The organism is Haloferax sp. Atlit-12N (genome assembly GCF_003383095.1).
Taxonomy (GTDB): domain Archaea; phylum Halobacteriota; class Halobacteria; order Halobacteriales; family Haloferacaceae; genus Haloferax.
In genome coordinates, this window is sequence record NZ_PSYW01000004.1 from 168382 (window position 1) to 226052 (window position 57671).

Here is a 57671-nt window from a genome sequence, read left to right on the forward strand (position 1 = left end):
CCGACCGGTTCCTCGGTCTTGTAGCCGACGAGCAGGTGGAGCTTCGAGTTCGAGTACTTCGCTTGGAGCCGCAGCGCCTCGTACTGGTGAAAGAGGCTCGCCTGACTCGACCGCTCGACGTACGTGTCCCACGTGGCACGGTCGCGGTGGTCGAACTCGGCAATCTCGATGGTCATGGGCTGCGGGAGGTCCGGCGGTCTTCGCGCTGCGTCCGTTGTCGTCGACAACATCGAGCGCGGTCGTCGCGGTCGAGCCGACCGAAATTAGCCGACTCACCCGCCGAGTCGGCGGCCCCGTATATCAACCCGCGATTCGGTCGGGCCGCGTCAGCGTGTATCATTCGAAAAGACATTCTCGAACTACTGTGACGGGAGGATGGGGATTTGTTATGAAGCGACTAGCCGGCGTTCGCGCCGGCCTGTCCCCCGTCAGGGGCGCTCTGCCGCCGCCCGTAGGCGTTCGATACCGTCGGCGTCGATGCCGTAGCCGTGTGTCGGTTCCCCGGAGATTCTGGTGGCGACGTACTCGGCGATGGCGTAGGCCATCCACGCCTGACACCACCGCATGAGCGTCATGCGCTTGGTGTAAAAGCGGTGTTTGCGGAAGTAGAACCGACCCTCGGACGGGACGTACATGTTCGCGAGCGCCCAGTCGATGGCGCGCTCGGCGCGGTCGTACTGCCCGGCGTAGGTGAACACGAGGATGCCCTGCGCCGTCGCGTGGATGTCGCGGGGGTAGGGGTGCTCCTCGTCGAAGTTGGGCGCGCCGTCCTCGTCGAACAGCTCGCGGGCGTAGAAGTCGAGGCCGCGTTCGAGCGTCTCGTCGTACCGACCGCTGCCGACGAGCTGCTCGTAGCGCTGGAAGCACTCGACGATGAAGCCGTTGTGGTGGTTGTCCATCGAGAGGTGCGAGGCGCTCGCGGGCTCGCGGTAGTACCACCCGCCGCGGTCGGTCTGCTTCGACGCGACGAAGTCGTACACCTTCTCGGCGCGTTCGAGCAGTTCCTCGTCGCCGAAGTAGTCGTACAGCTCGACGAACAGCCGCGCCCCGATAGCCAGCGCGTTGAGGGTGTAGCTGTCCTTCGGGTGCGAGAGGTAGTAGTCCATGACCGCGCCGTCGTCCTTCGGCCGGTAGTTGAGATCGTTGAGCATCACGTCGACGGCGGTCTTGGCGATGTCCGGGTAGTCCGGGTCGAACTCCCGGCCCGCGAGGAGCGCCTTGACGCCGTAGGAGGTGGAGACGATGTTCGGCGAGTGGGGAATCCCCGACCGCGGGCCGTTGCGGCCGGAGATGTGCTGGATGACGTGGCGGTGACTGCCGGCGAAGCCGCTGTAGCCCTTGGCTTGGTTCTCGACGAGCCACTCCGTCAGCGACGCCGCGTCGTCGCGGTACGTCTCCGCCGGGCGGTCGCCGTCGAACCACTCGGACAACTGTGCGCGGGTCCGGTTCGCCATGGCGAACAGCGTGATGCCCTTGAAGTTCCGGCGCTGTTCGACGAGGAACAGCGGGCGGACGTTGACGGGCGAGCGCTTGATGAACTCCTGGACTGCGAGGTTGAACCAGCGGTTATCGATGGGGACCGAAAGCAGGAGCCTGCTGCTCATGCCGTCGCCGTAGTCCCAGCCCTTGTAGTCGCGTTCGCGGGCGTAGTCGAGCACGTCGTCGAGTACGTCGACGTACCGCTGGAGTCGCTCTGTGTCGGCGTCGGTGTCGCCGTCGCGGCGATACTGTGTCTTCGATGGTGGATTCATGATACAGAATAGCCTCTCTGAGGGGTATTGGCTGTCCGAGAGGTAGCCCGCTGGCGGCTTTGTTATGGGGCCGATACCGACCGACGCCGCCGGATTCTACGGAGACAAGGAGTGGTTCGCGCCGCCGGTGGTCGCGCCGTCGGTCGCCCTCTCGTCCGAGTCGTCGCGGGAATCGCGCTCGGCGAGGAACTCGCGGTAGTAGTCGGCGACGGGGCCGACCCACGCGCCGCGGTCGAGCGCCCGCTCGACGATGCGGCGGTAGAGCCGGCGGTAGCCGGGGAACTCGTCCTCGTTGAAGTATCGCGGGTGCCACAGCACCGTCATCACGGCGTCGTTCGCCTCGGCCTCGTCCAGGAGGCGCTCGCACTCGGCCCACGCCTCGTCGAACGCCGACCCGGGGTCGGGAAGCGACACCTCCATCAGCGTCAGCGGGAAGACGACAAAGTCGTCGTCGAAGGGTCTGAACGGCCGGTAGCCGTGTTGGAAGCCGTTTTCCGAACTCGACCCGGGGCTGGCGTCGTACTTTAAGCCGAGTTCGCGGTGGTAGCGCCACGTGTTCGGCCCGAGTTTGAGGTGGTGCTGGCGGCCGCCGACGACTTCGTGGCCGAGCACCGCTTCGAGTTCGCGCTTTTCGGTTCGGAGGCGGTCGAAGTCGTCGCACGACCGGAACGAGCCGTGGATGCCGACCTCCCACCCACCGTCGTCGAGGGCGCGGACGGCGTCGGCTATCGATGCCGAATCGAGGTCGTACCGGCCGAGGTGTTCGACCCAGTTCTTCGGTTCGAGCCAGTCCGAAAGCGACCCCGTTTCGAGGAGGCTCGGCTCGTTGAGGAAGTAGAACGACGAGCGGACGCCGAGGTCACGTTCGAGCGCCATGATGTCCTCGAACTGCCAGTAGGGGTTCTCCCGCCGGAGGAGCGTCCGGAGGTGGTAGCCGGGGTTCGACTTCGCCGCGTAGTACAGCCCCTGATACGTCTTGTACGGGCGGTCAACGTCGTGGGTCAGACAGACCGCGAAGCCGGGGCCGGACTCGCTCGGCTCCGTGCGGGTCACGCCGGGTTCATCCCGCGCATCCGCATCTCCTTTCTTCTCACGCATACTCGTACTCCGAGAGCGCGGCGACGATTCGCTCGGCGGCGCTCCCGTCGCCGTACAGCGAGGGCTTTTCGGGAAGCGGGTCGTCGTCGGCCAGCGCCGCCCGAATCGCGGTCGCGTCCGCGCCGACGAGGACGTTCCACCCGGCGTCGACGGTCTCGACCCACTCAGTCTCGTCGCGGAGGGTGAGACACCGGGTGTCGAGGTAGAACGCTTCCTTCTGGACGCCGCCGGAGTCGGTGGCGACGCGCTCTGCGCCGTCGAGCAGGCGGACGAAGTCGAGGTAGCCGACCGGATCCACGAGGATGACGTTCTCGGCGTCGGCGAGCCGCGACCAGAGGCCGCTGGCTTCGAGCGCCCCCTCGGTCCGCGGGTGGACCGGGAAGACGACCGGGAGTTCCGACGATGCGAGCCCGTCCACGATGCCTTCGAGGCGGTCGCGGTCATCGGTGTTGGCGGCGCGGTGGACCGTCGCGAGGACGTACTCCCCGTCTCGGAGGTCGAGGTCGGCGAGCATCGTCGACCGCTCGCGGGCGGTCTCGCGGACCCGGAGGACGGCGTCGTACTGCACGTCGCCAGTCACGGAGACGCCGTCGCGGATGCCTTCGGCCGCCAGCGTCTCGGCGGCCGACTCGGAGGGTGCGAACAGCAGGTCCGAACAGTGGTCCGTGAGCACGCGGTTGACCTCCTCGGGCATCTCCCAGTTGTGGCTCCGCAGGCCGGCCTCGACGTGTGCCAGCGCGGGCTCGCGCTTCGCGGCCACGAGCGCCGCTGCGAGCGTCGAGTTGGTGTCGCCGTAGACGAGCACCACGTCGGGCTCCTCGTCAGCGACGACGGCGTCGAGGCGGGTCATCATCTCGGCGGTCTGGGTGGCGTGACCGCCCGAGCCGACTCCGAGGTTGTAGTCCGGCTCCGGGATGTCGAGTTCGTCGAAGAACACGCCCGACATCGACTCGTCGTAGTGTTGGCCGGTGTGGACGAGCACCTCGTCGTGGTCGCGTCTGAGCGCGTCGGAGACGGGGAACGCCTTGATGAACTGCGGGCGCGCGCCGACGACCGAGAGCACTTTGAGACGGCTCATCGGCTCGAACCTCCGTGCGGCGAGTCGGCCTCTACTGCGACTTCAGCCACCGTCTCGGAGTCGGCGTCGGCCGACGACTCGCCCCGCGGCCCGCCGCCGATTTCGTACACTCGGTGGCCGATGTCGCCGAGGGTGCCGCGACCGTCGACGACGACGAGGTCGTCGAAGGCGGTCCAGTCGATGCCGTCGAACTCCTCGTGCGGCGTGACGACCACGGCAGCGTCGATAGCGCGAGCCGGTAGGTCGGCGAGCGAGACGGGGGTCGCGCCGAAGGACGCGACGACCTCGTCGGAGAGCATCGGGTCGACCGCGAGGACGGTCGCGCCGAGTTCGTTCAGCCGGTCGATGACACCCGCCGCGGGCGTCGCGCGCGTCTCGGCGACGCCGGGGCGGTAGGTGACGCCGAGGATGGCGACGGTCGCACCTTCGATGTCGCGTCCCGCCGCGGCCAGCTCGTCACGGAGCTTGTCGGCGGTGAACGCCGGCATGCTGTCGTTGACCTCGCGGGCGGTCAGGAGCAGCGGCGTCTCGGCCGCCACTCGGCTCGTGATGAAGTACGGGTACCACGGGATGCAGTGGCCGCCGACACCCGGGCCGGGCGCGTGGATGTCGCAGTACGGCTGGGTGTTGGCCGCGTCGATGGCCTCGGTCACGTCGATGCCGAGGTCGTCGCGGAGCCGTGCGAGTTCGTTGGCGAGCGCGATGTTCACGTCGCGGTAGACGCCCTCGAACAGCTTCACGGCCTCCGCGGTCGTCGCGTCGCGCACGGGAATCACCTCGTTCGAGGTAATCTCGCCGTAGACGAGCGCCGCGACGCGGGTGCTCTCGGCGTCGACGCCGCCGACGATTTTCGGGTGGGACTCGGTGATGTCGCGGAGTGCCCGGCCCGACGAGGTCCGCTCGGGGCAGAACGCCACGCCGAACTCGCCGGCCGCGAGGCCGCTTCGGTCCGCGAGGTACGGGATCACGAGGTCGCTGCTCGTCCCCGGCGGGACGGTGCACTCGACGACGACGAGGTCGCCGGGCGCGAGCCCCTGTGCGATGCTGTCGAGGACGGCCTCGAACGCCGCGAGGTCGGGTTCGCGGTCGTCGGTCAGCGGGGTCGGAACGATGATGACGTGAATCGCGGCTCCTTCGGCCGCCGCGACGCCGTCGGTGGTCGCCCGAAGCGCGCCGCGTTCGGCCTGCTCGGCGACTAACTCGGGGAGCCCCGGTTCCTTCGCGACGTGGCACTCGCCGTCGTTGACGCCGCGGACCACGTCCTCGCTGATGTCGACGCCGGTGACGTTGCCCGTCGCGCGGGCGTAGACGGCCGCCAGCGGGAGGCCCATCTTTCCGAGGCCGTACACCGCCACGGGGACCTCACCGGCGCGCAGAGCCCGCGTCTGTTCGTCGGGCGAGCGGTCGGAGCCGTACAGTCCGGGGTGCTCGTGGCTCATTGCCGGCCCTCCGGGGTCTCTGTCGTCTCCGCGGCCACGGCGGTCCCAACGCTCCGAAGCGTCGCTTCGGCGTCGGCCTCGATGCGCCGGGCGAGGTCGATGGCGCGCAGGCCGTCGGCTGGGGTGACGAGGACCGGGCCGCCGTCGGTCGCGGCGTCGACGAACGCCTGTAGCTCGCGCTTCAGCGGCTCGCCGGTGTTAATCATCGGCTGTTCCATGACCACCTCGTGGCGGTAGCGGACGCCGCCGTTATCTCGGAGGTAGTCCGGCCGCGACTGGCGGAAAATCTGGACCGACTGGTTCAGGTAGTCGACCCGGATGAGCCGGTCGCGCGCGGTGATGTCGAGCGTCCGCGTCTTCTGCTGGGTGAGCCGACTCGCCGTGAGCGACGCGATGACGCCGTTGTCGAAGGTCACCTGCGCCGTCGCGTACTGCTCGTCGGGCGTGGCGGTCGCGGCCACGCGGTCGACCGCCGCGTCGACAAGCGAGAGCACCACGTCGATGTCGTGAATCATGAGGTCCATGACGACGCCGTCGCCCATCTCGCGGTTCAGCGGCGGGCCGAGCCGGTTCGCGGTGATGGCGATGGGTTCGACGCCGTCGAGGAGGTCGGGGAGGGCGCGGACGGCCGGGTTGAACCGCTCGATGTGGCCGACCTGTAGCACGACGCCGCGGTCCTCGGCGAGCGCGGCTAACTCCGCGCCGACGCCGAGGTCGTCGACGAAGGGTTTCTCGACGAGCGCGTGGACGCCGGCGTCGATACACTGTCGGGCGACCGACGCGTGGTAGGGCGTCGGCACCGCGACCGTCACCACGTCGACGTGTTCGAGCAGGTCCTCGATTCCGTACGCGTCGGTGCCGAAATCGGCGGCGACCTCGGCGGCGCGCTCCTTGTCCGCGTCGGCGACGCCGACCAGTTCGACGCCGCGAAGCTCTGCGTAGACCCGCGCGTGGTTGGTTCCCATCGACCCGACGCCGATGACGCCTGCGCGGACCGGGCGTTCGCGACCGCCGTCGGCGCGGAGTCCGTCGGGTTCTCGGCTCACCTCGCCACCTCCGCGTAGTTGGCGACCGCAGTCCCGACGCGCTCCACGTCGGCCTCGCTGAGTCCGGGGTGGACCGGCAGCGAAAGCACCCGTGCCGCGGCTTCTTCCGCGACGGGGGCCGACACCGCGAGGTGTTCGTAGGCGGGTTGCTTGTGGACGGGCTTCGGGTAGTAGACGCCCGTCGCGATGCCCTTCGCGTCGAGATAGGACTTGAGGGCGTCGCGCTCGACGCCGTCGCAGGCGACGGTGTACTGGTGGAAGACGTGAGTCCGGTCCGACGGCGTGTGGGGCGTCGTGACCGGCGAGCCTTCGAGGTACTCGGTGAGCGCGGCGGCGTTCGCCTGTCTCGCGCGAGTGAACTCGGGGAGGCGTTCGAGCTGGACCCGGCCGATGGCCGCGGCGATGCTCGTCATGCGGAAGTTGTGGCCGACCTCGGCGTGTTCGTAGCCGGAGACGCGGCCGTGGTCCACGAACCGGGCGGCACGCTCGGCGACGTCAGCGTGGTTGGTCGTAATCATGCCGCCCTCGCTCGTGGTCATGTTCTTCGTCGGGTAGAACGAGAAGCACGCGGCGTCGCCGAAGGAGCCGACGCGCCGTCCCTCGACTTCCGCGCCGTGGGCCTGCGCGGCGTCCTCGACGAGCAGGAAGTCGTACTCGTCTGCGAGTTCCGTGAGCCGCGTCATGTCCGCCGGGAGGCCGTAGAGGTGGACTGCGATGACCGCGTCCACCTGCTCGCCGGCCCGGAGTCGCGCTTCGAGCGCGTCGGGGTCGATGTTGTACGTCCGCGGGTCGATGTCGACGAAGCCCACCTCGGCCCCCGTGAACGCGACGGCGTTGGCCGTCGCGATGAAGGTAAAGGGCGTCGTCAGGACGCGGTCGCCGGGGCCGACGCCGAGCGCGTGGAGCGCGGCGTGGAGCGCCGTCGTCCCGTTCGAGGTGGCGACGCCGTGGTCAGCCCCGCAGTAGTCGGCGAACTCCCGCTCGAAGCCCCGAACCTCGGGGCCGTCGGCTATCATGCCGCTTTCGAGGACGGCCGCGATTCGGTCCCGTTCCGCCGCCCCGAGCTGGGGCGCGGCGATTGAGATGTGGTCTGAACTCATCGTCGTATCCTGTTTTCTCCCCGCAGTTGCTCCGGTAGCTCGCGGTGGACGGCGGGGACGCCCACGGCGAGGGTTCGCGGCGGCACGTCGTTCACGACGAGCGCGCCGGCGGCGACGAACGCGCCCTCGCCGACTGTCACGCCGGGGAGAAGCGTCGCGTTCGCGCCGATAGAGGCGTGGTTCTCGATTATCGGACCGACCAGTTCCGCGTCGGTGCGGACCGGGTAGGGGTCGTTCGTCATCACCACGCCCGGGCCGACGAACACGTCGTCGCCGATGCGGGTGTTGGTGGGGATGTAGACGTTCGTCTGGATGCTCACGCGCGACCCGATAGTCGTGGTGCCGTCGACGACCGTCTCGGTCCCGAGGAGGACCTGGTCGCCGATGGTCGTGTGCTCGCGGACGAGGACGTTGTGGCCCGTGACGAAGTCGTCGCCGATGGTCACGTCGTCGTAGACGATGGTTCCGGCGCGGATCCGCGCCCGGTCGCCGATGACCGGGTCGTCGCCGTCACCGTAGCCGATGGTGACGCCGTCGTCGACGTGGGACTCGACGCCCACCTCGGCGCTCATCGTCGTCCACCTCGCGTCGGTCGCGCTCCATCGACTGTCTGTGTCGACTCGGCGGTCGGCCGCGTCGACTGGAAAATCTGGAATTTCATATCATGTCGGCGGGGAGTCTGCCTGCCTTAGCGAAATTCAGTCTCGGTGAGGGCTTTGTTATGGAGTGGTTGCCGCCCGAAATCCGGTCGCAGTCACTTCGTAACGCTGCGTCGGATTCCAGTCACGGAGCGCTTGAGAAGCTCCACGCCGGGCGCGCCGTCGCCGAGCCAGAGCCAGACGGCGCTCCCGAGCAACGCGAGTTCGAACGCGACCAGCACCCACGCCTCGGGCCGCGCGAGGAAGACGACGAAGCGGCGCAGGTAGAACCACGTCTGGGAGAAGAAGCCGCCCATCGACGACTCGCTGCCGTGGGACAGCGGCCAGAGGAACGCCCGAATCATGTCGTAGTTCCCGAAGAAAAAGCCGTTGTACAGCAGGTCCGCGGGGATGTGCGAGAGGTAGCCGAGGGCGAAGGCGACGCCGACCGTCGCCGCTCCGTAGCGCCGCGCGACGACCACGACGAGTATCGAGACTGGCACCGAGACGAGAATCGAGTGCGCCATTGAGATACCGCTCGGAAGGATGCCGAACGACCACGCCAGCGGCTTGTCGACGAGGTCGGGGAACTGCGTTCCGAACAGCACCGCCAGCGCGGCCCAGCCGTCGAGTTTTCGGCCGGTCACCCGCGCCCACAGCGAGACGAGGATGTAGCCGACAGCGGCGTGTTCCCACGGGAACATCAGCGGTCACTCCCAGTCGGTCGACTCGTCGTCGTTGCGGTCGGCTGGTTCCACGTCGTCGTGGCCGTGTCGGTGGCTCGTCGTCGCGGGGTGAGAGTGGGGATAGGCGTTTGAGACATCTGGTTTGTGGGGCGCGTCGGCGGTCGGCTTGGAGGACGTTCCGTTCGCGTCGAGTGCGGACTGCGTCCGTCCGCGGCGATGCGAACACGATAGGCGAAACGGCGCGCGAGCACCCGGTCAGGGAACCCGAGTGCTCGTCCGGGTTTTGTTATGGCGACTGTAACTGCCACGTGGCGATTTTCGCGGCCGGAAGTCGGCGTCGATTCGAGCGGCGGCGGCGGGTAGACGCCGTATAACTACTCCCGCGGGGCGCGTGGAACTGCCAGAGAGTATGCGATACCTGTTCTTCACCAACACGCCCGCGCACGTTCACCTCTACAAGTACGCCGTCAGAGAGCTTCAGGCGATGGGTCACGACGTGCTCGTCCTCGGCCGCGACTACGGCTGTACCAAGGACCTCCTCGAGTACTACGACCTCCCGCACGAGATATACGGCTCCTGCGGGACGACGAAGTACTCGCTTTTCAAGTCGCTCCCGTCCCACTACGTCAACATCTTCCGGGCCGTGCGGCGGTTCAAGCCCGACCTCATCTTCGGGATGGGCGGCTACGCGGCCCACGCCGGGGCCGTCTCGCGGACGCCCGTGGTCCTCCTGCTCGACTCCGAGCCGACCTCGCTGGACCACGTCGTCTCCCGGCCGTTCGCCAAGGCGATTCTGACGCCCCACACCTTCGGGAAGGACCTCGCGGACAACCACTACCAGTTCCGCGGGTTCAAAGAGACGGCGTACCTCCACCCCGATGTGTACGAGCCCTCGGTCGACATCCGGGCCGAACTCGGTCTCGACCCCAACGAGCAGTTCGTCGTCGTCCGGTTCAACGCGTTCGGCTCGCACCACGACGTTGGACACGGCGGGTTCACGCCCGAGCGCCGCCGCGAACTCATCGAGATGCTGGGCAAGCGCGCGACCGTCTTCGTCCTCGACGAGAGCGAGGAGCGCCGCGACGGCGACCTCGACACCCGCCCGTTCGACTTCCACCCCGCGCTCGTCCACGACGTACTCGCGGAGGCGAGTCTGCTCGTCGCCGACACCCAGACCATGGTCACCGAGGCGGCGCTCCTCGGGACGCCCGCCATCCGGTCGAACTCCTTCGTCGGCGACGACGACATGGGCAACTTCGTCGAACTCGAACGGCAGGGGCTCATCTCCAACCTCAAGTCGTTCGACGACGTGATGGCCCGCGCCGAGGAACTCCTCGCCGACGACGGTGCGAAGGCCCGCTGGGCCGACAAGCGCGACGCGTTCCTCGCGGACAAGGTCAACCTCACCGACGTCATCGTCCAGGTGGCGCTGAACTACGGCTCCGTCGAGACGGTCGACTCGCTGACGCGACACACCGTCCCGGCGTAGTCGCCGTTGCGCCATAGCTGACCTCACGCCGCCGGCGGAATCGAAGCCCCACCCGCTGCTTCCGTCCGCCCCCGAAGACGGTCAATCGACCCATAACTAACCGCCGAACCGCCCAATTTTCGCGTATCGACCGGCGCGCGCCCGCGCCCGCCTCGACGCGTCCCGCGACTCGGAGTCGGAGTTCGAAACTCTCCGACCACGACCCGCAGAATCAACCCATGAAGCCCAAGCAAACACTCCTCATCGTCGGCCCGAAAGGCACCGGCGGCATCGACCGATACATCACCGAACAGCGTCGCTACCTCGAAGACCGGATGGACGTCCGCGTCTACACGCGCTACACCGCGCCGAAGGGCGAGGGGCTCGAACTCGCCGCGCGGATGCTCCTCTCGTCGCTCATTGCGGTCGCCATGTTTCCCTTCCAGCGACGCCCGGACATCGTCCACGTCCACTCGTCGCACACCTACTCGTTCTACCGCGCGGCGTTCTTCGCCCTGTTTTCGAAGTACGTCTGGCGCGTCCCCGTCGTCCTCCACATCCACGGCTCGTCGTTCGACGACTTCCTCGCCACCGACTCGCGGGTCGTCCGCCGACTCCAGTCGCTCGTCTTCGACGCAGTCGACGACGTGGTCGTCCTCTCGGAGTACTGGCGCGGCCTCGTCTCCCGACTCGCTGGCGAGGAGAAAGTCCACGTCATGGCCAACGCCGTCGAACCTGCGGAGTACGACCCGACGTACCCGACCGACCCCGTTCATCTCGTCTTCGTCTCGAACCTCATCGAGCGCAAGGGCATCCGCGAGTTCCTCGACGCCGTCGAGATACTCGAATCCACGCCCGGTCTCGACTTCGAGGTGAGCATCGGCGGCCGCGGCCCCCACGCCGACCGCGCCGAGGCGGTCGCCGCCGCCCACGACAACGTCTCGTACCTCGGCTTCCTCTCCGAGGAAGACAAACGCGACCTCATCAGCCGCGGGACGGTGTTCGTCCTCCCGACCTACGCGGAGGGGCTTCCCATCGCCATGCTCGAAGGCATGGCCGGCGGCAACGCCATCGTGACCACGCCGGTCGGGAGCATCCCCGAGGTCATCACCGACGACCGCGGGATTCTCGTCGCGCCCGGCGACGCCGAGGAGCTGGCCCGGGCGCTCGCGCGACTCGTCTCCAACCCCGAGGAGGCAGTCCGCATGGGGCAGACGAACCGTGCGGTCATCGAGGAGCGCTACTCGTGGCAGTCGAACGCGGACGAGCTGGTGGCGATGTACGCCGAGGCGGCGTAGCGTCGGGGCCAGTCTCTCTTTTCTCCGAAACCCCGCGGAGACGCGCTCTTCTCGATGTTCGCTTCGGCGGTCGTCAACGGAGTCAGCCTTTTAATGTTAGCCAATCTACAATTACTGGATGGACGACACTGCACTCGAATCGCTGGTGCGGGACGACATCGGTGGTCGGGCGCTCGCGAGCGTCCTCGCGCACGCGGAGCGCGGCGATGGAACTGTCACGTACGACGCTGTGAGCGATGCTGTCGACGCTGAGACGTGGGGTCGGCTGCTCAGGACTGGCGTGCTCGTGCCCGCCGACGACGTGTTCGTCGTCGACGACCCGCCGGCCGTTCGGGACGCACTCGCCGACGCGGGTATCGAGGTCGGCGCCGCGACCGCTCAGCCCGCTCCGACGACTGACGAATCGGCGTGGAGACCGGTCGACAAACTCGCCGGAGCGGGCGCAATCACCCTCGTGGCCGGCTATCAGGTGCCAGCCATTAAAGCGGCGATTGTCGGTCCGATGGACCTCGTCCTCGGGCCGCTCGCCGGGGTGCTCCCGTTCCCGCTGCTCGTCGTCGTTCTCGCGACGGCGGTTGCGCTCGTCTCGACGGGCTTTCGTCGCCGGTTCCTCGACGAGGACGGAATGGACGCACAGAGAGAGCAGATGCAACGGATTCGAGAGAAGCTCAGCACCGCGAAGCAGCGCGGTGACGACGCCGCCGTGGAACGTCTCACCGAGCGTCAGCAGGAGCTGATGCGGGACCAACTCGGGACGATGAAAAACAACCTCCGGCCGATCGTGTGGTCGATGCTCATCACGGTGCCCGTCTTCCTCTGGCTGTCCTGGTTCGTGATGAACCCCGCAGGAGCCATCGTCACGGCCGCGCCGGTGATTCCGATAGCCGACCGCATCATCTGGAGCGCGCGGTTAGTCGGACCGATGCAAGTTTGGATGGTGTGGTACTTCGTGAGTTCACTCGCCTCCAACCTGTTCGTCAAGCGAACAGCTAGCCGGCTGTTCGACCAGAACACCGCCCAAAACCCCGCCTGAGGAACGCGGTCGGTGGTCCCCAGCACGCGTCGCGTCGTCCGTCTCCTAGCGTTCTGACGCGCTCCGTGTAACCGATAGTCCGACCGAAAAAAGAAAGCTGCAACGCGTACTGAGTGGCTCGTCCGGCCTCAGTCGGCCGGTTGCGGCGCGTCTTCGGCTTCTGTCGCGCTCGCGGCACCCTCACCGACGCCGCGGCCTTCGCGGTCGATGTACTTGCGGACCCAGAGTTCGCCGGTGATGATGCCGGAGATGGCGCTCATGTGCTCGGCCTCGCCCGTGAGTTCCTCGCGCTGGAGGCGACGAATCTCGTCGGCGTCGAAGTACGGGCGCTCGCAGGCGGAGTCGAGCAGGTCGTCGATGCGCTCGCGGAGCGCGCGGTTCGTCCGGTACCAGTCGCCGATGGTCGAGCGGCCGCCGTAGGTGTGCACGTCGCCGACGAGACGCTCGCGGATGCGGTCGACGGAGGTGCCGACGACGAAGCCGGCGGCGTGTTGCCACATCGGGCGCGCCGGCGGGACCTTCGTCCGCTCGTAGGGGATGTCCGCGAGTCGGCTGTCGAGGCGGCGGACCAGTTCGACCTTCGGGTAGGCCGTCCCCGCGGGAATCTTCCCGTTGGTGAACGGAATCGAGCCGACGCGGTGCGACAGCGGCATCCGCGTCACGGCGCGGAGGAACTCGGTGTCGCTGAAGGGGACCCGCGTGCCGGCCTGACTCTCGGCGATGGGGTTGCTGGCGAAGTCGCACCGTGGGAAGTAGTTGCGGTAGTAGCAGTCCATCGCGGTGCTGTAGAGGTCCGGCTGGTCGCTCTTGCGAACCTCCTCGCGGTAGGTCGTCATCGGGTCGAACTCGGTCCGGAGGAGCCGGCGGGCGTCGTCAACGTCGATGCGGTGTTTCGCGCGGTATAGCGCTGCTTCGGGGGACTTGCTCCCCTCGACGGCGGCCCGGCCGATGCCGTCGCCCATCATTCCACCCTGCCCGCAGCCCTCGATGAGCACGTCGGGCATGTCCTCGATGTTGAACACGTTCGCGAGGTTGACGAACGTCGAGAGGCCGACCATCCCGCTCGTCAGCTGGACCGACGTGTCGAGCGAGTCGACGAGCGCGTTCGACTCGACGGGCACGCGCCTGTTTTCGAGGCCGAGCACCTTGGAGACCTTTGCGGCGAGTTCGAGGTTGCTCCCGTTCGCGGGGTTCGAGTCGTAGGTGTAGGTCGTGAGGTCGTGGTAGCGGCTGAGTTCGCCCGCCATCGAGCGACTGTCGAGGCCGCCGGAGAGCCACAGGCCGATATCGCCGTCTATCGTGTCGCCCATGTCGGCGATGACGTCCTGATAGGCCTCGGTGAGGTCGTCGAGATAGGAGTCGTCGGCGCTCTGTTCGAACGTGTGGTGCCAGTACGCCTCGATTTCGGGGCCGGCGTCGGCCCGGTAGTCGAGGACGGACCCCGAGGGGAGGAACTTCACGCCCTGCACGAGCGTCTTGTCGCCCCAGACGTGCCCGATCATGAGCAGGTCGCTGATAGCGCGCTCGTCGACCTGCGGGTCGTCGAGGAGGGTCGTCAGCGCGCCGACCTCGGTCCCGAAGGCGAACGGCTCGCCCGCGACGTAGAAACACTGTCGCGTCCCGAGTTTGTCGCTGGCGAGCACGACGCGCTCGTCGTCGCCGTCGACGCCGACGACGAGGAACGAGCCATCGAGTTCGGGGAGGAGCGCGTGCGGGTCCTCGAACAGTCGGTCGAACAGCCCATCGGCGTCGAGGTCGAGTTCGTCGAGGTTCGTCACCGCGCCGTATATCGCTCCCACGCGCGAGCCGTCCTCCCAGACGGTACAGCCCTTGGGGTCTCTCGCGCCGTGGTGGAGCACCGAGACGCCGAAGCGGCCGGTCGAACGCGTCGCCGACTCGTACCAGTCTTCGTGGTGGAGTTCGGCCGCGCAGGCGTCGAGCGCCGCCGCGTCGAGCGCGCCGCCGACGAAGCCGGTCATCGAAGACCCTCGCGTCCGGTTCGCTCGGCGGTCTGTGGCGTGACTACTGTGAGTAACATCGTTGCCCGATATCCGCGTGCGTCGGGTTTTGTTATCACGCACCTATACGGCCGCGCGGCGGCGTCGAGCGTCGTCGAACCGACCGAAACCGAGATTCGAACGGGTCGCTGTGCCGAACGGCCCCTTGGCGCCCGACTCTTCGGTTACTGACCTCCCGAGACGCGGGGAAGAACGCCCATACCGTCCGCCGACACCGATTACATTCTCAATAACAAACTACGCTACTCGCCTTCTCTCACGGGATGAAGCAACGCGATTCGCGGCTCACGAGAACACTCCTCCTCGTCGGATTTCTCGCGCTAGCCGTCGGTATTCTCGTCGCTCGCGCGTCGCCGGCGCGCGCGTACGAGGTTTCAATTTACCAGTCGACCCCGGCGGTCTTCTGGGTCGGCGTGGCGGTGGCGGTGCTGACCGCGTTGGTCGTGGTCGTTCGCGCCCCGAACAGTCGGTTCGCGGCCGGTGGCGTGAGTCTGGCAGCCCTCGCGATAGCCGCGGTCTCAGCCCTTCCGCTCGTCCGGGAGTACTACTTCTACGGGTTCAACGACTCGTTGACGCACCTCGGCTGGGCGAAGTCGCTCGCCTCGGAGACACTGACGCCGCTCGAAATCGTCTACCCGAGCGGCCACGTCTCCGCGGGGCTGTTCAGCGCCGCCCTCGGCGTCGAAATCACCACCGCGATGATGCTGGTGGTGTTTTTCGTCTCGGTCGTCTACCTCGTGTTCGTCCCGCTTCTCGTCTCGCTCGTCGTCCCCGACCGCCGGGCGGTCCTCATCGCCGTGTTCTCGGCGCTGTTGTTCCTGCCGGTGAACCTCAACGGGTTCAAGCTCATGTTCTTCCCCTACTCGCTGGCGTCGTTCCTCGGACTGGTGCTTCTGTACCTCTTCTTCAAGCACCAGTTCTCCGGAACCGACGCCGTCGAGAGTCGGTGGCGCGGCCACGTCACGCCCGTCTCGCTCCTGTTCGCCATCGGGACGGTCGCGCTGGTGTCGTACCACCTGCAGGTCGCCGTCAACTACCTCGTGCTGTTCGTCGTCGCCGCGGGCATCCAGCTCGTCCAGCGCTGGCGGACCCCGGACGCCGTCGCCGAACAGCGACCGGTGTACGGCCTGACGCTCGTCTTCGCCGGGGCGTTCGTCTACTGGCTGACGCAGTACACGGTCGGCTTTTCCACCGGCGGCCTGTTCGTCGAGGGCGTGCTCGGAATCCTCTCGGGGAGTTCCGAGGCCGGCTCGGCCATCTCTCAGCGCACCGGTTCCGTCACCGCCGTCGGCGGCGGCATCTTCGACGTGTTCGTGAAGCTGTTCCTCGTGAACGCGGTGTACGCCCTGATAACCTTCGGCGTCTTCCTCGGCGTCCTGTTCGGGCGGCTCCCGCAGCTGTCGGCTCAGGGCCGGACCATCCTGCGGACGCTGACGTTCAGCCTCGTCGTGTTGGTGCCGTACTTCTTTGCGCACCTCCTCGGCGTCATCTCGGAGACGAACTTCTTCTTCCGCCACGTCGGCTTCGCGATGATTCTCGCGACCGTTGTCGGAAGCGTCGGGCTGTTCTACGCGTTCGAGTGGCTCGCGGGAACGAGCTACTGGTCGAAGTACGGACGGGCGGTCAAGGCCGGCACGCCCGTCGCGACGGCGCTCGTCATCGGGCTCACGCTCATGGTGATGTTCCCGTCGCCGTACATCTACCTCCCCTCGAACCACGTCCCCGCCCAGCAGATGGGGGCGTACGACACCGCGTTCGAGATGTCCGACGAGGACATCCGATACGTGGGTATCCGCGGGAACCCCGACCGCTTCGCCGAGGCACTGCCCGAGCGAACTACGCCGGCGCTCGGCTTCACGACGCCCGACGAGGCGCTCACCGACCTGCCGAGCTACTACGACGGCCCGCGGTATCTGATGGTCTCGAAGACCGATTACGACCGCGAGGTGGTCGCGTACCGCGAACTCCGGTACTCCGCGGCGAATCTCACGGCCGTCCAGAACCAGCCCAACGTGAACCGCGTCATGGCGAACGGCGCGGCCGACCTCTACTACGTGTCCGGGTAGTAGCACGGAGTCCGATTTCTCGTTTCACGCCGACACCGGGCCGGTCCCGTCGCTCCCGTGGAGTTCGCCGGTGCTGCCGCTGTCTCTCTCGCTTGGTCCTACGTCCACTTCGAACCGGAGACGCATCTCTCGATTCGAGTGCGTCGCGGTCGCGTCGTGGTCTCCTCCGGGCCGCGGGTCAGAAAAACGGGGAGGGAAGTCGACGACTCACCGGCTCAGAACGGCGGGTTGTAGTCCTCGTACTCTTCCATCTGTTCCATCTCGTCGGTCTTCGACGGCATCACGGCTGCTCGCGGACCGCTGGCCTGCCGCACGGTCACCTCGGAGACGTCGTCGACTTCGTCGGCGATGCGCTGCTTGATGGCCTTCATCGTCATCGGCGCGATGCCGCATCCGGAGCACGCGCCGCCGATGGCGATGGTGACCTCGCCGGTCTCGTCGTTCACGTCCTCGATTTCGAAGTGCCCGCCGTGTTCCTGAATCTGCGGGACGTTGTTGCTCAGGTAGCTTCGGGTCTGCCGTTCGAGTGATTGTGCGCTCATAGGCGTTCGTCGCTACGTGCCCATTTGTAATAAATCTGGGCTATTAGGGGTGCCTAAATTCAGGCGATTCAGGGCTTGTATGGCTATTTTTAGGCCACACGAACATCCCGTGATAGGTTTCCTATCACTTTTCGAGCACCCTAAAACACCGCGATTTTCAAATTCCGTGTCGGCACGAATATTCTTCGCGCTCATCGTCGTGTGCGGAAAGTTGCCACACGGCTTTGGACCGCTGACTCGGTCTCGCCGCTCGTCGCCTTCCACCGCTTGACCGCTCGTTTCCTCCTCCGTCAAACAGCGCCTAATTCTCGCGGCCGCGGGAACCGCGACCCCGCCGGAATCCAGTAGCGAGTCAATAATTAATCGGCTCGTGAGCCGATGTGTAGCCGAGTGTTACCGTTCGTGAATACGCCGGGTCACCGCCGAAGCGGCGACCCCCGAGGTGCGTTCGATGAGAGATAAGATTCGCTCGGTCGTCCGGACGATTCGCCGCCGGTTCGTTCCCGGCGACGACGACAGCGACCTCGCAGAGCGGACGGTGAAAAGCGGGATGTGGGTCTCGGCGATGAACGTCCTCGACCGGGTGCTGAAGGTCGTCATGTTCGTCGTCCTCGCGCGGTTGCTCGGCCCCGAGGCTATCGGGCTGATGGGTATCGCGCTCCTCACAATCTCGGCGCTGCTGAGCCTGACGAACCTCGGAATCGACGCCGCGCTCATCCAGCGCGTCGACGACGACGTGGACGAGTACCTGAACACGACGTTCACGCTCGAACTCCTCCGCGGCCTGCTGATGAGTTCGATTCTCTACTTCGCGGCCCCGTCGCTCGCCTCGCTGTTCGGCGAGCCCGCCGCGCGGGACCTCATCCGCGCCATCGCCCTGGTCCCGATTTTCCTCGCGCTGCGGAATCCCGCGATGGTCTACTTCAAGAAGGACCTCGCGTTCCACAAGGAGTTCGCCTACCGGGTCAGCGGCACGACGGCCTACGTCGTCGTCGCGCTCGGTTACGCCGCGGTCAGCCCGACGGTCTGGGCGCTCATCTTCGGCTACCTCGCCGACGCGAGCGTCCGTTCGGTCGTGACCTACTTCCTGCACCCGTACCGCCCGCGCCCCGCGTTGAACCGCGCGTACGCCGCCGAACTCATCGGCTACGGGAAGTGGGTCACGGGGTCGTCCATCGTCGAGTTCCTCTACGGACAGGGCGACGACGCGGTCGTCGGCTGGCTCCTGACGGCGACCTCGCTCGGTTACTACCAGCTCGCCTACCGCATCTCCAACGCGCCGGCGACCGAAATCGCCGTCGTCGTCTCCAGCGTGATGTTCTCGACCTACTCGAAGCTTCAGGAGGACCAGCGCGCCCTCCGCGAGGCGTTCTTCAGCACCTTCCGGCTCACGGCGTTCGTCGCCTTGCCCATGTCGGTCGGCATCTACCTCGTCGCGCCCGCCTTCGTCGGCGCGTTCCTCGGCGAGGACTGGCTCCCGATGGTGCTCGCCATGCAGATTCTCGTCGCCTACGGGCTCTTTCGGACGCTCTTCGCGACGTTCAACCCCGTCTGGCGCGCCGTCGGCCGCCCCGACGTGCAGACCAAACTTGGCTTCCTCCGCGTCGCCCTGCTCGCGATAGCTATCATCCCCGCGACGAGCGCCTACGGCATCGAAGGGACCGCCCTCGCGGTCACGGGCATCCTCGCGTTCCCGATGGTCCCGCTCTACGCGCGCGAAATGAAACGAACGCTCGGCACGACTTACCGCCGGTTCCTCCGAGAGCTCTCGTACCCCGTCGCTGCCAGCGGCGCGATGGCGCTTGCGGTCCTCGCGGCGCAGAACCGCGTCGGGTCGCCGCTCGTCGAGTTCGCGCTCCTCGTCGCTATCGGCGTCGTCGCCTACGCCGTCAGCGCCGCGTCGCTCATGACGCTCTTCGACTGGCGGGTCAAACAGAACCTCCGGGAACTCGTCTCCGTGATGTCCAAATGAGGGCGGCGTTCGGCCGACTCGACGGCCCCGACGAGTGGTCGATTCGACTGACTCTCATTGCTAGCTGAACCTTCGACGTGAATCAAACCTATCAGAACCCCGTCAGAAAATGTGGGTGCGGTGAAACGAACGCCCTCGCAAGGTTCGGTGGGAGCGTAATTACCAGTTCATAGATTGATTATCAGACGAGCTGAGACGTTTCACGGGCTACCGTTGACCCGACATGGGATACCGGTTTGACCCGTATAGTCTCCATTAAGCGGTTGTTTTACGGGCGCAAACTGCCCCCATATCCATATTTAGTTGATACTATTCTGAGAGAATATAAGGTGTGTCTTTGATATGCAACTGGTAACTAATTGGCTTCTATCCGAAGCAAACCGGCACGTAACCGTAGCTAACCCGATTATACCTCGCAATAATGATTATCACCTTAACGAGGGCTTTCCTCGGGTATGGCACGACTAACCGATGGAGATGACGACGAATCTGCGGCGGATTCAGACTCCATCCTCGAATCGCAACTCAACAGGCGGAACTACCTCAAACTCGGTGCGATGGCCGCATCGACTGCCCTCTCTGCCGGCGTCGCGTCGGCTGCGTCTGGACCAGAGGAGCGCTTCGGTATCCAGTGGGACCGCGTCGTCAACGCGGTGGACGACCTTGGAATGGACCCCAACGGAAACGAACCGATAGACAACCAACTCGATTCCGCGTACGAAAGCGGGACGCTCATCGAATTCCCTCCGGGTGAGTATCTCGCCACCGAGACGCAGTACTGGAACGACGGCGTCTCCCGCTTCGGGATGGTCGGTACCGGCAGTTCCCACAAGGACGTGCAGTTCGTCTTCCCGTCGGGCAACAACGGCGAGAAGTACCGGTTCCTCGAAATCACGAGCGGGGACCACCACGTCCTGAAGAACTTCTCCATCCAGCAGACCGACGACGACACCACCACGGCGGACATCTGGATGATAAACGACGACGGCGGCCTCATCGAGGACGTCGAGTGGCTCGGCCGCACGCCCACCGACAATAACGCTCGCCGCCAGCTCCTCGCGTACGACTGTTCCTCCGTCGACGGCGTCAACGTCGCCCGCCGCGTCTACATGCGCGAGGGTGCCGAGCTTCCGGGCTACCCCGACGGCGTCGCGGGTATCCGCGTGCAGGGTGGCTCCGTCGGCGAGATTCGCCTCGTCGACTGCCACATCGAACAGCGCGGGTCGTCGTCGTTCCGCGCGACCCACACCCGCGGCGTCCTCCGCGTCGAGGGCGGGCTGTTCAAGAACAACGACAACACCAACATGCGCATCTCCGCGGGCGACCACCCCTCCAAGACCTCGTGGATCAAGGGCGCGACCGTCATCATGGACGCGGACAACCTCAACGAGCACGCCCGCGACGGCGACAGCCTCGACAGTCCCGAGGGCCTCCGCATCGACTCCACCGGCAACGGCTACGCCGGCGTCCTCATCGAGGACTGTGACTTCATCTTCAAGTCTTGCCCCACCTCGCGCGGCATCGTCTCGTCGCCGACGTGGGCCGGCCACGGCGGCTTCACCCTGCGTAACTGCCGCATCCAGAACGACACGTCGGTCCAGACGATTCACGCCGACTCCGTCGACACCGACACCGCGGACAAGCCGTGGGGCGTGAACCTCGAAAACGTCTCTATCACGGGTAGCACGCGGTCCCAGCCCGCCGGCGCGGCGGTCTGCATCGACAACGACCGCAACGGCTCGACCGTCCAGAACAGCTGTATCCACTTCCCGAACGGCGACGTGGACGGCGTCCTCGTCAACGACGCCACGAACTGTGAGATTCTGGACTCGAACATCAACGTCACCGGGCAGGCGACGGTGTTCAGTGGGGCCGACGTGGACACGAGCAACATCACGAGCAGCGACACCTGTCCGCTCCCGAGCGCCGACGGGAGCACTAGCGACGACTCGTCGACCACGGACGACTCGACGGATTCGACGACCGATTCCACGGATTCGACGACCGACTCCACGACCGAGCCCCTCCCGAACGAGATTCGCCTCGTCGGCACGGGCACGACGACCCAGTACGAGTTCACGGTGACGGACTCGCTGCAGGCGTCGGGCGACACCATCGAGGAGTGGGACGACATCTCCGGCGGCACCGCGACCGGCTGGATTACGACCGACGGCGTCGAGGACGCGTACACGTTCTCCGGCGACATCGACTCGTTCTCGTTCCTCGAAGGCGAGTGTGAGATTTACGTCAACGGCGAGCAGGTGACGGAGAGTACAGTCACGGACGCCACGACGGATTCGTCGACCGACGGCTCCACCGATTCGACGGACGACTCTACGACGGACTCCACGACCGACTCCACCGACCTCTCGCACGAACTGCGCCTCGTCGGTACGGGCACGCAGACCCAGTACGAGTTCACCGTCAGCGACGCGCTCGAAGCCTCGGGCGACACCGTCGAGACGTGGGACACCATCGACGGCACCTCCGCTAGCGGCTGGATTACGACCGCGGGCGTCGAGGACACGTTCAACTTCGCGGGGAGCGTCACCTCCTTCAGCTTCGTCGAGGGCGAGGCCGAGATTTACGTCGACGGCGAGCAGGTAACCGAGAGCACGGTCACGGACGCGACGACGGACGACTCCACCGATTCGAACACGGACGGTTCGACGGATTCGACCGACGACTCCACGACTGACTCCACCGACAGCCAGAACGAACTGCGCCTCGTCGGCACCGGCGCCGAGACGCAGTACGAAGTCACCGTCAGCGGCACGCTCGAAGCCTCGGGCGACACCATCGAGCAGTGGGACGACGTGTCCGAAAGCTCCGCGACGGGTTGGGTGACCACCGAGGGCGCTGAGGACACGTTCACCTTCACGGGCACGATTACGTCGCTGTCGTTCCTCCAGGGCGAGGCCGAGGTCTACGTCAACGGCACGCGGGTCGACCCCGCCGTGTTCTCCCTGCCGAACACCCTCGTCGTCGATGGCGACGGCACGGAGACGACGTACGAATTCATGGTCTCCGGCGACATCCTGAACGACCCGCTCGTCGGGCCGATCGAGAGCGACGACAGCGTCACCAACGGCAAGGTGAAAGGCTCCGTCACGGACAACGTCGACGCCTTCCGGTTCTCGGGTGACATCAGGAAGATGAACCTGACCGGCGACGCGGCGCTGACGTTCGAAGACAACGACGGCTGAGCCGACAGCGGACAGCGGACGACGGCAGGAAAACGGCACGACAGCACAGCACGCGGCGCACCGCTCACGCGGTGACGCCGCAGACAACTGAGGCACCCATGTTCGTATTTCGACGCGGTTTTTTTCGATTTTCCACCCGACAGCTGAGCGGTGACCACGTTCAGGACGGAGCGGCGGCCGCGCGAGCGCGAGTTACGCCGCGTCGTCGCCGGCGTCCGCGCCGTCGGTCGGTTCCTCGGTCACGGTAACCCAGACGTACGCCGAGCGGTACGCCGTGTCGGTACTCGGTTCCGCCGGCGCGTCGCCCTCGTACAGGAAGTAGGTGAGCCGGAGGTCTTCGCCGGTCAGCGCCGGGGCGAACGTGTGGCGGGTCCGCCACGTCTCGCCGTCCGCGACGGTCTCCGTCCGCGACCCGAGCACCTGTCGCTCGACAACCGTCGTCTCGCCGTTCGTCCGCTCGACGCGCTGGAGTTCGGCCACGAGCGTGTAGCTCGTCGCCTCGCCCTCGGCGTTCTCGATGGAGACGAACAGTTCGGTCTGCTCGCCCACCGTCAGTTCCTCGGGGTAGTCGGCGGCGACGAACTCGCCGCCGGCGTCCTGCGTGAGAAGCGACAGGCTCGAATACGACTCGCCCGTCCCCGGTGCGACGAGCGCGTAGCTCAGGCTCGCGACGGCCAAGAGGATGGCGAACGCGAGCGCGACGTTCAGGAGCGAGTCGACCCGCGAGGACTGGTCGAACGACCGGGTCACGTCGGCGTACCAGCGCCGAATCGGGACGTGGAAGCGCTCTTCCTCGGGGAGTCGCCGCCGCCGCACTTCGCCGACGGCGAGGCCGCCGACGATGATTGCCGACAGCGAGAGCAGGACAGGCGCGGCGTTCAGTCCGACGCCAGCCCAGAGGAGCGCCAGTCCGACCACCGGCAAGAGCGCGACGCTCATCCCGAAAGCGAGCGCAAATCGCTCCGTGAGGCTGAGGTCCGGCTGCCACTCGAATCGGCCGAATGACGGCCCCTCGGTCGGGTTGCCCGACGACCCGGCGGGAAACAGTGCGAGCAACAGCGCGTAACCTGGAAGAAACAGCAGTACTGGGAGTCCGACAAGGGCTTGGACGGTCGGAACGACGTCGAGAACCGCGACGAGGCTACTCGAGACGACGACGAGGAGAGAAGTGGGCACGTCCAACGAGAGTTCGTCGAGTGCCTGGTTTAACCGTCCTTTGCTGTGTGATGTAGACCCCATTACCGGCTAGATGACGCGACTAGGCTGTTGTTATTGAGCGCCTCACCCCACGGTTTTCGGCGGTACGAGGTGACTAACTTCCTCCCCCTACTATTTCGCGGCCGTCTGAGACTCTGTCGAACTCTTTCTCGCTTCTCTCGTCGCTCTCGTCGCTCTCGTCGGCACCGTCGACGCGGGACGACGGCTGTGCCCCGTTCGACGGACCCCGCTCGAACGACGTGGACGGCTCCGCCTCGACTCGCAACCGTTCGTTCTCGCGGCTGTCGAGGACCATCGCGCCGCCGAGCGACCCGAAGCCGACGAGGAGTCCGGTGAGAGACTGCCGACCCGGTCGGTCCTTCGACTTCGACACGACCCCACCGACCAGTCGGAGCACGCCGGCGAGGACGCTCATCACGCCGAGCGCGTAGAGGACCGCAACCGGATGGACGCCGCCGTCGAGGTATCGAACGCGGAGTCGCCAGAGGAAGTCCCTGAGCAGGAGGAACGACAGTCCGGGGACGAACGTCGAGTACCTGATGCCGCTTTCCTCGTCGCCGTAACGCGCGTGCATCGGCACGGTCGCGACGCGTTTTTCCGCGACGTTCAGGTGCACGAGCAGGTCGTTCAGGAAGCCGTACTGGTCGTACAGCCGGTCGAAATCTAACTCCGAGAGCGCGTCGGCCGAGATGGCCGTGTAGCCGTTCTGCGGGTCGCGGATGTGCCAGTAGCCGCTGGCGATGCGCGTCAGCCCGGACAACAGGAGGTTGCCGAACAGCCGCCACGGCGGCATTCCCCGGCGGGTGTCGCGCGCGGCGAGTCGGTCGCCGACGGTGTAGTCGGCGTCTCCGTCGACGACGGGGTCGATGATGGCGGGCATGATGTCCGGGTCCATCTGTCCGTCGCCGTCCATCACGACGACGATGTCCATCCCGTCGGCGAGAGCGCGTTCGTAGCCGGTCTTGACGGCCGCGCCGCGCCCGCGGTTGACCGGGTGTCGAATCGGGACGACGCGTCCGTCGAGCGACGTGCCACCGTCGGCCGCGGCGACGACCGGTTCGGCCGCTCGCTCGTTCGCGCGCGCCGCGTGCCGCTGAATCATCTCCCACGTGCCGTCGGTTGAGCGGTCGTCGACGACGTACGCGCGGTCGACGAACGCGGGGAGGGTGTCGACGACGCCGCCGACGAACCGCGCCTCGTTGTACGCGGGCACGACGACGCCGACGGCGTTACCGCGGTACATCGACCCTCGCGTGCGACCCCGTTGTTGAACGCCGCGCGTCGACCGGTCCGCCGTCGTCGGGCGTGTCGTCCCGCGGCGGCGAATCGAGTTGGAGAGTGCGTAGGAACATCGATACTTCGACCCGGTGATTGGGCCGTTCGGGTCTTTGTTAGTCGTCATCAACACGTATGTAAACCCGAATTTCAGGCGTTTAGGACGGTTAATGCGGGTGTCTAACCGCCACGAACGCGTGACTATCAGCACTCATGTCACGTTCGACGAGACTGTCAGAAAAATCAGCATTTCGGCGTATTTGGGTCGGCACGTCGGGCGGGGAACGCGTCAGACGGTGTCTCGAACCGACTCCCAGTAGCTCGACGCGGTGACCACGTCCAGCCCGAGTTCGTCGACGTAGTCCATCGTCTCGGCGAACGCCCCCGGGCTGACGGAGCGTCCCCTCCCGGTCACGTCGTGGTACATAAGCACCGCGAGCTGGTTGTACTGGGCGGCGAAGTCGAGCGCCTTCTTCGCTTTCTGCACGTCGTCGCCGTCGGTCCGGCCGACGATTTGCGGGTCGGATACCGCACCGGTCGGACCCCCGACCGTCACGAACCCGAGGTAGTGGTAGTCGCTCGCGATGTCGAGCGCCGACTCGTTGTACCGGCCGTACGGCCAGATGATGAAGTCGGCCCCGCGTTCGAACCCGTTTTCGACGAGCCACGCCTTCGACTCCCTGATGCTCGCGCGCTGGTCGGCCGGCGAGAGGACGCGGAACGAGTCCGACTGCTGGGGGTGGCTCACCATGTCCCAGCCGGATTCGACCATCTCGTCCATCCCCGACCGGGGGATGCGGTGGCTCGACCCGACGGTCCACGGGATGACGCCGACGACGCCGGGGAAGCCGTGGGACTCCAGTATCGGATACGCTGTGTCGTACTGGCTCCGGGTGTTGTCGTCGAACGTTATCATCACAGACCCCGCGCCGGCCCGCGGTTTGGCCCGGAGCGAGTCGACGTAGAACCGCGCCGCAGTACCGCCGCCGGTGTACATCTGGATACTTATCTCGGTGACGTTCGTCAGGTCCGGTGACCCGGTGACGCGCTGCGGCCCGAGGTCGAGACGCTGCCAGCCGGCCTTCCAGATGTGCCGACCGAGAAGCAGCGTGTTGTCGTAGTCGGGCGCGGCGAGGCGAACCGTGATACCCTCGGTGTCGGGCGTTTCGAGGTTGACGGCCAGCGAGAGGTCGGCGTCAGAGAGGTCGATACCGTCCTCGAACGTCCGGTAAATCCACACCCGCTCGTCGTCCGGCGTCGCTTCGAGGCGGAGCGACTGCGACCCGGAGTAGACGACGTCCTCTTCGACGGCGTACCGCCCCGCAATCGTCCCCCAGAGACGCTCGTCCTCGAAGTCGTCGACGAGCCATCCGACGTCTCTGAACCGCTCTCGGCTGTTGAACGCGACCGCCAGCGGGTCGCCCGCCGCGTCGACGCTCGGGTCGTCGTATCTGAACCGCGGAGTCGGGACCGGCGGCTCGCTCGTCGCGGTCGCCTCGGGAGTACCGGCCGATTCACCGCCCCTCGCAACACAGCCGCTGAGCATGGCGGCGCTCAGTCCGAGATATGAACGCCGTGACAGATTCATATAGACAACTGTCGCCACGAGTGGATAGTAATGCGACTCGTAATTTCCGTAGCCACGGACTGACGGCGTCGGGAACCGCGAATGTCTCCGATTTTGACTCGTCGTTTCGAATAGTCTCTCACTCCATTTCGCCGCCGCCGACCCGCCTCGATTTCGCGGCTTTCGCCTCGCAACCCGCGGTTACACACCGTTTACCAATCACCTTCCCGGTCCAACTGACGGGAAACATGTGCAACCGACGTCGGTCCCTCTCTCTCCAACTCTCGTCTCGCCCTTCGAGACGACTCGATTCCGACGCTCGACGGATACTCGACAGTCACCGGGGACGCCCCGAACGCACGGAGGTCCCCCGCCGGTGAAGCGTAGAACCTACCTGAAGACGCTCGGCGCGGTCGGCGTCGGTGCCGCGCTCGCCGGCTGTAACATGCCGGACGAGGAGACGCCGACGGAGACGCCGACGACCGAGGAGACGCCCACGCCCGAACCCGACATCACCGTCTTCAACGCGGTCGAGGACCTCGGGATGGACCCAACGGGTCAAGAACCGGTCGACGACATTCTCGACGGGGCGTACGGCGACGACACGGCCGTCGAGTTCCCGCCCGGTGACTACCTCATCACCCGCGAGCACGACTGGGACCGCGGCGTCTCGAACTTCCAACTCGTCGGCCTCGGCGACTCGCACAAAGACGTGCAGTTCGTCTTCCCGCCGGCGGACCCCGGCGAGCGGTTCCGGATGTTCCGAATCACGAGCGGGGACCACCACGTCCTGAAGAACTTCTCCGTCCAGCAGACCGACGACGACACCACGAGCGCCGATATCTGGCTCGCCAACGACGACGGCGCGCTCATCGAGGACGTCGAGTGGCTCGGCCGTACCCCCACGGACAGCCACGCGCGCGACCAACTGCTCCTCTTCGACTGTACTTCGGTGGAGGGCGTCAACGTCATCCGTCGCGTCTACATGCGCGAGGGCGCGGCGCTCCCCGGCTACCCGAACGGCGTCGCCGGGATTCGCATCACCGAACGGTCGGTCGGCGAGGTCAGGATGATAGACTGCCACATCGAACAGCGCGGGTCGTCGTCGTTCCGCGCGACCCACACCCGCGGCGTCCTCCGCGTCGAGGGCGGGCTGTTCAAGAACAACGACAACACCAACATGCGCATCTCCGCGGGCGACCATCCGACCAAGAGTTCGTGGATTAAGGGCGCGACAGTCATCGTCGACGCCGACAACCTCAACGAACACGCCCGCGAGGGGGACAGACTCGACAGCCCCGAAGGGCTCCGCATCGACTCGACGGGCCACGGCTACACGGGTGTTCTCATCGAGGACTGCGATTTCATCTTCCGGTCGAGTCCGTCCTCACCGGGCATCATCACCGCTCCGACGTACGGGAGCCACGGCGGCTTCACCCTGCGCAACTGCCGCATCGTCAACGACACGGGCGTCCAGACCATCTACGCGGGACCGGTCGACACCGACATCGCGCGGGAACCGTGGGGGATGGTCCTCGACAACGTCACCATCTCGGGGGCGTGCGAGAGTCAGCCCTACGGCTCTGCGGTCGTCGTCGACGAGAACCGAAACGGCTCCCGCATCGTCGATAGCTGTATCCACCTGCCGAACGGCCGGGTCGGCGGCGTGCTCGTCAACCGCGCGTCGAACTGCGCCGTCGAGTCATCCAGCATCAACGTCAGCGGCCCGCCGACGCGGACCCGCGGCGTCGAACTCCTGCTCGATAACGTGTCCTACACCGCGACCTGCGCGTTCCGCGACGAGTGAGCGGGCGTCGGCCCGTATTCCTCCAGTCAGAATGGTAGCAAATCTCACCCAGTAGCATATTCTACCAGCAAACATGGCCACGTCGGTGAAGATGGACGACGACACGAAATCTCGTCTCGAACGGTTACAGGCCGAGATTCGGCTGAAGACCGGGAAGCGAGTGACGCAGCAGGAAGTCTTGGCACGGCTCGTCGAGAACGCCGTCGAGTCCAAGGCTGACCTCATCGACTCGTTCCGCGAGGAGCGTGTCCCGCTGTCGGAGTCCGAGCGCGAGCAGTTCCACGACGGGATGGTCTCGTCTGGCGTCACGACGACCGAAGAAGACATCGACGACGTGCTGTACGGATGAGCGTCTTCGTCGACACCGGCGTGTTCTTCGCGCACCACGATACGGATGCCGACCGGCACGACCAAGCCGTCAGCGCGTTCGACGACCTGTTCGACGGGGAGTTCGGACAGCCGTACACGAACGACTACGTTCTCGACGAGACGGTCACGCTCACGCGCGCTCGAACGGGTTCGTTCGAGGCGGCGGACACCGTCGCCAGTCGGGTTCTCGGCGAGGAACCGTTCCCGAACGTGTTCGAGATGACTCACGTCGAACCGGACGATGTCCGGGCGTCGCTGGAGACGCTCCGTCGATACGAGGACCACGACCTCAGCTTCACCGATGCGACCATCGTCTCGCTGTGTGAGTCGCGTGGCATCGACGCCGTGTTGAGTTTCGACACGGCTTTCGATGGCCTCCTCGACCGCATCGAACCGGGACACTAGGGGTGTCTTCTCTGGGGTGTTCGAGCCGAGTCGTTGGCCTCGTCTACTGCTTGCGCACACCTGTCAACTGAATTTTCGCAAAAGTCGCATCCCGACTGAAATCACGGCGACGCCACGACGCCCGGCCGACTCAGCGACCTCTGAAGTTGAGTCCCGGCGTCAGCGTGATACCGGTTCTCGGTTCTTCCGATTCGCCTCCGTCACCGTCGCGGTCGGCGGTCGATTCCTCGTCGGCTTCGTCGTCCCCGCGGTTGAACAGCGCGTGGTGTACGTAGCGGGCGAAGGGAACCGGGTCGTCGAGGCGCGCGAGGTCGAATCTCGGCTCGTGGTAGATGGAGGACGCGACCTCCCAGACGGTCTTGACGAACGACGGGCGCTCGACGAGCGGCGAGTCGTCGCGGCGGACGCTCATCACGTAGCCGAGTTCGCCCCAGAGGTAGTGGGTGCCGACGCCGAGTTCGTAGCCGGGTTCGATGCGGTGTTTCTGCCCGGTCGCCTGCAACCAGTAGTAGTACGGGAAGTCGGCCCCGGCGCGGACGGTCGAGGGGAGCGACTGCCACATCCGGGGGTTGATTTCGATGAGTTTGAACTCGCCCGTCTCGGCGTCCTTGAGGTACTCGATGCATGCGAGGCCGTGCCAGTCGATGTGACCGAGGAGCTTCCGCGCGACGGATTCGAGTTCGGGGTCGTACACCGAAGTCCGGTAGACGCCGCCGCCGCCGGTGTAGGAGTTCCCGCGAATCTGGAGGTGTTGGAACGTCGCGAGTGGCTCGCCGTGGTCGTACAGCGCCGCGAACATGTACTTGTCCTCGGTCGGGACGTAGTCCTGCACGATGGGGTCGTGTTTCATCTCGGCGTATATCTCGCCAGGATCTGGGCGGTCGCCGGGGCGGACGTGGCGGACGCTCTTGACGATGTCGTACTCGTGGGGGTCGTAGCTCTCGACGTACTCGCCGGCGACGACGTTGTACCGCGGCTTGATAATCGAAGGCTCGTCGAACGCCTCGACCTCGCTGAACAGGCGGGTCCGCGGCATGGGGACGCCGGCCTCGACGGCGGCCTCGTAGAGGAGCTTTCGGTCGTGGACCCGGCGGAGCGTCTCGAAGTCGGGGACGACGAGGTCGACGTACTGCTCGAACTCGTCGAGGTACTTCGAGAAGACGTAGCCGTCTTCCGGTCGCGTCGGAATGATGGTCTTCACGTCCGGACGGGCGGCGATGCCGACGAGGGCGTCCTTGTAGGCGACGAGGTCGTCTTTCGGGGCGGGAATGCGGACGAGTTCGTCGCAGAATCGGGACGAGGCCGCCGGCGTGTCGTCGTGTTCCGAGGCCATGACCGTGTGGACACCCCGCTCGCCGAGCGACCGGACGCAGGTGTAGTTGCCCGATGGAACGAGTACCGATTCCCGGGCGTTCGCGCGTTTGGACATGCCTGAAGCGTCGCGCGGTGACGGAATTAGTATGGGTTCGCTAACGGATTCAGGGTCGCTGACGGGAGTCGGTTCTGACCGCTCGACTCGGCGGTCGGAGCGCCGGCGGCCGTCCGCGACGGGGTCAGACTGCGCCGTTGGGGGTGCGTCGCGGTGGCGGCCGAACTGTGGATTCGAACGCGCCCGACTGGATTCGATTCGTGAGAGTCGAGCAAACCGACGGTTCGGCGGTGGTTATCCACAGCATACCGGGGGTCAGGCGGAGCGTCGTCGCCTCAGAGCACGTCGTCGTCGAGGCCGCCGGGGTCGCCGGCGGTGTCGAAGAGGTTGTTCTGGGCGCTCTGGACGAAGTCGGACTGGACGCCGTCCTCGTCGTCGACGGGGGCACCGTAGGCGTCCATTCCCATCGAGAGGAGCTCCTCGACGGCCTGTTCTTCGCTGATGAATTCTTCGTCGACGAGCTGTTCGAACTCGACGAGCAGTTCGTCCGGGAGATTGACTTCTACGACGGGCATAGAAGCGCGTTCGTGCTGGACATACTTGAGCGACCGGGTGTGAGTAATCGCGGTTTCCGGTCGGCAACTGGTCACCGATGGTGACAGTCAGCGTCGCCTGGCAGTCTCAACCGCGTGTCTTATCAGCGCACGGTCAGTCCGTCCACGCGACGAACGGCGTCGATTTCCGACGCCTCTGACCCGAGGGACCGACGTGACACGCGACACAGACCCGGCGACTGAGGACGCCGCCCCCGCCGAGAGCGACGAGCTCGGCTGGCTCCCCGAGCGCGTCGACCTGCCGAGCGACGAGTGGGTCATCTACCCGCCCGGCGAGCCGCGGCCGGCGAACTTCGCGCTCCGCTTCGAGAAGTCCATCCCCGCGGTGCTCGTCGGTATCGACTCCGGCGACTCGCCGGGCGTGCACGTTCTCCCACATCCGGGCGGACTCTCCGTCTCGGCCCGATTCGGTGGCGTCGTCGACGACTCGGTCCGCGAGTTCGAGCCGCCGGCGTCCGACGCCGAGCGCGAGGCGGTCGCCGCGTGGACACAGACGTGGGTCGAGCGCGTGGACGACCGGGCCGAACGGGCGCGCATCCGGACGGCCTGCGCGCCGGTTCCGAACGCCGGCGACCGCGTCTCTCGGGCGCTCTTCGAGCACTTCGAGAGCGCGGACGCCGTCGCGGCCGCGGTGCTCGAGCGGGACACCGCCGCGCTCAGGCGCGCGTCGGGGGTCGCCGAACAGACCGCGACCGACTTGGTCGTCCACTACGGCACCGATGCTGAGTGGGAGTACTACCGGAGCCACCGCGACGCCGCCCCGTGACTCAAATCGCGATTTGACTCTCGCGTAGGGTTATTCGCGTCCGCGACGAGTAACGGGTATGTCCCTGACACGACGCACGTTCCTCGGTTCGACCGCCCTCCTCTCGTTCGGTCTCCTCGCCGGCTGTGTCGGCGACGGCGGGTCGGACGACGGCGCGACGACTGACGACGAATCGACTGACACGACGACTGACGAGCCGACGGACACGACAGACGACCTCCCGGACGGAAACGGCACCGACGACGGAACCGGCGGCACCCGCCCGTCCGGCGGCCCCGGCATCTCGCTCGTCGGCGTCGACGACGCCCCCGACGTGCCCGTCGAACACGACGTCGAGATAACGGAGGACCTCGCAAACGACGACCACCCGCCGCAGGTCCGCATCACGCTGACGAACACCGGCGACGAGGTCGTCGAAGTCGGCGAGGGGAGAACCGTCTTCTTCCAGTACGTCTCGGACACGACGAACGACCTCATCTTCCTCCCCGCGGACGGCGAGTATCCCGCGGAGGCGGGCTGTTGGCGGCTCGAAGACCACATCGCCGTGACCGAGGAGTACCGGATTCTCTCGCTCGAACCCGGCGAGTCGCGGTCGGAACTGCTGAACCTCTACGGTGTCGCGCAGTCTGAGGACGAAGAGGCGAGCTGTCTCCCGGTCGGCGAGTTCCGCTTCGAGGCGGACTTCGCCACCGGCGGGCTCTCGGGGTCTGACGACGACAGACGAGAGGCGACGTGGGGCTTCTCGCTCACGCTGGAGTGAGAACCGCGGGTACCGAACACGACCGTCGACGCCACTGGTCGTTCGATAGCGCCCTCCCATCGCCGGGCACCCATAACGTCTTGAGGGTGTCTGCGGGCATTCACTCGCCCTATCGAACGGTCGTCATCAACGCTTCTCTGCCGGAACGCAGACCCGGTGACAGTCGACGGTTCGGTGTCTCCCGAGCCGGTGGTTGTGGTCGCACCGACTGGTCTGTTCTCGGATTTGATACGTGGATTCGGTTCGGAGCCGTCGGTGACCACGGGCGGTCGCATTCGATATGTCGGCCTCCCATGGTCGGTCGGATATATACCAGACGGGAGAGTAATCGTCGCCGCATGTCGAACGCTAGCGCACCGGATTCCGAACTCACGGGCCCGACCAGACTCACGCTCAAGGTCTGGCACCCGGACTGCTGGACGCTGGAAGTGACGGACAACGTCGACGCCGGGGTCACCGCCCACACCGTGTACAACACGCCCGAAGACACGGTCAAGGGACACTTCACGGTCTACGCCGACCGGGTCGAGGACATCGACGACTTCGTCCGCGCGACCGAGCGGTCGCGGTTGACTGACTCCGTCTCCGAGTTGAGCCCCCGCCACGAGTTCGACAACGGCGCGTCGAACGTCGGCAACACGACGCGGGAGTTGATGGTCGAGTACGACCCCGAAAACAGCATGACCGACTCGCTTCTATCACACGGCTTCGTCCACGACGCGCCCGTCCGCGTCGACGACGGCTGGGAGTACTGGCCGGTCATCGACACCGCCGACCGGGCCGACCTCCGCGAACGCCTCGACTCGCTGGAGGCGGCGAATCAGGCCGAAATCATCGTCACCAAGGTCACTTCCGTCGCCGGCGCGAAAAACCACGTCTCGCACCAACTGGACAAGCTCTCGAACCGCCAGCGTGAGGTGTTCGAACTGGCCTGTCGGCGCGACTACTACACGTGGCCGCGGGCGACGACGACGCGGGAACTGGCCGACGAACTCGACATCTCGAAAACTACGCTGCTCGAACATCTCCGGAAGGCCGAGGCGAAACTCCTCAACCAGTACGCGGAGTCAACTCCGTAACGCCGCGACGCCGCTCGTTATTCGATTCGATAACTTTCCCACCGGTTTACTCCGGACACGGTGGTGTCGGTTCGACGGGTCGCGTCCGCGGTACCGACAGCGTCTTTTCGTTCAGTCGGCCCCCTGTGGCGCGCGCCACGTACAGTCAGTACAGCGTTCGATTCTGTGTCGCGTCTGTGTCTCCGAACCGCACTCCGGGCATCGTTGGGCCGACAGTCGCTCCGTGGCTGAGTTCGTCATGGCTGAGTCCTCGGTGGAGTGCGAGTTATACTAGTGTCTGTCCATGGGAGGGTAGCCCTCGTGAGAGGTCGAGCGAGCGTACACGCCGCAACTCCGGCTTCGGAGTTCGCCCGCCTGCTGGAGTCGGCTACAGGCGTGTTCTATCTCGATAGGATGTCCGTCCACTCCGGAGAGTATCTCGTCTATCGGCGTCGCCCCTCGGCGGTCGAGAAGCGCGAGTACCGCCCGTTCGAGTTCGTCCGTCCGCTCGTCCGTCTGGTCGTCTCTCACGCGCACCGACGTGCTTCCGACTCGTGGTTCGTCCCGGGCTCGTCTCCCGGCGTCCGGTCGCCTTCGGCCCGCTCGTCGCTAGTCGTGACCATGCCGGTGGTGTCCGCTTCGTGGTTATATACACATCCCCGACTATGATACAGGCCGACCGATGATTTGGACCGAAACTTCCCAGCCGTTGATGTTTGCTACCGGATTCTCAATCTCATAATAGAGGTCCTGAAGTGGCTTGCTATCCGGATGTAGTCGAATTATAAAATTAATCATAACAGAGTTCACATACATTTTCTATTGACGACCCCGACCATAGTAGCACATCCGTATAACTACCTTCTGTTCAAGGGTCTGGGTAGGATTATCATGTCAGACTCAGAGGCGAGAACGGCGAGAGAGGAGTGGGGAAGCCGGTTCGGCTTCCTCATGGCGATGCTCGGCGCGATGGTGGGCGCGGGCAACATCTGGCGCATGCCGTTTACGACGGGCGAAAACGGCGGCGGTGCCTTCCTCGTGGCCTACATCCTCCTGTTGTACCTCATCGCGGTCCCCGGGTTGATGGCCGAGACGATGATCGGCCGCTACACGAACCACGGAGTCATCGGGGCGTTCAGGAAGGTCCTCGGGAGCAAGCGGGCGCAGGGTCTCGGCCTCGTGGTCCTCGTCGTCAACGTGGCGCTGATGTCGTACTACGCGCCCATCATCGGCTGGGCGCTCTACTACGCCGGCCACTCGATGCTCATGACATTTACCCAACCAGGGTTCCAGCCGCAGGCGTTCTGGGAGGGCTTCATCAACAATCCGGCGCTCGTCGTCGGGATGCACACGGTGACGATGGCCGGTCTGGCCGGCGTCCTCGTGTTCGGCATCCGCCGGGGCATCGAGCGCGTCGTGAAATGGATGATTCCGTTGCTCGTCATCGCGCTCGTGGCCGTCTCGATTCGCGGCGTCACACTCCCTGGCGGCATGAAGGGCATCGCGTTCGTCTTCACGCCAGATTGGGGCTACCTCACCCGCGGCAGTACGTGGGTCGCGGCGCTCAGTCAGGCGCTGTTCTCGACGGGTCTCGGGTGGGGTATCGCGCTGACCTACGGGAGCTACCTCAGCCGGTACGACGACGTGCCGCTCGGCGGCGGCCTGTTCACCGCCATCGGAAACACGAGTATCGGCCTGCTCGCGGTGTTCGCCACGTTCCCTGTCGTCTTCGCGTTCGGACTCGAACCGAGCGCCGGATCCAACCTGCTTTTCATCTCGATGGCGCAGATGTTCCCCGAACTCCCCGGCGGGAGTCTGTGGGCTATCGTGTTCTTCGTCTCCTTCTTCTTCGCGACGTTCACCTCCGGTCTCGGCATCACCGAAGTCGCCGTCACCACCGTTTCGGAAGAGACGCGGCTCTCTCGGACGGGTGCCGTGCTCGCATCCTGCGGCGCTATCTGGCTGTTCGGCCTCCCGAGCGCCTACTCGTCGGCGTTCCTCGGGCGGATGGACTTCATGTTCGGGAGCTTCGGCCTCCCGCTCGCGACGCTCTCTATCATCGCGCTCGTCGCGTGGAAGTTCGGCCCCGAGCGCGCCCGCGTCCTCGACCTCAACCGTAACGCCGGCATCTACGTCGGCTCGTGGTGGAATCCGGTCGTGAAGTACGTCATCCCCGTCGTGATGGTGTTCATCCTCGGCTACGGCGTCTACTCCAGCATCGGGACCGCGAACCAGCGGTTGATGCTGCTCGGCGTCGCGTTCATGGCCGCGCTCGTCGTCGTGAGCACGCTCGTGATGAGCGTCGTCGGCGACGAGCCACCGTCCGGTTCCGCGGCGGTCCCAGGAGGTGACGACTGAGATGGCGCTGTCGACGCTCACGTGGGTCTCGATGCTCGTCTCGCTCCTCCTGTTGCCCGGCGTCGCGGCCGCGGTCCTCGTCAGGTCGCTCCGCACCGAGGAGCGCAAACTCGCGCTCTTACGGGAACAGGACGACGTCGATAGCTACTCGCCGCGGGCGCTCTCCGACCTCCGCGAGTGGATTCGCGCAAATCCCGACGACCCCTATGCGCCGATTGCCCGCCGCCGCTACAACGAGTGCGTGCGGTCGCTCCGAGCGATTGACGAGCCGCATTACGACTGGTCCGACGAGCAAATCGCCCGGCTCGAACTGGTGGACGAATGAACGGAGACCCCACGGCCGACGACCTCGCGGACGAAAGTGAGTTCGAGTTCGACGAACTCACCACGGACGCGTCGTTTACGACCATCGACACGCACACCGAGGGCGAGCCGACCCGCATCGTCGTCGACGGTATCGACCGCTCGGCGCTCGTGGGCGACTCCGTTCGGGAGCGCCGCGATTCGTTCACCGAGACCCACGACTGGGTGCGCGACCTGCTAATGCGAGAGCCTCGTGGCCACGACGACATGTTCGGGGCCGTCGTCGTCGATTCCGACCATCCCGACGCGGACGTGGGCGTCTTCTTCATGGACAGTCGGGGCTACCTCGACATGTGCGGCCACGGGACCATCGGCGTCGTCTCCGCGCTCCTCGAACTGGGCCGACTCGACCGACGCGAGACCGTCCGCGTCGAGACGCCGGCCGGACTCGTCGAGGCGACGCCCGAATACGCGTCCGACGGCGGCGTCGAGCGCGTCACGATAGAGAACGTCCGGTCGTTCGTCTACGACGAGGCGACCGTTCCGGTCTCGTTTCTCGACTCGCCGCTCCCCGTCGACGTCGTCTACGCGGGCAACTTCTTCGCGCTGGTCGACAGCGACCACCTCGACCTGCCCGTCGAACCACAGCACGCGGCGACGTTCGTCGATTGGGGCCTCGAAATCCGCGACGCCGTCAACGAGCGCCTCGATATCGTCCATCCGCTCACTGGCGAGGAGGGCTCGGTCTCGATTACCGAGATATACGGCACGCCCGAGGACGTAGACCGGAGTATCGTCGTCTTCGGCGAGGGACAGGTCGACCGCTCGCCGTGCGGGACCGGGACGTGCGCGAAGATGACGCTCCTCCACGACGCCGGCGCGCTCGACATCGGCGAGTCGTACCTCCACGAGAGCATCGTCGGCACGCGCTTCGAAGGTAGACTCGTCGCGGCCGACGAACGCGACGGCGTGACGCTGACGACGCCGCTCATCACCGGGTCGGCCCGCATCACGGGGAAACATCGGTTCGTCAAGGACGCGAAGGACTCGCTTTCCGGGTTCAGTATCTCGGTGGAGTAGCGGGTTCGGCCGGACCGCTCTTCTTCGGGATTAGTCCATCCCGCTCGATAGCTCCACGTCGTCGGTCTCCAGTTCGCCGCCGGCCGGCGTCCCGCGGACGTCGCCCTCGCGCCACGTCCCCCGGCGGAACCAGAGCCACGCGATGAGCGCGCCCGCGACGTTCGAGACGAAGAACGCTATCCAGATGCCTCGCACGTCGATGCTCCCGAGGAACCAGAAGTCGGTCGGCAGGAGTCCCTGCGACGCGACGAAGGCGACCGGAAGCCGGATGCCGGCGAGCGTGACGACCGATATCACCGCGGCGATGAGCGTCTTGCCTGCGCCCCGGAAGCCGCCGGTGAACGCCCGCATGATACCGATGAAGCCGAACGACAGCGAGACGTACCGCAGGAACTGCGCGCCCACGTCGAGGACCGCCGCATCGGTGGTGAACACCGAGACGATGGGCTCAGGAACGAGGAAGATGGCGAGTCCGAGCAGGCCGAGGACGAAGAACAGTCCCTTGGCCGCGACGTAGTTCGCCTGCTCGGCGCGGTCGTACTTCCCCGCGCCGATGTTCTGGCCGGACATCGTCTCGACGCCGCGGGCGACGGCGATAGCCGGGAGGAAGATGACCGAGAACACGCGGGTGCCGATACCGAACGCCGCGACGACGGAAGTCGAAAACAGGCCGACGACGATGAGGAGCGCGTTGATGGAGAGCGCGCGACCCGTCCCCTCGATGCTGGCGGGGACGCCGATGCGGAGAATCTTCCGCAGGTACTCGAAGTCGGGTCGCATGTCCGTGAGGTGAATCTGGATGCCTCTGGTGCCCGACACCATGATGGCGATGCCGACGACCATCGCGAGGACCCGCGAGATGACGGTGGCGATGGCCGCGCCCTGTATCCCGAGTTCGGGGAACTGAATCGGCCCCAGCGCCCACCCGTTGATGAAAAACGGGTCGAGGACGACGTTGAGGACGACGGTACCGAACATCACGAGCATCGGCGTGATGGTGTCGCCCGCCCCGCGCATCAGCGAGATGAACACGAAGAAGCCGAACATGAACGGCAGGCCGAGCGCGATGACCTGCATGTAGGCCGTCGCGCCCGGGAGCACGTCCGGCGAGGCCCCGAGGAAATCGAGGAACGGGTTGACGAGCGGATAGCCGAGCGCGCCGAGCATCGTGGACCCGAGGAACGCGAACGTGACGGTCTGGGAGGCCGCGTACTCGGCTTTGTCCGTCTCCTCGGCTCCGGTGTGCTGGGCGACGAGGACGCTCCCGGCGACGGACAGTCCCATCCCGAGCGAGATGAGGAGGAACACCATCGGGAAGGCGAACGAGATTGCCGCGAGCGCCTCCGTGGAGTACTGCCCGAGCCAGAACGTGTCCGCGAGGTTGTACGCCGTCTGGAGCAGGTTCGTGATGACGATGGGGAGCGACAGATAGAGAAGTGGCTTGACGATGCCGCCCTCGGTGAGATTGAGCTCCGCTTGTCCCTTGAACAGACTCATTCGTCCACCCCCGCCGCCGGCGTCCAGCCGAGGTGGAGTTCGAGGGCGTCTTCGACGACCCGCCGGGTCTCAGCGGGGTGTTCGCCGAGCGCGACGGCGCGGGCGTGCGCGCCGTTGCTCATGGTCGTGACGAGCCGCGCGACCTCTTCGGGGTCGGCCTCGTCGAAGTGCCCGGATTCGACGCCGTCGCGGACGATGTCGGCGACGGTTCCGCGCATCACGTCGTCGAGGTCGAGGAAGCGCTCGCGGAACAGCTCGTGGTAGGGCGCTTGCGCCTTCAACTCCATGAGCGCCACGGGGAAGCCGTCGACGTCGGGCTCCTCGGGGTTGAACACCGCGTCGAGAACCGCGTCGAGCCGCTTTCGTGGGTCGGACGCGCCGCACGACAGCTCGGACTCGAACCGCTCGATTAAGTCGTCGAGGAACGCGTTGAGAAGCTCCTCTTTCGTGTCGAAGTGGTAGTGAATCGCGGCGCTCGTCACCGACGACTCGTCCGCGATTCGCTGCACCGTCAGGCCGGCGTACCCGTGTTCGCAGAGCGCCCGGTTGGTCGCTTCGAGTATCTCGGCCCTGGTCTCTGCGTCCATCTTCTGTCCCGGCTTACTGACCGGTTAGTTAAGAGGCTTTGGACCGCGAAACCCCTCGTCAGGGCGACCCACGGCCGACCAACTGCTGGAGTTTCTAAGTGGTCGAGCCGGGTAACCGAGTGTAGTGCCTCTCTCGCTGTCACCGTACGTTGGTGCACTTATCCTCGCGACCGTAATCTCCGTCGGCGTCGCGAGCTACGGCTGGCAGTACCGCGACGAACCGACCGGGTGGTGGTTCGTCGCCCTCTCTCTGAGCGCCGGCGGCTGGGCACTGTTCGAGGCGTTTTATCTCCTCGCCGACTCGGCGTCCGTCCGCCTCCTGTGGTTCGTTCTCATCTTGATACCCGCGGAGGCGGCGGTCTTTTTCACCCTGCTTTTCGCCCTCGAAATCGCGGGCTACGAGCGGTTGGTCTCTCGCCGCACCGCCGCGCTGTTCGCCGTGTGGCCCACGTTGACCGTCGTGGGGGCGGTAACGAACGCGCTCGGACTCCACACGCTGCTGTGGGAGTCGCTGTCGTTTTCGACCACCGGTGGAATCACGACGGCCGATGTCGTCTACGGACCGCTGTTCTGGGTGGATATTGTCTACAGCTACGTCGCGGTCGGGGCCGCGCTCGTCGCCCTCGGCATCCACTGCCTGCGGAGCCGACAGATATACCGAAAGCAAGCGCTCCTCCTGTTCGTCGCGGTTCTCGTTCCCCCCATCGTCGGCGCGGTGTATCTCTGGACGCCGTTTTCGCCCGCGAACCCCATCGCCATCTCGTTCGCCGCCACGTCGTCGCTGCTCGCCATCGGGCTCTCGCGGTACCGAATCCTCGATATCAGCCCTATCGCGCGGGACCTCGTCATCGAGCGGATGGCCGACCCCGTTATCGTCGTCGACCGAAAGGGCCGACTGGCCGACACCAACCCGTCGGCGAGGGCGCTTTTCGACGTGGAGCCCTCGTCGCTGGGGACGCCCGTGGCCGACGTGTTCGACGTGGAGGCCGCCGAGGCCCTCGAAACCGGCGGGGAGATTCGAGTCGTCGACGACAACGGCGAGGCGCGCTACTTCGAGGTCGACAGGTCGGCCGTGACCGACGGCCGAGACGCGATTCGCGGCCACCTGCACATCCTCCACGACATCACCGAGCGCCGCGTCCGCGAGCGGTGGTTTCGCGCGCTCACGGAGAACGCCTCCGACCTCATCTTCGTCCTCGACGCCGACGGCTCGGTCAGCTACCTGAGCGACTCGGCCGCCCAGACGCTCGGCACCGACGAGGACCCGAGTGAGGTACAGACGCTCGCACGGTTCCTCCACCCCGACGACGAGGACGCCGCCGTCGAGACGTTCCGGGAGGCGGTGGCGCGCCCCGACGAGGACGCCACCGCCGAACTCCGGTTCCGCAGTTCGACCCGCGGGTGGCGCGTCTTCAGCGTCCGGTGTCGGAACCTCCTCGACGACCCCGTCGTCGGCGGCGTCGTCGTCAACGCCCACGACGTGACCGACCGGCGAAAACACGAACAACAGCTCGAAACGTTCGCAAACGTCGTCTCGCACGACCTGCGAAACCCGCTGAACGTGGCGGAGGGCTACCTCGAACTGGTGAAGGAGGCAGACCGCCCCGACCCGGACCACGTCGAGCGAATCGAGACTGCCCACGAGCGTATGGGCGAGATTATTACCGACGTGCTCGCGCTCGCTCGCGGCGGCACGGTCGACGAGCGCGAGGCGGTCTCGCTCGACGCCGTCGCGACCGAGGCGTGGGCGAACGTCGACACCAAATCGGCCGCGTTCGAGGTGGCCGAAAGCGCGTCGTTCGCGGCGGACCGGACCCGGCTCCTCCAGCTTTTCGAGAATCTGTTTCGAAATTCCATCGAACACGTCGGCGACGGCGTGACCGTCACCGTCGGCCGACTCGACGACGATGCGGGCTTCTACGTCGAGGACGACGGCCCCGGCGTCCCGCCGGCGGACCGCCCGAAGCTCTTCGAATCCGGCTTCACGACGGCCAACGACGGCACCGGCTTCGGCCTCGCAATCGTCCGCACCATCGCCGACGCCCACGGCTGGTCGGTCGGTTACGAGGACGCCGCGGACGCCGGCGCGCGGTTCGTGATTCGCGGCGTCGAACGCGCCGAGGGCTCGGCGCAGGATGCGGATGCGGCGTCGGCTGACGACGCCTGACCGCGGTCCCGAGCGGGTCGCTGCCGGGACACTACCGGGTCACCGGACTACCAGAAGCGGTTCTCGTCGAGCCGCCGGAGCGCCTCCTCGATGGTCGCCTCGTTGCGGGAGAAGGTGAACCGGACCCAGTCCGCGGACCCCTCGGTGTAGAAACTGCTCCCGGGGACGACCGCGACGCCGGCCTCGCGGACGAGTCGGTGCGCGAACTCGGTGTCGTTGCCGTCGCCCGGATAGCGCGTCAGCATGTAGTACGCGCCGTCCGGTTTCACGGGGTCGAGGCCGACCTCCCGGAGCCCGTCGTACAGCAGTTCGCCGCGGCGTTCGTACGAGTCCGAGAGGTCGTCGTAGTAGTCCGCCGGGAGCGACAGCGCCTCCACGCCCGCCTGCTGGAACGGCGTCGGCGCACAGATGCTCGTGTAGTCGTGGACTTTCCGTAGTTCGGCCGACAGCGGTTCGGGTGCGAGCGCGAATCCGACGCGCCACCCCGTCACGGAGTACGTCTTCGACAGCCCCGTACAGACGACGGCTCGGCCGGCGAGGCCGTCGATTTCGACGGGGCTGACGTAGTCGTCGGCGTAGACGATGTGCTCGTATATCTCGTCGGTGACGACGACGAGGTCCTCCTCGGCGGCGACCTCCGCGACGAGTTCGAGTTCAGCGGGCGAAAAGACGTTCCCCGTCGGGTTGTGTGGGTGGTTGAGAATCAGCATGGACGCGTCTTCGGCGGCGTCCCATAGCGCGTCGGCGTCGAGTTCGAGGCCGTCGGTGATGTCGAGCGGCATCGGTTCGCCCCCGGCGAACTGGACGGCCGGGATGTAGCTCTCGTAGGTCGGCTCGAAGTAGATGACGCCGTCGCCGGGGTCGCAGAGCGCGAGGAGCGTCGAGACGACGGCCTCGCTCGTCCCGGTGGTGACGGTGACCTCCGTTTCGGGGTCGTAGCGGACGCCCTTCCACTCGGCGTAGCGCTCCGACACCGCCTCCCGGAGTTCCGGGAGTCCCCACGTGATGGTGTACTGGCTCGACGTGTCGATTGCGTCTTTCGCCGCGCGCTTCACGCTCGCCGGCGTCTCGTCCTCGTCGGGGATGCCCTGCGAGAGGTTGATGGCGTCGTGTTCGTGCGCCTCGCGGGTCATCTCTCGGATGACGGACTCGCGGGTTCCCGCGACGCGCTCGCTCCCGATGGGCCGGGAGAACGCGGTCGGATGTGGCATACGTGGGCTGGGACTGGCTGACACAAGAAGCTTGGCGGACGCCATCGGTAGCCCGAGTCGCGCACACCGACGAACGTTTTAATGCGATGAGGCCGACGTAACTCCTGTATGTCGAACCGTCGTGGGCCGGACTTCGAAACGAGGATGGCCGAAGACGAGGAGATACCGCCTCCGGCGTCGTTCGTCGAACAGGCCACCATCACCGACGACTCCGTCTACGACGAGTTCGAGGAGAACTGGCCGGACTGCTGGGAGCGAGCGGCGGCGACGCTCGACTGGTTCGACCCCTACGAGTCGGTCCTTCCCGACGACGAACCCCCGTTCGAGTGGTTCGCCGGGGGGACGCTGAACGCCTGCTACAACTGTCTCGACCGGCACGTCGAAAACGGCGACAAGAACCGCGTCGCCATCAAGTGGGAGAGCCACCTCGGCGAGACGCGAACGTACACGTATCAGGACCTCTACCGCGAGGTCAACGAGTTCGCGGCGGCGCTCCGCGCGCAGGGCGTCGAGGAAGACGACGTGGTCACGCTCTACATGCCGATGATTCCGGAGTTGCCCATCGCCATGCTCGCGTGCGCCCGCATCGGCGCGCCCCACAACGTCGTCTTCGCGGGACTGTCGGCGGACGCGTTGGCGACCCGACTGGAGAGTGCGGACTCGGCGTTCCTCGTCACCTGCGACGGCTACTACCGGAGAGGGAACGCTATCTACCTGAAGAGCAAGGCCGACGACGCCCGTCTCAAGGCCGCCCACGACCTCGAGGAGATGGTCGTCGTCGAGCACCTCGGCGAGACCGAACACCTCGGAGCGGGACAGCACACCTACGACGAACTGGTCGACGCCCACGCCGGCGCGGAGGTCGACCCGGTCGAGCGGGCGGCCGACGACGTGCTGTTTCTCATCCACACGTCGGGGACCACCGGCGAACCGAAACGAGTCGAACACGTCACCGGCGGCTACCTCGCCCACGTCACGTGGACGTCGCAGACGGTGTTGGACCTCAAGCCGGAGGACACGTATCTCTCTACGGCGAACATCGGCTGGATTAGCGGCCACTCGTACGTCGTCTACGGCCCGCTGGCGCTCGGCACGACGACGGTGATGTACGAGGGTACGCCGAACTACCCGGAGAAAGACCGCATCTGGGACCTCATCGAGGAGAACGCCGTCGACGTGTTCTATACGGCACCGACCGCGATTCGGTCGTTCATGAAGTGGGACGCGTCGCTCCCGGCGTCGCGCGACCTGTCGAGTCTGCGCCTGCTCGGCACCGTCGGCGAACCCATCAACCCGCGGGCGTGGAAGTGGTACTACGAGCATATCGGCGACGAGAACTGCCCGGTCGTGGACACGTGGTGGCAGACCGAGACCGGCGGCATGATGATAACTACCCTCCCGGGCGTCAAGAACATGAAGCCCGGCACCGCCGGGCCGCCGCTCCCGGGCGTTGGCGCTCGGGTCGTGGACGGCCGCGGCGAGGAGGTTCCTGCGAACGAGGCCGGCTATCTGGTTCTCACGCGCCCGTGGCCCGGCATGCCGCTCGCGCTCCGACACGGCCACCGATGGGGTGAGGACGCGGCGAAACTCGACGTAGACGGCTGGCACTACTTCACCGGTGACGGCGCGAAAGTGGACGACGACGGCTACATCACCGTGCTCGGGCGGGTGGACGACGTTATCAACGTCTCGGGCCACCGCCTCGGAACGATGGAAATCGAGTCGGCCATCGTCGGTGTCGAGGGCGTCGTCGAGGCCGCCGTCGTCAGCGTCGACGACGCCGACGCGGGCGGTATCCACGCGTACGTCACGCTGGGGACGAGCGTCTCCGGGGACGACGACCTCCGCGAGCGAATCGGCTCGCACGTCCGCGAGCGCATCGGTCCGATTGCCACGCCGGACGCCGTCATCTTCACGCCCGACCTCCCGAAGACGCGGTCCGGGAAGATCATGCGCCGGTTTCTGGAGAACATCACCAACGGCGAGGAGTTCGGCGACACGTCCGCGCTTCAGAACCCGGAAATCGTCGGCGAACTCGAATCCATCGTCCGAGACAGCTGACGGCGTTGCGTTTCGGATAACCTTACTAACGCGAAACCGAATTACTGCCCAGAAGTGGCGCTATCTCTGCGGGCTACTGTTCTTGCGGTGTGAACTGCTCCGTCTTACCGGAAGCTTTAGTTCGCCTTTCTACATTCTTCCGAAACAAATGCGGGACGGAACCTCCGAACCGACGCCGTTGGCCGCGGGTGGGTACGAGCAACTGCGACGGTCGACCGAGACGTACCGCGAGGACCTCGTGCTTCGACTCGGCGCGGAAGTCGGACTCACGCCGGCCGAGATGAGTCAGTTCGAACCCTCTCACGTGACCCAGCGGCGACACCGGGGGACGGAACTCTACTTCCTCACTGTGCCGACCGACGGCCGAGAGGCGTACCTGCCGAACGAGGTCGAACACGACGTTCGAAAGTACGTCACGACGACCGACATCGACGAGACTGAACGAGTGCTTCCGGTCACACCGCGGCGTCTGCAGATGCTCGTGGCATCGGTCGGAACGCGGGCCGCCGAACGAACCGGCCGCGAGGGGTTGGCGGACGTTTCGACTCGCGACCTGCGTCGGCACTTCGCCCGAACGATGCTCGGTGACGGCGTCCCACCGAGCGTCGTCATGCGAGTCGGCGGGTGGGACCGAATCGAGAGTCTCGCGCCGCTCCTCGACGAACCGAGCGAAGACGAGGTGCTCGATGCGCTGTCGCCGGATGCCGTCGACAGCGGCGAGCGTCCTGCAGGCGGTGAATCCGACCGAGTGCGTCAGGTCGTCGAGACCGCCCGAAGCGTCGGGTCGGCACTCTCGGGGGTGAACACGCGAGGCGAGGTCGAACAGGCCGTCTGTGACGGACTCGCCGATTCGAGCCACTACCGTTTCGCTTGGATAGCGTCGGACGAAACCGATGCGCGAGCGTCGCTCACCGTCGCCGGACTCGACGAGGAATCGCTCGAAGCGGTCCGCCGATCGCTCGCCAGTCGAGACACGGATTTCGCTCGACGCGCGTGCGATACCGGTGCCGTGCAGACCGTGCGTATCGACCTGCCGCCGAACTCCGAGAGCGGCCGTCTCGCTGTCGTCCCGCTGGTACACGGCGAAACCGCCTACGGCGCGCTCTACGTCGCGCTCGATGACGAAGCGGTCCCCGACGCCGAGGCGGACGTACTGGTGACGTTGGGCCGCCACGTCGGACAGGCTATCGCCGCCGCGGAGCGTCGGAAGCTACTCCTCGCCGACACGGTCGTTCAACTGGAGTTCGAATCATCGGACCAACAGGACGTGCTCGTCGGACTCTCCGCGGACCTCGGTTGTTCGGTTCGGCTCCGCGGCGTCGTTCCTATCGAGGAGCGGTCGTTGCTGTGCTTTCTCACCGTTCGGGGGGCGACGACGGACGCGGTGTTCGACGAGTTGCAAACGACGCCAGCAGTCGAGCACATCCGCCTCATTCGTGACCGGGGAACGGAGTCACTCCTCGAGGTCGCGCTCTCCGCGGGGTCGACGATTACGACGCTCACGTCCTACGACGGAACCGTCTCGCGGTTCGTCGCGGAGGACGGCGTCGCCCGTTTCGTCGGCGAGTTCTCGAACGAAACGCCGCTCCGAGACGTGATGTCCGACCTGACCGACGCCTATCCCGCGACCGAACTCGTCGCGAAACAGGAGGTCGAACGGCCCACGCGAAACACCGCCGACTTTCGGGAGTCGCTCGTGGCGCGACTCACAGACAAGCAGCAGTCCGTCCTGCGAGCGGCCTATCTCGCCGGGTACTTCGAGTGGCCCCGCGGTAGTACCGCCGAAGACCTCGCGGATTCGATAGACATCTCGTCGCCGACGCTCCACCAGCACCTCCGAACCGCACAGCAGAAACTCATGACTGCGTTCTTCGACGACGACAGCGACGAACACGCTTCGACCCTAAACCCTTAGGCGTGCGACCAGTTGGCACACGAACGTTCATTATTGACTGAACTATTACTAATAGATTCAGACAGTAGTTTATTCCGTCTGTATTCATTTCTTGGGCCTACTATACCGAGTTTAGACTGTTATCCATAATCATGATGTTAACTTTCGATAATTAGTTACCCTACTTATGCCCCTTGTGGAGACTCGTTAACACGACATATGGCACAGGGTGACACCGAACTGGAGGCACGGCTGGAAGAACAAGACGAGTTCGAACCCGCCGAGGAGTTCGTCGAACAAGCGAACGTCTCGGACGCCGGCATCTACGACGAGTTCGAGGAGAACTGGCCCGAGTGCTGGGAGCGGGCCGCCGACTTGCTCGACTGGGACGAAGAGTACGACGAGGTGCTGGACGACTCGAACCCGCCGTTCTACGAGTGGTTCACCGGCGGCGAACTGAACGCCTGTTACAACTGCGTGGACCGCCACGTCGAAAACGGCGACAAGAACCGCGTCGCCATCAAGTGGGAGGGCGAACACGGCGAGACGCGGACGTACACGTATCAGGACCTCTACCGCGAGGCCAACGAGTTCGCGGCGGCGCTCCGCGCGCAAGGCGTCGAGGAAGACGACGTGGTCACGCTCTACATGCCGATGGTTCCGGAACTCCCCATCGCCATGCTGGCCTGCGCCCGCATCGGCGCGCCACACAACGTCGTTTTCGCCGGCTTTTCCGCCGAGGCGTTGGCGACCCGGATGAACGCCGCGGACTCTCGATTCCTCGTTACCTGCGACGGCTACTACCGCCGCGGCGACCCCCTCGACCACCTCGACAAGACTAACGAGGGACTCGACAGCGTCGACCACGGTGTGGACGCGACGGTCGTCGTCGACCGCCTCGGCGACGACGGCTTCGGCCACGACCTGAAGGGTAACCAGCACGACTGGGACGACCTCCTCGACGAGCACGCGGGCGAGCGCATCGACCCCGTCGAGCGCGACGCCGAGGACATGCTGTTCCTGATGTACACGTCGGGAACGACGGGGCAACCGAAGGGCGTCAAACACACCACCGGGGGGTATCTCTCCTACGCGACGTGGACTTCCCACGCCGTGCTCGACATCGAGAAAGAAGACACCTACTGGTGTTCGGCCGACATCGGCTGGATTACGGGCCACTCCTACATCGTCTACGGGCCGCTCGCACTCGGTTCGACGACGGTGATGTACGAGGGCACGCCTGACTTCCCGAACCGCGACCGGATGTGGGACATCGTCGAGAAGTACGCCGTCGATATCTTCTACACCGCGCCGACGGCGATTCGCGCGTTCATGAAGTGGGGCAGCAAGTACCCCGAATCGCGCGACTTGTCGAGTCTCCGCCTGCTCGGCACGGTGGGCGAACCCATCAACCCGCGCGCGTGGAAGTGGTACTACGAGCACATCGGCAACGAGAACTGCCCGGTGGTAGACACGTGGTGGCAGACCGAGACCGGCGGTATGATGATTACGACCTTGCCGGGCGTCAAGAACATGAAACCTGGCTCCGCCGGGCCGCCGCTGCCGGGTATCGACGCCCAAATCGTCGACACCAACGGCGACGAAGTAGAACCCGGTCGCGCGGGCTATCTCACGGTGAACAAGCCGTGGCCGGGGATGCTCCGGACGCTCTACAAGAACGACGAGCGCTACATCTCCGAGTACTGGGAGGAGTACTCCGACACCGACAGCGACGACCCCGACGACTGGGTGTACTTCCCCGAGGACGGCGCGAAAGTGGACGACGACGACTACATCACCGTGCTCGGCCGCGTTGACGACGTTATCAACGTCTCGGGTCACCGCCTCGGGACGATGGAAATCGAGTCGGCCATCGTCGGCGTCGAAGGCGTCGCCGAGGCGGCGGTCGTCGGCGGCAACCACGAGGTGAAAGGCGAGGCCGTCTACGCCTACGTCATCACCGAAGACGGGTACGAGGAGGGAGAGGACCTGCGCGCGCGCATCATCGAGGGCGTCGAGGACGCTATCGGGCCCATCGCCAGACCCGAACAGGTCGTGTTCACGCCCGAACTGCCGAAGACGCGCTCGGGCAAAATCATGCGCCGCCTGCTCGAAGACGTGGCGAACGGCGCGGAACTGGGTAACACCTCGACGCTCCGGAACCCCGAAATCGTCGAGAAGATAGAAGCGAAAGTCCGCGTACAGAGCGACTGAGCGGCCGCCTTCGGCCGCCCGCATCGAGTGTAACTACGAGACGACCAACAATCTATGTCACGCGAATCAACCGAGTCAGAAATTGACTCACACACCACGAGCACCGACCGGAGCACAGCTCCCGAACACGACGAGATAGACTACCTGTCGAGGGAGGTGAACCTGCTGAAACCGAGCACCCCGTTCATGCGAGACCACCTGAAAATAATCTGGGCCGGGTTCATCGCGTGGGCGCTCCTCACGTTCGGACCGCCGGTGCTCACCTACTTCGCACCGGCGACGATGACCGCGGAGCTTCCGGTCATCGGCTTCCCGGCGCACTACTTCCTCGTCGCCGTGTTGTCGCCGACCAGTTCGCTCGTCCTCGCGTTCGTCTACTCCCGCAAGCGCGACCAACTCGACAGGCGGTACGGCATCGACCACGCGGCCTCGAAGTCGCGCTCGAAGAGTGAAAGCGAGGCCGCCGTCACCGACGGAGGGAGCGTCGAATGACTGCGAGCGTGTTCCTCCAGTCGGGTGACCTGCTCCCCGAGGCGCTCAACATCTCGTTCAAACTCGTGCCGGCCATCATGGTCGTCGGGATGTTGGCTCTGTTCCTCGCCATCGGCTACGTGTTCAAAGTCGCCGACACGGAGGGGATGTGGGTCGCCGGTCGGTCGATCGGAAACGTCGAAAACGGGATGGCAATCGGCGCGAACTGGATGTCTGCGGCGTCGTACCTCGGATTGGCGGGGTTAGTCGCCCTCGCGGGCTTCTACGGGCTCGCGTTCATCATCGGCTGGACAGCCGGCTACTTCGTCCTCCTCATCTTCCTAGCCGCGCAGATGCGTCGGTTCGGGAAGTACACGGCTCCCGACTTCGTCGGCGACCGGTTCAACTCCGACACGGCGCGGGCAATCGGCGCGCTGACGACCATCCTCATCGGGTTCGTCTACTCGGTCGGACAGGCCCGCGGGATGGGTCTCGTCGGACTGTACGTCTTCGGGACCGACTACGTCACGATGGTCGTCGTCATGATGGCGATTACGGTCGGCTACCTGACCATCTCCGGCATGATGGGCGCGACCAAGAACATGGCCGTCCAGTACGTCATCCTCATCGTGGCGTTCCTGACGGCCGTCTACGTCGTCGGCTTCACCGGCGGCTACTCGACCGTCCTCCCGCAAATCGAATACGGTCAGCTCATCGGCGAGCTGTCGGCCGAGTTCTCCGAACCGTTCGCCAACGCGGGGTTCTACCTCTGGATCGCCACGGCGTTCTCGCTCATCTTCGGGACCTGCGGCCTCCCACACGTGTTGGTGCGTTTCTACACCGTCGAAAACGAAAAGACGGCGCGGCAGTCGACCGTCTGGGGGCTGTTTTTCATCCTGCTCCTGTACTGGAGTGCCCCGGCGCTGGCGGCCTTCGGTGTCGACCTCTACGACGCCTCCCAGTACGGCCCGACGTTCGCGGCCAACGGCGGCATGAGCGGCGGTGAGGGCGACCTCATCGTGGTGCTCGCGGCGCAGCTTTCGAACCTGCCGACGTGGTTCGTCGGCCTCGTGGCGGCCGGCGGCATCGCCGCCGCCATCGCGACGACGGCGGGGCTGTTCATCACCGCCTCGTCCGCCGTCTCCCACGACATCTACACGAACATCATCAATCCCGACGCGACCCAGCGCCAGCAGGTGTTCGTCGGTCGCGCGACCATCGTCGCGCTCGGTGTCATCGTGACGATAACCGCGTTCGACCCGCCCGCGCTCGTCGGCGAACTGGTCGCGCTCGCGTTCTCGCTCGCGGCCATCGTGTTGTTCCCGATGTTCTTCCTCGGCCTCTGGTGGGAGAACACCAACCGTCAGGGCGCGCTCGCGGGTATGAGCGTCGGCCTCGTGCTCTGGGTCGCCGCGGTGGTCAACGACCTCATCTTCCACTTCAGCGACCTCTTCGCCGAGTTCGTGCCGGCCATCGGCGCGGCACTCGTCGGCACGCCGCTGGTGTTTGTCATCACCATCGCCGTCTCGATGGCGACGGACGAACCGCCCGAGCGAATCAAGAAGATGGTTCGACAGTGCCACAGCCCGGAACCGATGGGCCAGCAACAGTCCGCAGAAGACGTGGTCATGAGCGCCGACGGGGGCCAGTCCCCCGCGGACGACTAACCAATGTACGAACACATCCTCGTTCCGACTGACGGAAGCGACGCGGCGGAGTACGCCGTCGAACAGGCGGTCGACGTGGCCTCGAAGTACGGGGCGACAGTTCACGCGCTCTACGTCGTCGACGTCGACGCCACCAGCTACTCGCTGGGCACAGAACAGGTCGACCGCATCCGGCAGGGCCACCTCGACGACATGCCCGAAGTGAAGGAGGCGGCCGACAAGGCCACGGGCTACGTCGCTGACGTCGCCGCCGAACACGGACTGGCTGTCCGCGAACACGTCGTCCCGGGCGAACCGGCGCGAGCCATCAGGAAGTTCGTCGAGGACAACGACATCGACCTCGTCGTGATGGGCTCGCACGGCCGTTCCGGGCTCTCCCGGGTCGTCCTCGGGAGCGTGACCGAACGCGTCCTGCGGCGGACCCGACTTCCGGTGCTCGTCGTCGACGTCCACGAAAAGGAAGCGGAAACAGAAGCAGAAGCGGAAGCGTAACGCATGCACGACGCGACCCACGCGAGGACGGATACGACCCACGCGAGGACGACCACGCCACCCGCGGCTCCCGACGGGGTGACCCGCCGATGAGCCTCGCGGAGACGATTCGAACCCACGTGCGCGAACACCGCTCGGGAATGCTAACCGACCTGCTGTTCGCCCTCGCGTGGGTGACGGTCGTTTCGGTCCTATTCGACGTAGTCGACGGGCCGCAGTGGGCCTTTTACCTCTGTCTGGGTGCGGGCGTCGTCGCGTACTTCGGCTTCTTCGCGTCGGTCGAAGCCGCGCGCGAACAGCGCTGACGCCGGATTCACTCTCGGACTATTTTCTCGTACGGACTCGGAGCGGTTGCGGGTTCGCGCCCGCCGGCGCGCTCACTCGTTCGTCGTCGTCGGTGACGGCGGGTCAAACGTCGTCAACGCCGCGCCGACTTTCGCGCCCGCGCCGCCGAGGAGCGCCGACAGACCGAACCCGAGCAGGCCGACCGTGGCGACTCCGCCGAGCGCCATCAGCCAGCCCGCGCCGACGAACCACGTCGGGCCGGACAGCCCGGTGGCGAACGCGAGCACGTCGAACAGTACCCAGAGGATGGGAAGCCCGCCGACGAGTCCCGTCTGAACACCGACGCCGGTCGCTGTTCCGTGCCGTCGCTTCGCCACCGCGCCGACGACGAGTCCGGCGAAGAACACCGCGGTCAGCGACATCGCCGAGCGTCCGTCGAGATAGCTCCACGAGACGAACGCCGCCGCGACGAGGCCGCCGACGAGGCTGTACCGTCGTCGCCACGGGAGTTCGTCTGGAGGGCTGTGGTCGTTCATACGCCCATTCGTGTCTGTCATCTAATAACTCTGTTCACGAACCGAAAAAACCGGGCCGTTTCAGGGCTATTCGTCGCGTTCTCGTCGCCGGTAGGCGATGCCCGCGCCGGCGGCGAGCAGGACGGCGACGACGACAGTGACCGTCCATCCGGTGTTGCCGCCGTCACCGTCACGAGCGTCAGAAGGAGCGCGTTGGCCTGCTGTCATGTTATCCGTGGTCTCTGCGTCACCTGCTGTTCGCCTCTCTGTCCGCCGCACCCTTCCCTGTGGTTCCCTTCGATGTCATTTCCCTGCCGAATTCGGTTTCACCACCGATAATCAGACGGTTTAGAGTCTCTGGATGCAAATATGACAATATCGCATAGAAACAAGGTAACAGTGTAAATGTTATGAAATATGGATAAGAAAACTTATAGCTAATGTAAATAACAAACACTATTATCTGTGACAAACACCGTCGATTTCCCGAATAACTTAATACAGGGTATCTATCTTGTATTCCCGAAATATAGAATAATATGTTTAAAATAGTGATTTGAAAATAGCACACTACTATAGGACTCAAATTATCAAATTGAAGATTTTAACGAGCCGGATGTCCCATCGATGGTCTCCCCGTCTGAAATCGGGCCGTGCGGACGTCTCGAAGTCGGATGCAGCGCTCGTTCGGTGTTTAACGGTCTGCTTATCCACGGCGTATATTGCACCGCGACGTCGGTCGAATATTCCGTTCAGTTCCTCGGGAGAGCGGTACCGCTACGCTTGCGGTCCGCTGTCGGTCTCATCTCCCGGGAGGAGCGCCGAAACGAAGAGCACGAGTAACACGAACAGCGCAAGGAGCAACAGCGTCTCCCGCTGTGCCTGCACTATCGCGGCGTCGAACACGTCGGCCAGCAGTTCCCGCTGCGCCGGAGCGAGACCGTCGAGGACCGCCCGCTGGGTCTCTTTGGTCGCCGTCTCCGCGGCGTCTTCGAGCGCAATGACGAGCGCCCCTCGCTCGCTCGCCGACACGCCCGCGTTAGCGGCGGTCAACACGCCGTCTACGACGCCGCCGTAGAACCGCCTGAGCAGGTATGTGCCCACGATGGCGGTCCCGAACGAGTAGCCGAGCATCATCGTCGCGTTCAGCAGGCCGGACGCCGCCGCCGAGTCCTGCTGGTCGACAGCCGAGAGCGTCATGTCGATGAGCTGTGCCATCACGAGACCGAGACCGAGACCGAGGCCGACGAGCGCCATCGGCACGGCGAGTTGCGCGACCGTCGCGTCCAGCGCGGTCTGCGACACGAGCGCGAGCACGCCGAGCCCCATGAGGACGGTTCCGCCCTGAATCAGCAGTTTCGGCGCGACGAACCGCCGCCAGCCGGTCGTGAAGATGGACGCGACGAACGTCGCGACCGAGAACGGGAGCATCGCGACGCCGGTTTCGAACGCGGTGTAGCCGGCCCCCGACTGGAGGAAGACCGGAACGACGAAGATGAACCCCGCGAGGACCAGCGACCGCGCGGCGTTCGTGGCGATGCCGGCGGTGAACGGGCCGTTCGACAGGAGGCGGACCGGGACGAGTGGCGACCCACCCCCGCGCTCGACGCGACGCTCGTACTGGACGAAGCCCGCGAAGACGACGGCCCCGAACCCGACGAGCCAGACCGTTGGAGACGCACCGAACAGGTCCAGTTGCACGTCGCCGACGACGAACGGCCGGCGGGCGGAAATCCAGCCGTAGCGCCCGGCCAGCAGGACGCCGGCGACGAGCGCCGTCGTCCCCACCACCGAGAGGAGCGTCCCGCCCACGTCCAGTTTCGTCGGCGTCTCGCTCAGGGATTCCTCGGGGAGGTATCGGGTGAACGCGAGCGCGACGAGGACGATTAGCACCTCGATGCCGAACCCCCAGCGCCAGCTCGCGAACGTCGTGACCGCGCCGCCCAACAGCGGTCCGAACGCGGCACCGGCCGCGTTCACGCCGGCGAGGATACCGAGGGCTTTCGCCCGGTCGGCACCCTCGTAGCTCACGAGGAGGACGGTGAACGTCAGCGGGAGCAACACGGCGGCGGCGGCCCCCTCGATGACCGACCAGCCGACGTAGAGCACGGCGACGTTCCAACTCAGCGCCGCCAGCGTCGTCCCGACCCCGTACACGAGGAGCGTCGCGGTCATCAGCCGTCGAACCCCGTACACCGACGACAGCTTACCGCCGGGGAGAATCAGCGCCGCCATGACCATCGCGTAGAACGAAATCGCGCCCTGTACGACCGTGACGGTCGTGTCGAGATCGGCGACGATGGACGGAATCGCGACGTTCATCAGCGTCGAATCGATGACGCCGATGAACATCGCGAGACTCACCGCCACCGCGGGACCCCAGTACGCCAGCCCCCTCGCCGAGTCGTTCGCGACCGGTCTCTCCTCGAGAGCGTGCGCGTTCGCGTCAGAGTCCATCGTCCTCGATACCACCGCTCGTCCGATAAACCTCTCTGCGCGTCGGCCGGTTCGAGGCGTCAGCGGTCACGGTCACCCCTCGGGCCGGTCTCCGTCGCGGCCGCCTCGGTTGTCTCGGCCGCCTCAGTCGACTCAGTCGCATTGGTCGCCTCGACCGCCGGTCGGACGACGGTCCGGGACGGAATCACGTCCTCTCGTCTCGGCGCGGCCGCGACGAGTCGTTGGAACCACGTCTCCTCGTTCGGCGCTGACTTCTCGACGAGTTCGTACTCGACGGCGACACCGCCGTCTTTCGTCGCTGACACGCGCACGTAGTTGAGTTGGTACCACGAGTAGAAGACTGGCGGGAGGACGCCGAGCGCGGACTCGACGCGCCGCAGTCGTTTCAGCCACGTCCCCGTGTTGACGACGACTCTCTCGGCAACTTTGGTGACTGCGGGCCGGTGGGTGTGGCCGTAGACGAACACCGCGACTGTCGGGTCTGACGCGAACAGCTCTCTGGCGGCCGTCAGATAGGTGTCCGCCGACGAGCCCCGGTCGTCGGGTCGGTCGATGCCGAACCGCCTGAGCGTCTTTCGGACGTCTCTGGCGAAGACCAAAAGCGGTATCGCGACGAGAATCAGCAACAGCGTGACGGCGAGGTTCGCGGTCAAAAGCAAGTCCACCAGCACCCCGACCGGACCGAACAGCCCGAGGAACCGTTCGATGAGGGTCATCGGGAGCGACCAGACCCCGGCGGCGTCGAGCGCGAACGCGAGCACGTAGAGGAACCCGACGTTGAACAGGAGGAGAAACGGAGCGGAGGCGAATCTGAGCCACGGGCTCATCTCCCGATAGAAGTAGTTCGACAGCGTCCACGCCGGAATCTGCGTCATCGGCGTCACCGCCTGCACGTCTTTGAGCCAGTTGAACTTCCCGCGCTCGGAGAGCCGGCCGGCGCGACTCGTGACCTGTCTGTTGACGAAGTACCCCGGCGGGTTCGCGTAGGGGTTTCCGAAGTCCGGAATCCGGTTGTTGGGGTCCCGCTGCATCCCGTGTTCGATGTAGACGACGTAGTCGCCGACGCGCCGGGTTATCGAGACCTCCTGTCGGAGCGTGACGTTGAACTCGGCCAGCCGGTCGACGTACTCCGGGTAGGCGGCGAGTTCGTAGTCGTGGTTCCCGGGGATGAGCGTGATGGGGACGCGCTCGCCGGTCGCTTCGAACTGGTCGAACAGCTCGGGATAACGCTCGACGAGCGCGTCGAACTTGTCGAGCCCGTCGACGTCGGTGAACTCCCACAGCCCGAAGGCGTCGCCGTTGATGATTAGCTCGGCGTCCTCGTCGGTCGCTTCGAGCATCCGCAGGAACGACAGAAGCTCGTTGAGGAAATCGACCTTTCCCAGTTGCTCGTCGCCGCCGATGTGGAGGTCGCTGATGAAGTAGTACGCGTCGGTCACGGCTGTCCCTCCGGAGTGCGGAGGACTGAGGGGCGGTCGAGGAGGTCTGAGGATCGGTCGATGAGAACTGAGGGGCAGTCGAGGAGGGATGACGGGCGGTCGAGACGGCTATTCGCCGGCGCGAGCCCGCCGATCGAGGCTCGCGTCGATGCGTCGTCGGAGACCTGCGCCTCGACGAAGCCGACTCTCACCACCACGTCTCGGCCCAACCCCTCGGTCAGTTGGTCGTCGAATCGCTGTGCGAGGTCGGGCGGCGCTTGCAGGTCGCGCGGAATCCCGACCAGCACGTTGACTCGCGGCTGGTTCCCGAGGAGGTAATCGATGGGCCTGTAATCGACCGTGACGCTGACGAGTTCGACGCCCTCGATGTCCGCCTCGTCGAACTGCCGCTGGAGTTCGGACTGCGTCTGTTGCTCGAACGACGAGGTCTGGAACGACGCGTACGTCACGCCGGTGAGGACGAGAGAGAGGACGGCGATACCCACGCCGATGACGGCGATTCGGGCGGCGACAGACGACCTGACGCTCTCCCGTTCGTCGGCGTCGAGGGGTTTGAACCCCGACAGGTAGAACAGAATCAGCGCCGAGAGGTTGATGGCGAGGAGGTTGACGACGACGAGCACCGCGCCCGCGATGGCGACCGCGGGGAGTCCGAACGCGATACCCAACCCCGATGTCGCCGCCGGCGGAACGAGCGCGACGGCGATGGCGACGCCGACGAGAGTCGACCCGGACCCGCGCATGATGCTTATCGCGCCCGCGATACCCGACCCCAACGCGAGAAAGAGCGACAGGACGTTCGGACTGGTCCGCTCTGCGACCTGCGGTATCTCCTGAATATTGATGCCCGGCGGAATGAGAATCGTCTGCTGGAGCACTCCCCCGAGCACCGCGGCCGTCGCGATGGCCGCCGCGAGACCCGTCACCTGAAGGACGACGCCGCGGGTCGCCATCTGCCGGTCGGCCAGTATCGTGCCGACGGACGCCGAAACCGCCGGTCCCATCAGCGGGGCGACGACCATCGCGCCGATAATCGTCGCCGCGGAGTCGAGAAGCAGGCCCGTCGCAGCGATGACCGTACTGAGTATCAGGAAACTGAAAAACGTCGAGTTCGCCGGCGCGAGGTCCTCCGCCCTGGCGTGGAGTTCCTCGCGGGAGATTCTGAGTCCGGGAAAGCGCTCTTTCAGGGCCGAGAGGCGCTGTGAGACGACCGTCTCCGTGGGGAGCACGATTGTGTAGCTGTCGTCTCGAATCCCCGCGGTCGTCAGTTTCTCCATCACCGTCTCGACGCCGCTTGGGGGAACCGGAAACTGCACCATCGCCTCG

General features: G+C 65.7%; 48 protein-coding genes (2 of these 48 only partly in view). 23 read left to right on the forward strand and 25 right to left on the reverse strand.

The window, feature by feature from the left end:
* The 9 genes from C5B90_RS17170 to C5B90_RS17210 form a co-directional block, all read right to left on the reverse strand.
* A protein-coding gene (locus C5B90_RS17170) for a GNAT family N-acetyltransferase (protein WP_115883180.1) crosses the window boundary here: on the reverse strand, positions 1-176 show its beginning. Its footprint begins 913 nt before the window's first position; the window shows 176 of its 1089 coding nt (coding positions 1-176); it begins with the start codon at positions 174-176; its stop codon lies off the left edge, out of view.
* Between the two features lie 252 nt (positions 177-428).
* A complete protein-coding gene (locus C5B90_RS17175; RefSeq protein ID WP_115883181.1) occupies positions 429-1751 on the reverse strand; it encodes an antibiotic ABC transporter permease in 1323 nt (440 codons plus the stop codon).
* A gap of 96 nt (positions 1752-1847) precedes the next feature.
* Positions 1848-2849, reverse strand: coding sequence for a polysaccharide deacetylase family protein (locus C5B90_RS17180; RefSeq protein WP_199517535.1), 1002 nt, complete (start codon positions 2847-2849; stop codon positions 1848-1850).
* Positions 2842-3927, reverse strand: coding sequence for a non-hydrolyzing UDP-N-acetylglucosamine 2-epimerase (wecB, locus tag C5B90_RS17185; protein ID WP_115883182.1), 1086 nt, complete (start codon positions 3925-3927; stop codon positions 2842-2844). Before wecB ends, C5B90_RS17180 begins: the two co-directional genes overlap by 8 nt.
* The gene (locus C5B90_RS17190; protein WP_115883183.1) at positions 3924-5366 is read right to left on the reverse strand and encodes a nucleotide sugar dehydrogenase; all 1443 of its coding nucleotides are present in this window, start codon (positions 5364-5366) and stop codon (positions 3924-3926) included. The genes wecB and C5B90_RS17190 overlap by 4 nt, the downstream gene beginning before the upstream one ends.
* Positions 5363-6412 carry a Gfo/Idh/MocA family protein gene (locus C5B90_RS17195; protein ID WP_115883184.1) on the reverse strand — a complete coding sequence of 350 codons (1050 nt, stop codon included), beginning with the start codon at positions 6410-6412 and terminating at the stop codon, positions 5363-5365. The genes C5B90_RS17190 and C5B90_RS17195 overlap by 4 nt, the downstream gene beginning before the upstream one ends.
* Positions 6409-7512: a DegT/DnrJ/EryC1/StrS aminotransferase family protein gene (locus tag C5B90_RS17200; RefSeq protein ID WP_115883185.1), complete on the reverse strand. Its 1104-nt coding sequence runs from the start codon at positions 7510-7512 to the stop codon at positions 6409-6411. The genes C5B90_RS17195 and C5B90_RS17200 overlap by 4 nt, the downstream gene beginning before the upstream one ends.
* Positions 7509-8084 carry an acyltransferase gene (locus tag C5B90_RS17205; RefSeq protein WP_058566171.1) on the reverse strand — a complete coding sequence of 192 codons (576 nt, stop codon included), beginning with the start codon at positions 8082-8084 and terminating at the stop codon, positions 7509-7511. Before C5B90_RS17205 ends, C5B90_RS17200 begins: the two co-directional genes overlap by 4 nt.
* Positions 8085-8266: 182 nt before the next feature.
* The gene (locus C5B90_RS17210; RefSeq protein WP_115883186.1) at positions 8267-8854 is read right to left on the reverse strand and encodes a metal-dependent hydrolase; all 588 of its coding nucleotides are present in this window, start codon (positions 8852-8854) and stop codon (positions 8267-8269) included.
* A gap of 391 nt (positions 8855-9245) precedes the next feature.
* On the opposite strand from C5B90_RS17210, the gene C5B90_RS17215 reads away from it, so the two are divergent.
* From C5B90_RS17215 to C5B90_RS17225, 3 genes are all read left to right on the forward strand, one after another.
* The gene (locus C5B90_RS17215; RefSeq protein WP_115883187.1) at positions 9246-10325 is read left to right on the forward strand and encodes a DUF354 domain-containing protein; all 1080 of its coding nucleotides are present in this window, start codon (positions 9246-9248) and stop codon (positions 10323-10325) included.
* A 218-nt stretch (positions 10326-10543) separates the two neighbouring features.
* Positions 10544-11602, forward strand: a complete 1059-nt coding sequence (locus C5B90_RS17220) for a glycosyltransferase family 4 protein (RefSeq protein ID WP_115883188.1) — start codon at positions 10544-10546, stop codon at positions 11600-11602.
* 118 nt (positions 11603-11720) lie between these two features.
* Positions 11721-12635 carry a DUF106 domain-containing protein gene (locus tag C5B90_RS17225; protein WP_115883189.1) on the forward strand — a complete coding sequence of 305 codons (915 nt, stop codon included), beginning with the start codon at positions 11721-11723 and terminating at the stop codon, positions 12633-12635.
* A gap of 128 nt (positions 12636-12763) precedes the next feature.
* Here C5B90_RS17225 and C5B90_RS17230 read toward each other — a convergent pair whose 3' ends face one another.
* Complete coding sequence (locus C5B90_RS17230; RefSeq protein WP_115883190.1) at positions 12764-14614, reverse strand: asparagine synthase-related protein; 1851 nt, start codon at positions 14612-14614, stop codon at positions 12764-12766.
* Between the two features lie 302 nt (positions 14615-14916).
* On the opposite strand from C5B90_RS17230, the gene C5B90_RS17235 reads away from it, so the two are divergent.
* A complete protein-coding gene (locus C5B90_RS17235; RefSeq protein ID WP_115883191.1) occupies positions 14917-16719 on the forward strand; it encodes a hypothetical protein in 1803 nt (600 codons plus the stop codon).
* 215 nt (positions 16720-16934) lie between these two features.
* Here the strand turns inward: C5B90_RS17235 and C5B90_RS17240 are convergent, their stop codons facing one another.
* Complete coding sequence (locus C5B90_RS17240) at positions 16935-17261, reverse strand: NifU family protein (protein WP_115883192.1); 327 nt, start codon at positions 17259-17261, stop codon at positions 16935-16937.
* 451 nt (positions 17262-17712) lie between these two features.
* Between C5B90_RS17240 and C5B90_RS17245 the strand changes: the two genes are divergently transcribed.
* On the forward strand, positions 17713-19233 hold the full coding sequence (locus C5B90_RS17245) for a lipopolysaccharide biosynthesis protein (RefSeq protein ID WP_115883193.1): 1521 nt from the start codon (positions 17713-17715) through the stop codon (positions 19231-19233).
* Between the two features lie 455 nt (positions 19234-19688).
* Positions 19689-22439, forward strand: coding sequence for a hypothetical protein (locus C5B90_RS17250; RefSeq protein WP_115883194.1), 2751 nt, complete (start codon positions 19689-19691; stop codon positions 22437-22439).
* 192 nt (positions 22440-22631) lie between these two features.
* Here C5B90_RS17250 and C5B90_RS17255 read toward each other — a convergent pair whose 3' ends face one another.
* The 3 genes from C5B90_RS17255 to C5B90_RS17270 form a co-directional block, all read right to left on the reverse strand.
* Complete coding sequence (locus C5B90_RS17255; protein ID WP_115883195.1) at positions 22632-23678, reverse strand: DUF1616 domain-containing protein; 1047 nt, start codon at positions 23676-23678, stop codon at positions 22632-22634.
* Between the two features lie 73 nt (positions 23679-23751).
* Positions 23752-24900 (reverse strand): glycosyltransferase family 2 protein, encoded by a 1149-nt coding sequence (locus tag C5B90_RS17260; protein ID WP_115883196.1) that lies wholly within the window; start codon positions 24898-24900, stop codon positions 23752-23754.
* Between the two features lie 321 nt (positions 24901-25221).
* On the reverse strand, positions 25222-26478 hold the full coding sequence (locus C5B90_RS17270; protein ID WP_115883198.1) for a polysaccharide deacetylase family protein: 1257 nt from the start codon (positions 26476-26478) through the stop codon (positions 25222-25224).
* 565 nt (positions 26479-27043) lie between these two features.
* Between C5B90_RS17270 and C5B90_RS17275 the strand changes: the two genes are divergently transcribed.
* The 3 genes from C5B90_RS17275 (at position 27044) to C5B90_RS17285 (ending at position 29080) form a co-directional block, all read left to right on the forward strand.
* The gene (locus C5B90_RS17275; RefSeq protein WP_394337551.1) at positions 27044-28306 is read left to right on the forward strand and encodes a hypothetical protein; all 1263 of its coding nucleotides are present in this window, start codon (positions 27044-27046) and stop codon (positions 28304-28306) included.
* Positions 28307-28379: 73 nt separating this feature from the next.
* A complete protein-coding gene (locus tag C5B90_RS17280) occupies positions 28380-28655 on the forward strand; it encodes a hypothetical protein (RefSeq protein ID WP_199517539.1) in 276 nt (91 codons plus the stop codon).
* A complete protein-coding gene (locus C5B90_RS17285; protein WP_115883200.1) occupies positions 28652-29080 on the forward strand; it encodes a type II toxin-antitoxin system VapC family toxin in 429 nt (142 codons plus the stop codon). The genes C5B90_RS17280 and C5B90_RS17285 overlap by 4 nt, the downstream gene beginning before the upstream one ends.
* A 130-nt stretch (positions 29081-29210) precedes the next feature.
* On the opposite strand, the gene C5B90_RS17290 is transcribed toward C5B90_RS17285, so the two are convergent.
* Together C5B90_RS17290 and C5B90_RS17300 are read right to left on the reverse strand one after the other, a co-directional pair.
* Positions 29211-30509: a carboxylate--amine ligase gene (locus C5B90_RS17290; protein ID WP_115883201.1), complete on the reverse strand. Its 1299-nt coding sequence runs from the start codon at positions 30507-30509 to the stop codon at positions 29211-29213.
* 275 nt (positions 30510-30784) lie between these two features.
* Entirely contained in the window at positions 30785-31024 is a 240-nt protein-coding gene (locus tag C5B90_RS17300; protein ID WP_004978002.1) for a hypothetical protein, read from the reverse strand.
* Between the two features lie 193 nt (positions 31025-31217).
* Here C5B90_RS17300 and C5B90_RS17305 point away from each other — a divergent pair, with 193 nt between their 5' ends.
* The 3 genes from C5B90_RS17305 to C5B90_RS17315 all read left to right on the forward strand — a co-directional run bounded on the left by C5B90_RS17305 (position 31218) and on the right by C5B90_RS17315 (position 33668).
* Entirely contained in the window at positions 31218-31829 is a 612-nt protein-coding gene (locus tag C5B90_RS17305; protein ID WP_115883203.1) for a hypothetical protein, read from the forward strand.
* 58 nt (positions 31830-31887) lie between these two features.
* The gene (locus C5B90_RS17310; protein WP_115883204.1) at positions 31888-32589 is read left to right on the forward strand and encodes a hypothetical protein; all 702 of its coding nucleotides are present in this window, start codon (positions 31888-31890) and stop codon (positions 32587-32589) included.
* A gap of 338 nt (positions 32590-32927) precedes the next feature.
* Positions 32928-33668 carry a helix-turn-helix domain-containing protein gene (locus C5B90_RS17315; RefSeq protein WP_115883205.1) on the forward strand — a complete coding sequence of 247 codons (741 nt, stop codon included), beginning with the start codon at positions 32928-32930 and terminating at the stop codon, positions 33666-33668.
* 270 nt (positions 33669-33938) lie between these two features.
* Here the strand turns inward: C5B90_RS17315 and C5B90_RS17320 are convergent, their stop codons facing one another.
* On the reverse strand, positions 33939-34178 hold the full coding sequence (locus C5B90_RS17320) for a hypothetical protein (protein WP_233512095.1): 240 nt from the start codon (positions 34176-34178) through the stop codon (positions 33939-33941).
* Positions 34179-34538: 360 nt separating this feature from the next.
* Between C5B90_RS17320 and C5B90_RS17325 the strand changes: the two genes are divergently transcribed.
* From C5B90_RS17325 to C5B90_RS17335, 3 genes are read left to right on the forward strand one after another with little or no spacing between them, the layout of a single operon-like run.
* Positions 34539-36005 carry a sodium-dependent transporter gene (locus C5B90_RS17325; RefSeq protein WP_115883207.1) on the forward strand — a complete coding sequence of 489 codons (1467 nt, stop codon included), beginning with the start codon at positions 34539-34541 and terminating at the stop codon, positions 36003-36005.
* A gap of 1 nt (position 36006) precedes the next feature.
* Complete coding sequence (locus tag C5B90_RS17330) at positions 36007-36330, forward strand: hypothetical protein (protein ID WP_004977992.1); 324 nt, start codon at positions 36007-36009, stop codon at positions 36328-36330.
* On the forward strand, positions 36327-37388 hold the full coding sequence (locus C5B90_RS17335; RefSeq protein ID WP_115883208.1) for a proline racemase family protein: 1062 nt from the start codon (positions 36327-36329) through the stop codon (positions 37386-37388). Before C5B90_RS17330 ends, C5B90_RS17335 begins: the two co-directional genes overlap by 4 nt.
* 30 nt (positions 37389-37418) lie before the next feature.
* Here C5B90_RS17335 and C5B90_RS17340 read toward each other — a convergent pair whose 3' ends face one another.
* On the reverse strand, positions 37419-38885 hold the full coding sequence (locus C5B90_RS17340) for an MATE family efflux transporter (RefSeq protein ID WP_115883209.1): 1467 nt from the start codon (positions 38883-38885) through the stop codon (positions 37419-37421).
* Positions 38882-39472, reverse strand: coding sequence for a TetR/AcrR family transcriptional regulator (locus C5B90_RS17345; RefSeq protein ID WP_115883210.1), 591 nt, complete (start codon positions 39470-39472; stop codon positions 38882-38884). Before C5B90_RS17345 ends, C5B90_RS17340 begins: the two co-directional genes overlap by 4 nt.
* Positions 39473-39596: 124 nt before the next feature.
* Here C5B90_RS17345 and C5B90_RS17350 point away from each other — a divergent pair, with 124 nt between their 5' ends.
* The gene (locus tag C5B90_RS17350; protein ID WP_115883211.1) at positions 39597-41639 is read left to right on the forward strand and encodes a histidine kinase N-terminal 7TM domain-containing protein; all 2043 of its coding nucleotides are present in this window, start codon (positions 39597-39599) and stop codon (positions 41637-41639) included.
* A gap of 47 nt (positions 41640-41686) precedes the next feature.
* On the opposite strand, the gene C5B90_RS17355 is transcribed toward C5B90_RS17350, so the two are convergent.
* Positions 41687-42850 carry a pyridoxal phosphate-dependent aminotransferase gene (locus C5B90_RS17355; protein WP_115883212.1) on the reverse strand — a complete coding sequence of 388 codons (1164 nt, stop codon included), beginning with the start codon at positions 42848-42850 and terminating at the stop codon, positions 41687-41689.
* A gap of 144 nt (positions 42851-42994) precedes the next feature.
* Here C5B90_RS17355 and acs (C5B90_RS17360) point away from each other — a divergent pair, with 144 nt between their 5' ends.
* The 7 genes from acs (C5B90_RS17360) to C5B90_RS17390 all read left to right on the forward strand — a co-directional run bounded on the left by acs (C5B90_RS17360) (position 42995) and on the right by C5B90_RS17390 (position 51954).
* Entirely contained in the window at positions 42995-44911 is a 1917-nt protein-coding gene (acs, locus tag C5B90_RS17360; RefSeq protein ID WP_115883291.1) for an acetate--CoA ligase, read from the forward strand.
* A 148-nt stretch (positions 44912-45059) separates the two neighbouring features.
* Positions 45060-46826 (forward strand): bacterio-opsin activator domain-containing protein, encoded by a 1767-nt coding sequence (locus C5B90_RS17365; protein ID WP_115883213.1) that lies wholly within the window; start codon positions 45060-45062, stop codon positions 46824-46826.
* A 198-nt stretch (positions 46827-47024) separates the two neighbouring features.
* Entirely contained in the window at positions 47025-49019 is a 1995-nt protein-coding gene (gene acs, locus C5B90_RS17370) for an acetate--CoA ligase (protein WP_115883214.1), read from the forward strand.
* A gap of 54 nt (positions 49020-49073) precedes the next feature.
* Positions 49074-49511, forward strand: a complete 438-nt coding sequence (locus C5B90_RS17375; protein ID WP_115883215.1) for a DUF4212 domain-containing protein — start codon at positions 49074-49076, stop codon at positions 49509-49511.
* Positions 49508-51157, forward strand: a complete 1650-nt coding sequence (locus tag C5B90_RS17380; RefSeq protein WP_115883216.1) for a VC_2705 family sodium/solute symporter — start codon at positions 49508-49510, stop codon at positions 51155-51157. Before C5B90_RS17375 ends, C5B90_RS17380 begins: the two co-directional genes overlap by 4 nt.
* 3 nt (positions 51158-51160) lie before the next feature.
* A complete protein-coding gene (locus C5B90_RS17385; RefSeq protein ID WP_115883217.1) occupies positions 51161-51649 on the forward strand; it encodes a universal stress protein in 489 nt (162 codons plus the stop codon).
* An 89-nt stretch (positions 51650-51738) separates the two neighbouring features.
* Complete coding sequence (locus tag C5B90_RS17390; RefSeq protein WP_042662661.1) at positions 51739-51954, forward strand: hypothetical protein; 216 nt, start codon at positions 51739-51741, stop codon at positions 51952-51954.
* Positions 51955-52026: 72 nt separating this feature from the next.
* Here the strand turns inward: C5B90_RS17390 and C5B90_RS17395 are convergent, their stop codons facing one another.
* From C5B90_RS17395 to C5B90_RS17410, 5 genes are all read right to left on the reverse strand, one after another.
* Positions 52027-52470: a DUF5518 domain-containing protein gene (locus C5B90_RS17395; RefSeq protein WP_115883218.1), complete on the reverse strand. Its 444-nt coding sequence runs from the start codon at positions 52468-52470 to the stop codon at positions 52027-52029.
* A gap of 66 nt (positions 52471-52536) precedes the next feature.
* Positions 52537-52677: a hypothetical protein gene (locus C5B90_RS20605; RefSeq protein ID WP_158547235.1), complete on the reverse strand. Its 141-nt coding sequence runs from the start codon at positions 52675-52677 to the stop codon at positions 52537-52539.
* 549 nt (positions 52678-53226) lie between these two features.
* Entirely contained in the window at positions 53227-54906 is a 1680-nt protein-coding gene (locus C5B90_RS17400; protein WP_115883219.1) for an MFS transporter, read from the reverse strand.
* Positions 54907-54965: 59 nt separating this feature from the next.
* Entirely contained in the window at positions 54966-56345 is a 1380-nt protein-coding gene (locus C5B90_RS17405) for a metallophosphoesterase (protein ID WP_115883220.1), read from the reverse strand.
* Positions 56342-57671 carry the 3' portion of a TIGR00341 family protein gene (locus C5B90_RS17410; protein ID WP_115883221.1) on the reverse strand. It continues 113 nt past the right edge of the window, so only the last 1330 of its 1443 coding nucleotides appear in the window; its start codon lies off the right edge, out of view; it ends in the stop codon at positions 56342-56344. Before C5B90_RS17410 ends, C5B90_RS17405 begins: the two co-directional genes overlap by 4 nt.

What these genes read in the sequence shown, in the direction of transcription:
- C5B90_RS17315 (WP_115883205.1), top strand. Translation starts at nt 32,928, where the DNA reads ATGTCGAACGCTAGCGCACCGGATTCCGAACTCACGGGCCCGACCAGA.
- C5B90_RS17340 (WP_115883209.1), bottom strand. Translation starts at nt 38,885, where the DNA reads ATGAGTCTGTTCAAGGGACAAGCGGAGCTCAATCTCACCGAGGGCGGC.
- C5B90_RS17375 (WP_115883215.1), top strand. Translation starts at nt 49,074, where the DNA reads ATGTCACGCGAATCAACCGAGTCAGAAATTGACTCACACACCACGAGC.
- C5B90_RS17325 (WP_115883207.1), top strand. Translation starts at nt 34,539, where the DNA reads ATGTCAGACTCAGAGGCGAGAACGGCGAGAGAGGAGTGGGGAAGCCGG.
- C5B90_RS17225 (WP_115883189.1), top strand. Translation starts at nt 11,721, where the DNA reads ATGGACGACACTGCACTCGAATCGCTGGTGCGGGACGACATCGGTGGT.
- C5B90_RS17210 (WP_115883186.1), bottom strand. Translation starts at nt 8,854, where the DNA reads ATGTTCCCGTGGGAACACGCCGCTGTCGGCTACATCCTCGTCTCGCTG.
- C5B90_RS17180 (WP_199517535.1), bottom strand. Translation starts at nt 2,849, where the DNA reads ATGCGTGAGAAGAAAGGAGATGCGGATGCGCGGGATGAACCCGGCGTG.
- C5B90_RS17380 (WP_115883216.1), top strand. Translation starts at nt 49,508, where the DNA reads ATGACTGCGAGCGTGTTCCTCCAGTCGGGTGACCTGCTCCCCGAGGCG.
- C5B90_RS17190 (WP_115883183.1), bottom strand. Translation starts at nt 5,366, where the DNA reads ATGAGCCACGAGCACCCCGGACTGTACGGCTCCGACCGCTCGCCCGAC.
- C5B90_RS17330 (WP_004977992.1), top strand. Translation starts at nt 36,007, where the DNA reads ATGGCGCTGTCGACGCTCACGTGGGTCTCGATGCTCGTCTCGCTCCTC.
- C5B90_RS17280 (WP_199517539.1), top strand. Translation starts at nt 28,380, where the DNA reads ATGGCCACGTCGGTGAAGATGGACGACGACACGAAATCTCGTCTCGAA.
- C5B90_RS17365 (WP_115883213.1), top strand. Translation starts at nt 45,060, where the DNA reads ATGCGGGACGGAACCTCCGAACCGACGCCGTTGGCCGCGGGTGGGTAC.
- C5B90_RS17235 (WP_115883191.1), top strand. Translation starts at nt 14,917, where the DNA reads ATGAAGCAACGCGATTCGCGGCTCACGAGAACACTCCTCCTCGTCGGA.
- C5B90_RS17200 (WP_115883185.1), bottom strand. Translation starts at nt 7,512, where the DNA reads ATGAGTTCAGACCACATCTCAATCGCCGCGCCCCAGCTCGGGGCGGCG.
- C5B90_RS17215 (WP_115883187.1), top strand. Translation starts at nt 9,246, where the DNA reads ATGCGATACCTGTTCTTCACCAACACGCCCGCGCACGTTCACCTCTAC.
- C5B90_RS17275 (WP_394337551.1), top strand. Translation starts at nt 27,044, where the DNA reads ATGGACCCAACGGGTCAAGAACCGGTCGACGACATTCTCGACGGGGCG.
- C5B90_RS17385 (WP_115883217.1), top strand. Translation starts at nt 51,161, where the DNA reads ATGTACGAACACATCCTCGTTCCGACTGACGGAAGCGACGCGGCGGAG.
- C5B90_RS17345 (WP_115883210.1), bottom strand. Translation starts at nt 39,472, where the DNA reads ATGGACGCAGAGACCAGGGCCGAGATACTCGAAGCGACCAACCGGGCG.
- C5B90_RS17245 (WP_115883193.1), top strand. Translation starts at nt 17,713, where the DNA reads ATGAGAGATAAGATTCGCTCGGTCGTCCGGACGATTCGCCGCCGGTTC.
- C5B90_RS17285 (WP_115883200.1), top strand. Translation starts at nt 28,652, where the DNA reads ATGAGCGTCTTCGTCGACACCGGCGTGTTCTTCGCGCACCACGATACG.
- C5B90_RS17390 (WP_042662661.1), top strand. Translation starts at nt 51,739, where the DNA reads ATGAGCCTCGCGGAGACGATTCGAACCCACGTGCGCGAACACCGCTCG.
- C5B90_RS17270 (WP_115883198.1), bottom strand. Translation starts at nt 26,478, where the DNA reads ATGCTCAGCGGCTGTGTTGCGAGGGGCGGTGAATCGGCCGGTACTCCC.
- C5B90_RS17175 (WP_115883181.1), bottom strand. Translation starts at nt 1,751, where the DNA reads ATGAATCCACCATCGAAGACACAGTATCGCCGCGACGGCGACACCGAC.
- C5B90_RS17260 (WP_115883196.1), bottom strand. Translation starts at nt 24,900, where the DNA reads ATGTACCGCGGTAACGCCGTCGGCGTCGTCGTGCCCGCGTACAACGAG.
- C5B90_RS17335 (WP_115883208.1), top strand. Translation starts at nt 36,327, where the DNA reads ATGAACGGAGACCCCACGGCCGACGACCTCGCGGACGAAAGTGAGTTC.
- C5B90_RS17220 (WP_115883188.1), top strand. Translation starts at nt 10,544, where the DNA reads ATGAAGCCCAAGCAAACACTCCTCATCGTCGGCCCGAAAGGCACCGGC.
- C5B90_RS17230 (WP_115883190.1), bottom strand. Translation starts at nt 14,614, where the DNA reads ATGACCGGCTTCGTCGGCGGCGCGCTCGACGCGGCGGCGCTCGACGCC.
- C5B90_RS17310 (WP_115883204.1), top strand. Translation starts at nt 31,888, where the DNA reads ATGTCCCTGACACGACGCACGTTCCTCGGTTCGACCGCCCTCCTCTCG.
- C5B90_RS17355 (WP_115883212.1), bottom strand. Translation starts at nt 42,850, where the DNA reads ATGCCACATCCGACCGCGTTCTCCCGGCCCATCGGGAGCGAGCGCGTC.
- C5B90_RS17255 (WP_115883195.1), bottom strand. Translation starts at nt 23,678, where the DNA reads ATGGGGTCTACATCACACAGCAAAGGACGGTTAAACCAGGCACTCGAC.
- acs (WP_115883291.1), top strand. Translation starts at nt 42,995, where the DNA reads ATGGCCGAAGACGAGGAGATACCGCCTCCGGCGTCGTTCGTCGAACAG.
- C5B90_RS17240 (WP_115883192.1), bottom strand. Translation starts at nt 17,261, where the DNA reads ATGAGCGCACAATCACTCGAACGGCAGACCCGAAGCTACCTGAGCAAC.
- C5B90_RS17400 (WP_115883219.1), bottom strand. Translation starts at nt 54,906, where the DNA reads ATGGACTCTGACGCGAACGCGCACGCTCTCGAGGAGAGACCGGTCGCG.
- wecB (WP_115883182.1), bottom strand. Translation starts at nt 3,927, where the DNA reads ATGAGCCGTCTCAAAGTGCTCTCGGTCGTCGGCGCGCGCCCGCAGTTC.
- acs (WP_115883214.1), top strand. Translation starts at nt 47,025, where the DNA reads ATGGCACAGGGTGACACCGAACTGGAGGCACGGCTGGAAGAACAAGAC.
- C5B90_RS17250 (WP_115883194.1), top strand. Translation starts at nt 19,689, where the DNA reads ATGGCACGACTAACCGATGGAGATGACGACGAATCTGCGGCGGATTCA.
- C5B90_RS20605 (WP_158547235.1), bottom strand. Translation starts at nt 52,677, where the DNA reads ATGACAGCAGGCCAACGCGCTCCTTCTGACGCTCGTGACGGTGACGGC.
- C5B90_RS17395 (WP_115883218.1), bottom strand. Translation starts at nt 52,470, where the DNA reads ATGAACGACCACAGCCCTCCAGACGAACTCCCGTGGCGACGACGGTAC.
- C5B90_RS17300 (WP_004978002.1), bottom strand. Translation starts at nt 31,024, where the DNA reads ATGCCCGTCGTAGAAGTCAATCTCCCGGACGAACTGCTCGTCGAGTTC.
- C5B90_RS17205 (WP_058566171.1), bottom strand. Translation starts at nt 8,084, where the DNA reads ATGAGCGCCGAGGTGGGCGTCGAGTCCCACGTCGACGACGGCGTCACC.
- C5B90_RS17290 (WP_115883201.1), bottom strand. Translation starts at nt 30,509, where the DNA reads ATGTCCAAACGCGCGAACGCCCGGGAATCGGTACTCGTTCCATCGGGC.